At 50.7% G+C, this 57,671-nt stretch carries 46 protein-coding genes, 1 tRNA gene and 13 pseudogenes (2 of these 60 only partly in view); 47 read left to right on the top strand and 13 right to left on the bottom strand.

Annotated features, from left to right (window positions below; genetic code table 11):
* The 11 genes and pseudogenes from tssM to J4613_RS19790 form a co-directional block, all read left to right on the top strand.
* Positions 1 to 1,936: the 3' portion of a type VI secretion system membrane subunit TssM gene (gene tssM, locus J4613_RS19840; protein ID WP_111742444.1), read on the top strand. 1,934 nt of this gene lie to the left of the window's left edge; only the last 1,936 of its 3,870 coding nucleotides appear in the window; its start codon lies beyond the left edge, outside the window; the stop codon is at positions 1,934 to 1,936.
* Entirely contained in the window at positions 1,936 to 2,703 is a 768-nt protein-coding gene (locus J4613_RS19835; RefSeq protein WP_111742443.1) for a TagF domain-containing protein, read from the top strand. The genes tssM and J4613_RS19835 overlap by 1 nt, the downstream gene beginning before the upstream one ends.
* 42 nt (positions 2,704 to 2,745) lie before the next feature.
* Complete coding sequence (locus J4613_RS19830; RefSeq protein WP_000528843.1) at positions 2,746 to 3,216, top strand: glucosaminidase domain-containing protein; 471 nt, start codon at positions 2,746 to 2,748, stop codon at positions 3,214 to 3,216.
* Positions 3,201 to 3,662, top strand: coding sequence for a hypothetical protein (locus J4613_RS19825; protein WP_001684272.1), 462 nt, complete (start codon positions 3,201 to 3,203; stop codon positions 3,660 to 3,662). Before J4613_RS19830 ends, J4613_RS19825 begins: the two co-directional genes overlap by 16 nt.
* 35 nt (positions 3,663 to 3,697) lie before the next feature.
* A pseudogene (locus J4613_RS19820) lies at positions 3,698 to 3,792 on the top strand (cytoplasmic protein); the annotation flags it as partial.
* Positions 3,789 to 4,205 (top strand): DUF2195 family protein, encoded by a 417-nt coding sequence (locus J4613_RS19815; RefSeq protein WP_000759645.1) that lies wholly within the window; start codon positions 3,789 to 3,791, stop codon positions 4,203 to 4,205. The pseudogene J4613_RS19820 and the gene J4613_RS19815, both read left to right, overlap by 4 nt.
* Positions 4,206 to 4,228: 23 nt before the next feature.
* Positions 4,229 to 4,750 carry a DUF2778 domain-containing protein gene (locus J4613_RS19810; RefSeq protein ID WP_000968384.1) on the top strand — a complete coding sequence of 174 codons (522 nt, stop codon included), beginning with the start codon at positions 4,229 to 4,231 and terminating at the stop codon, positions 4,748 to 4,750.
* Positions 4,751 to 5,146: 396 nt separating this feature from the next.
* Positions 5,147 to 7,336, top strand: a complete 2,190-nt coding sequence (locus tag J4613_RS19805) for a type VI secretion system Vgr family protein (protein ID WP_111742442.1) — start codon at positions 5,147 to 5,149, stop codon at positions 7,334 to 7,336.
* Positions 7,337 to 7,359: 23 nt separating this feature from the next.
* A complete protein-coding gene (locus J4613_RS19800; protein WP_000375832.1) occupies positions 7,360 to 7,806 on the top strand; it encodes a DcrB-related protein in 447 nt (148 codons plus the stop codon).
* A gap of 18 nt (positions 7,807 to 7,824) precedes the next feature.
* The gene (locus J4613_RS19795) at positions 7,825 to 11,925 is read left to right on the top strand and encodes an RHS repeat-associated core domain-containing protein (RefSeq protein ID WP_243770947.1); all 4,101 of its coding nucleotides are present in this window, start codon (positions 7,825 to 7,827) and stop codon (positions 11,923 to 11,925) included.
* Positions 11,916 to 12,782, top strand: coding sequence for a leucine-rich repeat domain-containing protein (locus J4613_RS19790; protein WP_049868168.1), 867 nt, complete (start codon positions 11,916 to 11,918; stop codon positions 12,780 to 12,782). Before J4613_RS19795 ends, J4613_RS19790 begins: the two co-directional genes overlap by 10 nt.
* Positions 12,783 to 12,940: 158 nt before the next feature.
* Here J4613_RS19790 and J4613_RS22775 read toward each other — a convergent pair.
* Positions 12,941 to 13,219, bottom strand: a pseudogene (locus J4613_RS22775) (SymE family type I addiction module toxin); the annotation flags it as partial.
* A 2-nt stretch (positions 13,220 to 13,221) separates the two neighbouring features.
* Here J4613_RS22775 and J4613_RS19780 point away from each other — a divergent pair.
* Positions 13,222 to 16,107 (top strand): annotated as a pseudogene (locus tag J4613_RS19780) (RHS repeat-associated core domain-containing protein); the annotation flags it as partial.
* On the top strand, positions 16,104 to 16,538 hold the full coding sequence (locus J4613_RS19775) for a hypothetical protein (protein WP_000789494.1): 435 nt from the start codon (positions 16,104 to 16,106) through the stop codon (positions 16,536 to 16,538). The pseudogene J4613_RS19780 and the gene J4613_RS19775, both read left to right, overlap by 4 nt.
* Before the next feature lie 46 nt (positions 16,539 to 16,584).
* Here J4613_RS19775 and J4613_RS19770 read toward each other — a convergent pair whose 3' ends face one another.
* Positions 16,585 to 16,848: a hypothetical protein gene (locus J4613_RS19770; RefSeq protein ID WP_000994215.1), complete on the bottom strand. Its 264-nt coding sequence runs from the start codon at positions 16,846 to 16,848 to the stop codon at positions 16,585 to 16,587.
* A 184-nt stretch (positions 16,849 to 17,032) separates the two neighbouring features.
* Here J4613_RS19770 and J4613_RS22835 point away from each other — a divergent pair.
* The 3 genes and pseudogenes from J4613_RS22835 to J4613_RS19760 form a co-directional block, all read left to right on the top strand.
* Positions 17,033 to 17,146: pseudogene (locus J4613_RS22835) on the top strand (RHS repeat-associated core domain-containing protein); the annotation flags it as partial.
* A 57-nt stretch (positions 17,147 to 17,203) separates the two neighbouring features.
* On the top strand, positions 17,204 to 17,512 hold the full coding sequence (locus J4613_RS22765; protein WP_165488057.1) for a hypothetical protein: 309 nt from the start codon (positions 17,204 to 17,206) through the stop codon (positions 17,510 to 17,512).
* Positions 17,505 to 17,972, top strand: coding sequence for an immunity 42 family protein (locus tag J4613_RS19760; RefSeq protein ID WP_023240117.1), 468 nt, complete (start codon positions 17,505 to 17,507; stop codon positions 17,970 to 17,972). Before J4613_RS22765 ends, J4613_RS19760 begins: the two co-directional genes overlap by 8 nt.
* A 64-nt stretch (positions 17,973 to 18,036) precedes the next feature.
* Here the strand turns inward: J4613_RS19760 and J4613_RS19755 are convergent, their stop codons facing one another.
* Complete coding sequence (locus J4613_RS19755; RefSeq protein ID WP_001531381.1) at positions 18,037 to 18,210, bottom strand: hypothetical protein; 174 nt, start codon at positions 18,208 to 18,210, stop codon at positions 18,037 to 18,039.
* 52 nt (positions 18,211 to 18,262) lie between these two features.
* Between J4613_RS19755 and J4613_RS19750 the strand changes: the two are divergent.
* The 10 genes and pseudogenes from J4613_RS19750 to J4613_RS19705 all read left to right on the top strand — a co-directional run.
* A pseudogene (locus tag J4613_RS19750) lies at positions 18,263 to 18,967 on the top strand (integrase core domain-containing protein).
* A 760-nt stretch (positions 18,968 to 19,727) separates the two neighbouring features.
* Positions 19,728 to 20,222: a pilus assembly protein gene (locus tag J4613_RS19745; RefSeq protein ID WP_111742440.1), complete on the top strand. Its 495-nt coding sequence runs from the start codon at positions 19,728 to 19,730 to the stop codon at positions 20,220 to 20,222.
* Positions 20,223 to 20,305: 83 nt separating this feature from the next.
* Positions 20,306 to 21,043 carry a pili assembly chaperone SafB gene (safB, locus tag J4613_RS19740; protein ID WP_024135809.1) on the top strand — a complete coding sequence of 246 codons (738 nt, stop codon included), beginning with the start codon at positions 20,306 to 20,308 and terminating at the stop codon, positions 21,041 to 21,043.
* A 23-nt stretch (positions 21,044 to 21,066) separates the two neighbouring features.
* Complete coding sequence (locus J4613_RS19735) at positions 21,067 to 23,577, top strand: fimbrial biogenesis outer membrane usher protein (RefSeq protein ID WP_111742439.1); 2,511 nt, start codon at positions 21,067 to 21,069, stop codon at positions 23,575 to 23,577.
* Between the two features lie 21 nt (positions 23,578 to 23,598).
* Complete coding sequence (gene afaD, locus J4613_RS19730; protein WP_000266946.1) at positions 23,599 to 24,069, top strand: AfaD family invasin; 471 nt, start codon at positions 23,599 to 23,601, stop codon at positions 24,067 to 24,069.
* A 407-nt stretch (positions 24,070 to 24,476) separates the two neighbouring features.
* On the top strand, positions 24,477 to 25,298 hold the full coding sequence (locus tag J4613_RS19725; protein ID WP_111742438.1) for a polysaccharide deacetylase family protein: 822 nt from the start codon (positions 24,477 to 24,479) through the stop codon (positions 25,296 to 25,298).
* An 82-nt stretch (positions 25,299 to 25,380) separates the two neighbouring features.
* Positions 25,381 to 25,621, top strand: a pseudogene (locus J4613_RS19720) (PerC family transcriptional regulator).
* Between the two features lie 493 nt (positions 25,622 to 26,114).
* Positions 26,115 to 27,062 carry a LysR family transcriptional regulator gene (locus J4613_RS19715; protein ID WP_000970302.1) on the top strand — a complete coding sequence of 316 codons (948 nt, stop codon included), beginning with the start codon at positions 26,115 to 26,117 and terminating at the stop codon, positions 27,060 to 27,062.
* A 119-nt stretch (positions 27,063 to 27,181) separates the two neighbouring features.
* A pseudogene (locus J4613_RS19710) lies at positions 27,182 to 27,301 on the top strand (hypothetical protein); the annotation flags it as partial.
* A gap of 80 nt (positions 27,302 to 27,381) precedes the next feature.
* Positions 27,382 to 27,568: pseudogene (locus J4613_RS19705) on the top strand (transposase); the annotation flags it as partial.
* A gap of 39 nt (positions 27,569 to 27,607) precedes the next feature.
* Here the strand turns inward: J4613_RS19705 and J4613_RS19700 are convergent.
* Positions 27,608 to 28,165 (bottom strand): annotated as a pseudogene (locus tag J4613_RS19700) (ATP-binding protein).
* A 1,033-nt stretch (positions 28,166 to 29,198) separates the two neighbouring features.
* On the opposite strand from J4613_RS19700, the gene tcfA reads away from it, so the two are divergent.
* From tcfA to tioA, 6 genes are all read left to right on the top strand, one after another.
* Entirely contained in the window at positions 29,199 to 29,909 is a 711-nt protein-coding gene (gene tcfA, locus J4613_RS19695) for a fimbrial chaperone TcfA (protein WP_001009503.1), read from the top strand.
* Positions 29,910 to 29,959: 50 nt separating this feature from the next.
* Positions 29,960 to 30,535: a fimbrial protein TcfB gene (tcfB, locus tag J4613_RS19690; protein WP_000287810.1), complete on the top strand. Its 576-nt coding sequence runs from the start codon at positions 29,960 to 29,962 to the stop codon at positions 30,533 to 30,535.
* 108 nt (positions 30,536 to 30,643) lie between these two features.
* Positions 30,644 to 33,331: a fimbrial outer membrane usher protein TcfC gene (gene tcfC, locus J4613_RS19685; RefSeq protein WP_058115715.1), complete on the top strand. Its 2,688-nt coding sequence runs from the start codon at positions 30,644 to 30,646 to the stop codon at positions 33,329 to 33,331.
* A gap of 34 nt (positions 33,332 to 33,365) precedes the next feature.
* The gene (locus tag J4613_RS19680) at positions 33,366 to 34,412 is read left to right on the top strand and encodes a CfaE/CblD family pilus tip adhesin (protein ID WP_223228889.1); all 1,047 of its coding nucleotides are present in this window, start codon (positions 33,366 to 33,368) and stop codon (positions 34,410 to 34,412) included.
* A gap of 132 nt (positions 34,413 to 34,544) precedes the next feature.
* Positions 34,545 to 35,000 carry an Lrp/AsnC family transcriptional regulator gene (locus tag J4613_RS19675; protein ID WP_000141547.1) on the top strand — a complete coding sequence of 152 codons (456 nt, stop codon included), beginning with the start codon at positions 34,545 to 34,547 and terminating at the stop codon, positions 34,998 to 35,000.
* Between the two features lie 139 nt (positions 35,001 to 35,139).
* Positions 35,140 to 35,757: a protein TioA gene (tioA, locus tag J4613_RS19670; protein WP_023226793.1), complete on the top strand. Its 618-nt coding sequence runs from the start codon at positions 35,140 to 35,142 to the stop codon at positions 35,755 to 35,757.
* Positions 35,758 to 36,358: 601 nt separating this feature from the next.
* Here tioA and J4613_RS19665 read toward each other — a convergent pair.
* A pseudogene (locus tag J4613_RS19665) lies at positions 36,359 to 36,492 on the bottom strand (RNA-guided endonuclease TnpB family protein); the annotation flags it as partial.
* 35 nt (positions 36,493 to 36,527) lie between these two features.
* Between J4613_RS19665 and J4613_RS19660 the strand changes: the two are divergent.
* A complete protein-coding gene (locus J4613_RS19660) occupies positions 36,528 to 36,716 on the top strand; it encodes a hypothetical protein (protein WP_031603649.1) in 189 nt (62 codons plus the stop codon).
* 3 nt (positions 36,717 to 36,719) lie between these two features.
* Here J4613_RS19660 and pagN read toward each other — a convergent pair whose 3' ends face one another.
* The 4 genes from pagN to fadE form a co-directional block, all read right to left on the bottom strand.
* Entirely contained in the window at positions 36,720 to 37,439 is a 720-nt protein-coding gene (gene pagN / locus J4613_RS19655) for an adhesin/invasin protein PagN (RefSeq protein WP_000787603.1), read from the bottom strand.
* Positions 37,440 to 37,769: 330 nt separating this feature from the next.
* Positions 37,770 to 38,177, bottom strand: a complete 408-nt coding sequence (locus tag J4613_RS19650) for a Spy/CpxP family protein refolding chaperone (protein ID WP_000788200.1) — start codon at positions 38,175 to 38,177, stop codon at positions 37,770 to 37,772.
* 309 nt (positions 38,178 to 38,486) lie between these two features.
* The gene (locus tag J4613_RS19645) at positions 38,487 to 39,254 is read right to left on the bottom strand and encodes an amidohydrolase (protein WP_000015789.1); all 768 of its coding nucleotides are present in this window, start codon (positions 39,252 to 39,254) and stop codon (positions 38,487 to 38,489) included.
* Positions 39,255 to 39,362: 108 nt separating this feature from the next.
* Entirely contained in the window at positions 39,363 to 41,807 is a 2,445-nt protein-coding gene (fadE, locus tag J4613_RS19640) for an acyl-CoA dehydrogenase FadE (protein WP_000973041.1), read from the bottom strand.
* A 239-nt stretch (positions 41,808 to 42,046) separates the two neighbouring features.
* Here fadE and lpcA point away from each other — a divergent pair, with 239 nt between their 5' ends.
* Together lpcA and J4613_RS19630 are read left to right on the top strand one after the other, a co-directional pair.
* Positions 42,047 to 42,625: a D-sedoheptulose 7-phosphate isomerase gene (gene lpcA, locus J4613_RS19635; RefSeq protein ID WP_000284051.1), complete on the top strand. Its 579-nt coding sequence runs from the start codon at positions 42,047 to 42,049 to the stop codon at positions 42,623 to 42,625.
* 212 nt (positions 42,626 to 42,837) lie between these two features.
* On the top strand, positions 42,838 to 43,605 hold the full coding sequence (locus J4613_RS19630; RefSeq protein ID WP_000333387.1) for a class II glutamine amidotransferase: 768 nt from the start codon (positions 42,838 to 42,840) through the stop codon (positions 43,603 to 43,605).
* Here J4613_RS19630 and dpaA read toward each other — a convergent pair.
* Positions 43,576 to 44,316, bottom strand: a complete 741-nt coding sequence (gene dpaA, locus J4613_RS19625; RefSeq protein WP_001225658.1) for a peptidoglycan meso-diaminopimelic acid protein amidase — start codon at positions 44,314 to 44,316, stop codon at positions 43,576 to 43,578. The genes J4613_RS19630 and dpaA overlap by 30 nt on opposite strands.
* A 249-nt stretch (positions 44,317 to 44,565) precedes the next feature.
* Here dpaA and dinB point away from each other — a divergent pair, with 249 nt between their 5' ends.
* The 3 genes from dinB to prfH all read left to right on the top strand — a co-directional run bounded on the left by dinB (position 44,566) and on the right by prfH (position 47,590).
* Entirely contained in the window at positions 44,566 to 45,621 is a 1,056-nt protein-coding gene (gene dinB, locus J4613_RS19620; RefSeq protein ID WP_001226204.1) for a DNA polymerase IV, read from the top strand.
* 218 nt (positions 45,622 to 45,839) lie between these two features.
* Positions 45,840 to 46,979, top strand: coding sequence for an RNA ligase RtcB family protein (locus J4613_RS19615; protein ID WP_111742437.1), 1,140 nt, complete (start codon positions 45,840 to 45,842; stop codon positions 46,977 to 46,979).
* Positions 46,976 to 47,590 (top strand): peptide chain release factor H, encoded by a 615-nt coding sequence (gene prfH / locus J4613_RS19610; RefSeq protein ID WP_000602085.1) that lies wholly within the window; start codon positions 46,976 to 46,978, stop codon positions 47,588 to 47,590. Before J4613_RS19615 ends, prfH begins: the two co-directional genes overlap by 4 nt.
* Before the next feature lie 154 nt (positions 47,591 to 47,744).
* On the opposite strand, the gene pepD is transcribed toward prfH, so the two are convergent.
* The gene (pepD, locus tag J4613_RS19605) at positions 47,745 to 49,202 is read right to left on the bottom strand and encodes a cytosol nonspecific dipeptidase (protein WP_039591226.1); all 1,458 of its coding nucleotides are present in this window, start codon (positions 49,200 to 49,202) and stop codon (positions 47,745 to 47,747) included.
* A gap of 248 nt (positions 49,203 to 49,450) precedes the next feature.
* Here pepD and gpt point away from each other — a divergent pair, with 248 nt between their 5' ends.
* The 3 genes from gpt to crl all read left to right on the top strand — a co-directional run bounded on the left by gpt (position 49,451) and on the right by crl (position 51,701).
* Positions 49,451 to 49,909, top strand: coding sequence for a xanthine phosphoribosyltransferase (gpt, locus tag J4613_RS19600; protein ID WP_001292018.1), 459 nt, complete (start codon positions 49,451 to 49,453; stop codon positions 49,907 to 49,909).
* Between the two features lie 88 nt (positions 49,910 to 49,997).
* Positions 49,998 to 51,242, top strand: coding sequence for an esterase FrsA (gene frsA, locus J4613_RS19595; RefSeq protein WP_000189586.1), 1,245 nt, complete (start codon positions 49,998 to 50,000; stop codon positions 51,240 to 51,242).
* 57 nt (positions 51,243 to 51,299) lie between these two features.
* Entirely contained in the window at positions 51,300 to 51,701 is a 402-nt protein-coding gene (crl, locus tag J4613_RS19590) for a sigma factor-binding protein Crl (protein WP_000174693.1), read from the top strand.
* Between the two features lie 50 nt (positions 51,702 to 51,751).
* Here crl and phoE read toward each other — a convergent pair whose 3' ends face one another.
* A complete protein-coding gene (gene phoE / locus J4613_RS19585) occupies positions 51,752 to 52,804 on the bottom strand; it encodes a phosphoporin PhoE (protein ID WP_023237819.1) in 1,053 nt (350 codons plus the stop codon).
* 282 nt (positions 52,805 to 53,086) lie between these two features.
* On the opposite strand from phoE, the gene proB reads away from it, so the two are divergent.
* From proB to J4613_RS19565, 4 genes and pseudogenes are all read left to right on the top strand, one after another.
* Positions 53,087 to 54,190 (top strand): glutamate 5-kinase, encoded by a 1,104-nt coding sequence (gene proB, locus J4613_RS19580; protein WP_001285275.1) that lies wholly within the window; start codon positions 53,087 to 53,089, stop codon positions 54,188 to 54,190.
* Between the two features lie 11 nt (positions 54,191 to 54,201).
* Positions 54,202 to 55,452 carry a glutamate-5-semialdehyde dehydrogenase gene (gene proA / locus J4613_RS19575; protein WP_000893225.1) on the top strand — a complete coding sequence of 417 codons (1,251 nt, stop codon included), beginning with the start codon at positions 54,202 to 54,204 and terminating at the stop codon, positions 55,450 to 55,452.
* Positions 55,453 to 55,567: 115 nt separating this feature from the next.
* A tRNA-Thr gene (locus tag J4613_RS19570) sits at positions 55,568 to 55,643 on the top strand.
* 163 nt (positions 55,644 to 55,806) lie between these two features.
* Positions 55,807 to 56,043: pseudogene (locus tag J4613_RS19565) on the top strand (Arm DNA-binding domain-containing protein); the annotation flags it as partial.
* A gap of 35 nt (positions 56,044 to 56,078) precedes the next feature.
* Here the strand turns inward: J4613_RS19565 and J4613_RS19560 are convergent.
* Positions 56,079 to 56,750 (bottom strand): annotated as a pseudogene (locus tag J4613_RS19560) (IS3 family transposase); the annotation flags it as partial.
* A 106-nt stretch (positions 56,751 to 56,856) separates the two neighbouring features.
* Between J4613_RS19560 and J4613_RS19555 the strand changes: the two are divergent.
* Positions 56,857 to 57,201, top strand: a pseudogene (locus J4613_RS19555) (diol dehydratase reactivase ATPase-like domain-containing protein); the annotation flags it as partial.
* 206 nt (positions 57,202 to 57,407) lie between these two features.
* Positions 57,408 to 57,671 carry the 5' portion of a DUF1889 family protein gene (locus J4613_RS19545; protein ID WP_001573898.1) on the top strand. It continues 60 nt past the right edge of the window, so the window shows 264 of its 324 coding nt (coding positions 1-264); the start codon lies at positions 57,408 to 57,410; the stop codon falls past the right edge of the window.

Here is a 57,671-nt window from a genome sequence, read left to right as displayed (position 1 = left end):
GATGGAGTATGTGCTGGCGGACGCCATTGCCCGTCAGGATAGTAAAGCGGCCTACGATGCCCTGCGCATCTATCTGCTACTGAATCTGGATAAAGATCACGAAGATAAATACAACGCGGCGGAGATCCAGTCGTGGGTGATTAACGATCTGGGGAACAGCGACAGCGTGGCCGGGTTCGGCGGGCGCGCCGCCGTGCTGACGCATATCGAAGCGCTGTTTGACGGCAGCCGGGTGGTGCATTCACCGTATGAGAAAGATGAGGCGCTGATCCGCCAGGCGCGGGCATTCCTCGACGGTCACACCAGTACCGAGCGTATCTACGCGCGGGCGCTGGCGGCAATGGAGAGCGAAGCGCCGCAGGAGTTCACGCTGGTACGCGCCGTCGGCGCGGATGCGGGAACGGTGTTTGTGCGTAGCAACGGCGCGCCGCTGGATCGGGGCGTGCCGGGTATTTTTACCCGTGAAGGATACCGGGAGCTGTTCGACAAACGATTACCGGAATTTGTGGCGGCGGCGACGGCGAACGATGGCTGGGTGATGGGCCGGGAGAGTACGCCAAAAAAGCTGACTGACAGCCTGCGCAGCCAGATACCGGGGCAGGAGCAGTCTGTCGCCCGCGAAGTCCGCCGTTTGTACCTGACGGAATATGCCCGCCGCTGGCAGGATTTTCTGGACAGTATCCATAGTATCAACAGTGCCGGGGAAGAGGGCAGTTCCGGCCTGGCTTATGATTTACAGGTGCTGCGCACCCTGGCGTCGCCGGACTCACCGCTGATGCGGCTGGGAAAAGCGGTGGTGGAGCAGACCACGCTGGTGCCGCCGCCGGACCCGCAGGCCAGACAGAAACAACTGGCGCAGCGCGCATCCGGTAACGCGGGGAAAGTGGTACAGACGGCAAAACTGTTCCAGGATATTCACCCGGAAGAGCGGCTGGAAAAAACGCTGGTGGATGACCGTTTCGCCGCGCTGCGCGAGGTCATTGCCGGGCGGACGGACGGCGGACAGAGCGGCGGTGGGACGATGCAGATCGCTTCGCTGCTGACCATGCTCAACGAGTATTACACCCAACTGACCATTGCTGATAGCGCGCTGGCGGCGGGGACGTTGCCAGCGCGCATTACTGCCGCAGACAAGTTGCAACTGGAGGCGGCGAAACTGCCTGCGCCGCTGAAAAACATCCTGCTGGATCTGACGAAGCAGGGGACGCGCAAAATCAACGCCGGGACCGGCGACGTGCTGAACACCCAGATGGAGGCGATGATGGGCGACGACTGCCGTGACGCCATCGACGGGCGCTATCCGTTCGCCGACAGCCCGCAGGAGGTCAGCGCCGAGGACTTTAACCGCATCTTCGCCAGCGGCGGCGTACTGGATGCTTTCTGGAGCAAACAACTGGCTCCGCTGGCGGACACCGCCAGCGACCCGTGGCGCTACAAACCGACCGAAGGCAACATGACATTGCAGGGGCCGGATTTAACGCCGTTTCAGCAGGCGAAGCAGATCCGCAGCGTATTTTTTAACAGCGAGGGCGGGAAAAAATTTTCCTGGTCGATGCAGATTAGCGTGGTGGATATGGACCCGGCCATCACGGAACTGGTGATTGATATCGATGGTCAGGTGCTGCGCTACGCCCATGGTCCGGACCGTCCCCTGAAAGTAACGTGGCCGGGACCGCGCAACGGCTCGATGGGGGAAATCACCGCCAGCCCGCGTATTCGCCAGGACACCTCAACGCTACTGACCGGCGGGCCGTGGGCGCTGTTTCATCTGCTGGACGCCGGAATGGTACAGGAAACGGCGGTGCGGGGGCGCCAATTGGTGGAATATGATTTTGACGGTCGCCGGGTGGTGCTGGAAATCACTGCCGGGCGGGATTTTAACCCGGTCAGCCGGGAGCTGTTGCAGAACTTCAGTTGCCCGGCGAGGGCGCTGTAATGCGCCGGCCAGCGGTGGTATCAGCCCCGGCGATGTTCGGCAGGCTGCCGGACCAGCGCGACTATGTGCGCTGGCGGGTGGGCGCTGAAGAGGGACGAATATGGCAGGACTGGCTGAACCGCCAGACATGGGTGGGCAGCGGGCGGCATATCGTGTTGCCGGAAGGCCAGACGACCGATGAAGAGCGTGACGGCTGGATGCACCTGTCGCCGCGTGGCGAACATGATATGCCCGCGCCGGAACACCATCCGCTGCCGTGGAGCTTTGTGATGTCGCCGGGATTTTTGCCGATGGGTGGGACGACTGACTGGCTGACCGGAGTGCTGATGGCGTCACGGGATAGCGTGGGACGCCCGTGGCCGCTGGTGATTTACCAGCGCTGCGGTCGGGAGTGGCTGGACGAGAGTTTGCAGGAGACGCAGGGCTGGCTGTACTGGCTGGCGAGGCTGGCGGCGCAGCATATCACGCCGGACACGATGCGGCGCGGGCGGCTGACCGAGCAGGTGGACCAGCTATGGGCGATGTGGCAGCCGGGGCCGTGGTGGGCGCAGTGGCTGCGTGGGTTACGACGTACATCGCAGCGCAGCCGGGAACTGACCGGGCTGCCGGATGAAGTACCGGTAGTAGAACTGCCGGGCGTGCGTTATCTGCCGTGGCCGGGCTGGCCGGGTAAGACGTTGGGGCAGGCAACACCGGGGCAAGGCTGGTTCTGGCAGCAGAACAGTGAAGGGCGGTATGTGGATGCGCTGCGACTGGCGGAGAAATAATGAACATGGTGGTTTTAAAAACACCTGCTAAGGAATGAAGAAATGGGTAATTATGATAAAGCGTGTAATAACGTGGGTGCGGTAAGATTTGTCCAGGAGCACATGAAGGTTTGTGAGATAATTGCAAAAGAGCTTGACGTACCGGTAGAGAATATACTGGGTCTTGCTGCTGCCGAAAGTCAATATGGTACAGGTCGTATTGCCAGGGAATATAATAATTACTTTTCTCTCCAGGCTCCTGCATCATTTCAGTCAGGTCGGGTTCATCCAAAGGATAGTAACAAAACTTGGGTGGCTATTTTTTCTTCGTTTTCAGTTTGTGCGCGATCTTTTGCTGTCAAGTATGGTGACGCTGTTCGGGGGAAAAAAGATGCTCTGGCCTTCTCTGAAGCTCTGGTAGCTGCTGGGTTTAATTCAGGATCTCATATTACTGGTGGTACGGATAATTACGCCAGGATAACTGCTGGAATAATTATTATGGTGGGTCGGAGAATAGCATGCCCCGTAAAATAATGCTTGTTTTTTTTCTCTTTATATCTGAGGTCTGTTATGCCCAAGTGGTTGTATCTGAATTTAATTTGTCAGATATAAATCGCGGTGGAATGACGAAAGTACAGGCAGAAAAACTACTCATTATTGCACTTAAATATCAAAAATATGATTTATCGCTGGATGGCGTTTTTGTTGACGGTGATTTGCAGGATAAACACGGAAATCCTCCCCATCCGGGATATTATGATTTTAGCCTTGGCTATGATACACCGACTGCCGGAGCAATAGATTATTGGGGACTGTTTTCAGTAAGTTCTCAAACTGGTGATATATGGGAAATAAATAAATGTGAGAGAATTATATTTCCGCAGTTGCAAAAAATACAACAAGAAATAATGAAAAAAACTGGCGCGACATTTGCCAGTGAAGTGGTACAGCGCCGGGGGCTGGGCTGTACAGATGAATAGTGGGATAGTTGGATCTACCGGGCATACGTTACCTGCCAGGGCAAGGCTGGTTCTGGTAGCAGAACAGTGAAGGGCGGTATGTGGATGCACTGCGGCTGGTGGATGAAAAAATAGAGGTCAGATGCTGTGAAAAAGTACGCTGTAGAGGTTCTGTTTATGTCTGCCTGTGCAGGAATGTTCCTGCCCGTATTTGCCTGGGGCGGAACAGATGTAAACATTGATAACCCGCTGGCGGAGTGTGTGGATATCCATCCCGTTCATCGTCAGGAAATGGATAACCTTACCATTCTGAAAACAACGGTCACACTGAAAAAAAGTACCGGTGAATGTGGCTGTTTCTCAGCATTAATCAGCTATACCAGCTTACTGGCGCAGGATGTTGAGGGTTACGGACGCGGAAGTGCATATTCCCTTCAGGAGGGGAATATCTCACTGGCGAAGATGCAGGGACGTTATCCTTTCAGCTTTGTATTATCGGTGGATAACCAGTCTGTACGGGATCAGAAGCTGGCGCTAATGATACGTTGTACACCACCGCTGTAATACACAGAATAGTCAGGGAGAAGATGATGGCAGTAAGACTGACTTTTGACGGGCAAAAGCTGACATGGCCTGGTATCGGGATATTTAAGGCGACCACGGGGTTACCGGATTTACAGTGGCCAGATAAACAGTGTGTGCCGGATGCGGCGATACCGGAAGGGAATTATAAATTGTTTATTCAGTTTCAGGGGGAAGCACCGATAAGAAATGCTGCGGATTGTGATCTGGGACCATCATGGGGCTGGAGTACCATTCCGCGAGGCCAGGCTGCCGGAACATGTGAGATATACTGGGCGAACTGGGGATATAACCGTATCCGGCTGGAATCAGCGGATGAGAAGACCCGAAAAGCCTGTGGGGGCAAGCGGGGTGGTTTTTATATCCATGATTCCACCAAAGGTTACAGCCATGGTTGTATTGAAGTGGAACCGGTGTTTTTCCGTATTCTGAAACAGGAGACGGAAAAAGAAAATGGTGAAAAGACATTTACGGTTAATGTTAAGTATGTTTCTGGTCAGCAAACGAATGGTGGAACAAAACAATAATACCGTTAAAACCGGATCAAATTATCGTGTCTGAACGTGCTGTGGTTGACAATGATTACAATGGTGGCCAGATAAGTAACGAGCACCAATGATAAAGTATATGACTGGCGGTGTGCTGGTTATTAATCAAATTTTTATAAAATGCAATGCGAATCTGGTAAGCGTAATAAAAATAAAATCATAATATTGTTATATTCATTTCCTTATTTATGTAATTCAGTATTTATGTTATGTGCTAATTTTTGTGTTTTTATTTTCATGGCTCTTGTCAGCAATATACCCTGTTCTTCTGGTAAATATTTAAATATAACAGGCTGGTTGCATTATAAAGTGCGGGGCACTGTTTCCTGACGGTGAGTCTATTTATTTTAATCCGGTATTAAAGGAGTCACTACCATGAGTTTTGTATCCACAAATAATAAATCCGGTATGGGAGGGCTGACGACAACCACGCCGCCGATAACCGGAGAAAGTGGCGGTGTCACCGCAGATTCAGTCGCCGGAAGCGTGGCAGATGCGGCAGAAGCCGCCGTGGAACAGGCTGCGGGATCGCTGTTTGGCACATTGCCGGAGCCATCAGGACTGGTGAAAGCCGCGGTGGCAGCGGCGCAGGCTGCCGCCGCCGCAGGTATGGCGCAGGATGCGGTATCGGCCATCGTCTCTGCTGTTGCAGGCGGGCCGGGGGCGCATAATGTGACGGTCAGCGGCAGCGCCGTACCGCCGGGCGCATTACTGTTCGCCAGCCTGGACGGCGGCGAAACATTAAGTGAACTGTTCAGCTATGTGGTACAGCTAAAAACGCCCGACACCCTGAATCTGGGCTATGTCTCCCCGGCGGCCAACCTGCCGCTCAAACCGATGGTGGGCAAAGATCTGTGCGTCAACATCGAACTGGATGGTGGCGGTAAACGGCATATCAGCGGGCTGGTCACGGCGGCGCGGGTAGTCGGTCATGAAGGGCGTTCGGTTACCTATGAGCTGCGTATGGAGCCGTGGCTGAAACTGCTGACCCATACCAGCGACTACAAAGCATTCCAGAATAAAACCGTGGTGGATATTCTGGATGAGGTTCTGGCGGAATATCCCTACCCGGTGGAAAAGCGGCTGGTGGAAAGCTACCCGGTACGCACCTGGCAGGTGCAGTACGGTGAAACTGATTTTGATTTTCTTCAGCGACTGATGCAGGAGTGGGGCATCTACTGGTGGTTTGAGCACAGCGAGGACAGCCACACGCTGGTGCTGGCGGATGCCATCAGCGCCCACAAAGCATGTCCGGACTCGCCGCTGGTCGAGTGGCACCAGGAAGGGCTGAAGCTGGACAAGGAGTTTATCCACACTATCACGGCAAACGAGAGTCTGCGGACTGGACAGTGGGTGCTGGATGATTTCGATTTTACGAAGCCACGTTCATTGCTGGCAAACACCGTGGCAAACCCGCGTGAAACCGGTCATGCCACCTACGAGCATTATGAGTGGCCGGGAGACTACTTCGACAAGAGTGAAGGCGAGATGCTGACGCGCATTCGTATGGAAGCGCAGCGCAGCCCCGGCAGTCGGGTGCTGGGGGGAGGGAATATCCGCACACTCATGACCGGTTATACCTTCACGTTGGAAAACTATCCCACTGCCGAAGTCAATCAGGAATACCTGCTGATGCAGACCTTGCTGTTTGTGCAGGACAACGCGCAGCACAGCGGGCAGGACCAGCACTTTACCTTTTCCACCCGTTTTGAACTGCACCCGACCTGCGAGGTGTTCCGCCCGCAGCGGACGGTGAGCAAACCCCACACCAAAGGGCCGCAGAGCGCCATTGTCACCGGCCCGTCGGGCCAGGAAATCTGGACGGATCAGTACGGGCGGGTAAAGGTGCAGTTTGGCTGGGATCGCTACGGCAAAATGGATGAAAACAGCTCCTGCTGGATACGCGTCAGCTACCCGTGGGCGGGCAAAGGCTTCGGGATGATCCAGATCCCGCGTATCGGCCAGGAAGTGCTGGTGGATTTCAAAAACGGCGATCCGGATCTGCCGATCATCGTGGGGCGTACCTACAACCAGGACACCATGCCGCCGTGGGGACTGCCGGGAATGGCGTCGCAGAGCGGGATCTTCAGCCACTCGCTGTATGGCGGGCCAACGAATGGCAACATGCTGCGTTTTGACGACAAAACGGGCGCGGAGGAAGTGAAGTTCCACGCGGAAAAAGATCTCAACACCACGGTGAAGAATAATGAAACGCATACGGTTATGGTGGATCGCACTAAAACCATTATTAAAAATGAAACCAACAGTATTGGTGAGGACAGAAACACCACGGTAACGAAGAATGACGGCCTTTCCGTAAAACTGGCGCAGACGATCAATATCGGCACCACTTATCGTTTAGATGTTGGCGATCAATTCACGCTTCGCTGCGGCAATGCGGCGCTTGTTTTACATAAGGACGGCTCCATTGAGTTTTGTGGCAAGCAACTGATGTTACATACCAGCGATGTCATGCAACTGATTGGTAAAGGTATTGATATGAACCCGGATGGCGGCACAGCCGTAACCGCCGATGATATTGCCCCCCTTCCCACCTCTGAGTGATCTGAATTAAACCTGGAGTTCTCATGGATCGACCATACCGCATACAGGAAGGGTGTTTTGTCCTGCCTGAAACATTTACGGATCGCAGCGTCAATATTTTTATCCTGGAGGGCAATGAACGAACATCGCCCAGCCTGAATATTTCCCGCGATACGCTAAAACCTGATGAAGACCTGCCCGCCTATATTGACCGCCAGATTGCGCTGATGAAAAAAAATCTCGGTCAGCACCGGGTATTGTCGCGAGCGCCTGCACAGGCAGGAACGGGCAATGATGCCCTGATGGGGGAACAAATTGCCGCCACCCATAAATCCGGGAAAACGGAAGTGTACCAGCGTCAGGCCGGGTTTATTGCAACCCCTGGCAAGGTACTGGTCTTCACCCTGACCAGTCCCCGTCCTTTTGATGATAAAGCAGACCTACTCTGGAACACCTGGCTGGCAGGCTTTCAGCCGGATAAAAACGAATAATCACACGGAGGTGTGACCATGTATGAAGCAGCCCGTGTGGATGATCCTATCTACCACACCAGTGCGCTCGCCGGGTTTCTTATCGGCGCTATCATCGGCATCGCCATTATCGCGCTTGCCGCCTTTGCCTTCTTTAGCTGCGGTTTTCTTGCCGGGCTGATTCTGGGTTTTATGGCCGATCAAATAGCCTCCGGGGTATTGCAACTGGGCGAGGCCATCGGGCGCTCCATCCACCACACGGCAGGAAAAATCCTCACCGGTTCGGAGAATGTCAGCACCAACAGTCGCCCGGCGGCGCGCGCGGTACTGAGTACGGTGAAATGCGATAACCATATCGCAGAAAAACGCATCGCCCAGGGGTCGGAAAATATCTACATCAACAGCCAGCCCACCGCCCGTAAGGATGACCACACCGAATGCGACGCGGTGATTGAAGACGGTTCGCCGAATGTGTTTCTCGGCGGCGGCACACAGACGGTACTGGAAATCAGTTCTGAAATTCCGGACTGGCTGCGCAAGGTGGTGGATGTATTGTTTGTCGTGGCGAGTCTGCTCGGCGGGCTGGCCGGGGCGTGGCGGCAGGCGGCAAAGCTGGGGACGAAATTTGGCACTAAATGTGCCGCTAAGTTTATCGGCGGGGAGCTTGTCGGGATGGCCGTGGGTGAGGCTATCAGCGGGCTGTTCAGCAATCCGGTGGATGTGACCACCGGGCAGAAAATCCTGCTGCCGGAAACGGACTTCACCCTGCCCGGTCGCCTGCCGGTCACCTGCTCGCGTTTTTACGCCAGCCACCTGGAAACTGTGGGACTGTTGGGACGGGGCTGGCGGCTGAACTGGGAAACCAGCCTGCGCGATGACGATGAACACATCACGCTGACCGGCGTACAGGGGCGGGAACTGCGTTACCCGAAAACGATGCTGACGCCCGGCCACCAGATATTTGACCCGGAAGAACAGTTATACCTCAGCCGCCTGCATGACGGGCGTTACGTGCTGCATTACACCGATCGCAGCTATTACGTATTTGGTGATTTTGACAGTGACGGCATGGCATACCTGCTGTTTATGGAGACGCCGCACTGCCAGCGCATTGTCTTCGGGCACGAAGGAGGCAGACTGGTACGGATAGCCTCCAGCAGCGGGCATCACCTGTTACTGCACCGCACACAGACCCCGGCAGGGGAGCGGCTGTCGCGAGTTGAACTGGTGCAGGGCGGCACCCGTGGCAATCTGGTGGAGTACCGGTATGACGATAACGGTCAACTGACCGGCGTGGTGAACCGGGCGGGAACGCAGGTGCGGCAGTTTGCTTATGAAAACGGGCTGATGACGGCGCACAGCAATGCGGCGGGGTTCACCTGCCGCTACCGCTGGCAGGAACTCGACGGCGCGCCGCGCGTGACGGAGCACGACACCAGTGACGGCGAACATTACCGCTTTGACTATGATTTTGCCGCAGGCACCACCACCGTCACCGGCAGGCAGGGGGAGACATGGCAGTGGTGGTACGACAGGGAAACGTATATCACCGCGCACCGGACGCCGGGCGGTGGAATGTACCGCTTCACGTACAACGAAGACCACTTCCCTGTCAACATTGAGCTGCCCGGCGGTCGCACGGTGGCGTATGAATATGACATCCAGAACCGGGTGGTGAAGACGACAGGTCCGGAAGGCCGGGTGACGCAGACGCAGTGGAACGGCGAGTTCGACGAAATCACGCGCACGGCGCTGGACGATGACGCTGTCTGGAAAACGCAGTACAACGCCCACGGCCAGCCAGTGCAGGAGACGGACCCGGAAGGGCGGGTGACGCAATACGCTTACGATGAACAGGGGCAGATGTGCAGCCGGACGGATGCGGCGGGCGGCACGGTGGTGACGGCGTTCGACAGCCGGGGGCAGATGACGCGGTACACCGACTGTTCAGGGCGCAGCACAGGATATGACCACGATGAGGACGGCAACCTGACGCGGGTGACGGACGCGGAAGGGAAGGTGGTACGCATCAGCTACAACCGACTTGGGTTGCCGGAGACGGTGAACTCACCGGGGAAACAGCAGGACAGGTATACCTGGAATGCGCTGGGGCTGATGAGCAGCCACCGGCGCATCACGGGGAGCGTGGAGAGCTGGCGGTATACGCCGCGCGGTCTGCTGGCGGCGCACACGGATGAGGAGAAGCGCGAGACGCGCTGGCAGTACACGCCGGAAGGCCGGGTGGCAGCGCTGACCAACGGCAACGGGGCGCAGTACCGGTTCAGTCACGATGTGGACGGCAGGCTGGTGCGTGAGGTGCGCCCGGACGGACTGAGCCGTACTTTTATCCTGGACGACAGCGGTTATCTGACGGCGATACAGACCACGGGCACGCAGGGCGGCGTGCGGCGGGAGACGCAGCAGCGGGATGCGCTGGGCCGTCTGTTACGGACGGAGAATGAACACGGCCAGCGGACGTTCAGCTACAACCGGCTGGACCAGATAACGGCAGTGACGCTCACGCCCACGGAGGCGGGGCAACAGCAGCACCGGATGCAGGCCGACACGGTGCGTTTTGAGTATGACCGCAGCGGCTGGCTGACGGCGGAGCACGCGGGGAACGGCAGCATACGTTATCAGCGCGACGCGCTGGGCAACCCGACGGACATCACGCTGCCGGACGGGCAGCACCTGACGCATCTGTATTACGGGAGCGGGCATCTGTTACAGACGGCGCTGGACGGCCTGACGGTGAGCGAGTATGAGCGCGACAGCCTGCACCGTCAGATAATGCGCACGCAGGGGCAGCTTACGACGTACAGCGGCTACGACGACGACGGGCTGCTGAGCTGGCAGCGCAGCCTGGCGTCCGGCAGTGCCCCTGTTCTTCCCGGCCAGCGCCCGGCGCGGCAGGGCTGCGTGACGTCGAGGGACTATTACTGGAACAACCACGGCGAGGTGGGCACGATTGACGACAGCCTGCGTGGCAGCGTGGTGTACAGCTATGACAGAAGCGGTTACCTGACCGGGCGCTCAGGTCAGATGTATGACCATGACCGTTATTATTACGATAAGGCGGGCAACCTGCTGGATAACGAAGGGCAGGGGCCGGTGATGAGCAACCGGCTGCCGGGCTGTGGTCGTGACCGTTACGGCTATAACGAGTGGGGCGAGCTGACCACGCGGCGCGACCAGCAACTGGAGTGGAACGCGCAGGGGCAGCTGACGCGGGTCATCAGCGGCAACACGGAGACGCACTACGGCTACGATGCGCTGGGGAGGCGAATCCGCAAGGCGACGTACGGGCGGCACACGGGCCATACGGCGCGGAGCCGGACGGACTTTGTGTGGGAGGGGTTCAGGCTGTTGCAGGAGAACGTGCAGCAGCAGGGCTGGCGGACCTATCTGTACGATGCGGAACAGCCGTACACGCCGGTGGCGAGCGTGACGGGAAAAGGAGAAAGCAGGCAGGTGTGGTATTACCACACGGATGTGACGGGCACGCCGCAGGAGGTGACGGCGGCGGACGGAACGCTGGTATGGGCGGGGTATATCAGGGGGTTTGGAGAGAATGCGGCGGACATCAGCAACAGCGGGGCGTACTTTCACCAGCCGCTGCGGCTGCCGGGGCAGTATTTTGACGACGAGACGGGGTTGCATTACAATCTGTTCAGATATTATGCACCGGAGTGTGGCAGGTTCGTCAGTCAGGACCCGATCGGGCTAAGGGGCGGGATAAACCTTTATCAGTATGCGCCGAATCCGTTAAGTTGGATCGATCCATGGGGATTGACAGGGACATATATGTTTACGGATGGATCAAATTGGTACATAGGAAAAGGGCCTGAAAGTCGAATGTATGATTCGATGGGAGAAAGAGTTGGGGGGAAAATAAATGTTACTCAAGGATTACATGTTGATTATGGAAATAATACGACTGGGTTAATGGTTGAAGCCGAACTTATGCGGAGAAATTCTGCGGTAACAGATGTTAATTTCAAGAATGCCATTAATTCTCCTGGAGAAAAGCTTTTAGCTGACGCACAAGTAAATAATAAGGCATTATACAATGATATTGTAGCAAAAGCAGACTCCTTCGAAACGGAATTTAACAAAACTAAGGGGGTAAAATGCATTTAGATATGAATTTTATTGTAAGGAAAAATCTGGACGGAGAATACGTCATAATTCATGCTAATCAGCTTAAAGAGGGTGTTGAGTATGCGGTAAAAATGGGTGTGACTCAAGTTCAGATAAGAGGCGTGCTTGGGAGTGATGATATAGGTATGACAATTGATTTTAGGCAATTTGAGAAACTCTCTAAAAAATTAAAGGTCATTTCTTTTACAGATAAAATAGATAGTATTATTAATTTTGATTTTATTTATTCTTTGAGCCGACTTGAAAAGATTTTTTTTCAAAAAAAACAATCTTTCACTATGGATGTTTCATTGTTTCCTGCTCTGAAATATTTAGGCTTCGAGTATTGGAAGGGGGTGAGTAATATTAACTTATCTCGTAGCCTAGAAAGTTTAGTTGTTTATAAATTTAACGAGCCTAATCTTAAAGATTTTTTGGGCTTGAGTAAATTAAATGCACTTCATATTTATGATTCGAAAATATCAGATTTATCTGATATTGAATCCCTCTCTATTAAAGAATTATATTTGGTTAAAAATAATTGCCTGAAGGAAGTGGGGGTTATTAGTAGAATGAATTCACTGAGGAAATTATATATAGAAAAATGCAGGGGCGTTACTGATTTTTCTTTTTTAATAGGAAACAAAACTATTGAAGATTTGTTTTTATCTGATGTGGATTCTTTTTGTTTTATTCCAAGTATGAGAAACTTGAACTCTCTTAGATTTTGGAGTTTAGAGGACGGTGATTTGAGTTTTTTATTACAGTCCCCTACATTAAAGATAGTTGACTTTCATCCTCAAAGGAAAAATTACACTCATAAAAAAGAAGAAATAAATATTTTAATTAATACATAATTTTTAGAGTTGTGCCCTTGGACCGTAGATTGATGTAGAATTCTTTATTTTGAAAATAATCACTGGTGGCTACGATTTTTGTTCCTTGTTGGTTTTTCAGGAGATTAAGCTTTACTCTGAACCATTAAAGAGCCCGGCTCATCACCGGGATCGTTCAGTTATTTGCCACGTTTGATCACCGGAATATCCCCGATATCATTCAGCGCCCCCGGAAAGGTTTGTAGCCACGCCTTCACTTTCCGTTAGTTGATATACGTCACGCTCATACCTTCAATGCAGCCCCACAGTTCACGAGTATTTTGCAGCGTGATCACGATGCAGTCTTTCATCATCCGAATTTTAACGGGCATCCCGTTAATAAATCCGGCCTGCGCCATCCAGTCGCCGCATAAACGAACCGAGCGTCCTTCAACTCGTGAGTAAAACTCACAGTGGCTGAAATTCGGCACGGTATCAGCGCGAGTTTGCGTACGACGACAACGACTGCATGACGATGCACCGGGAGCCGGGCGGCGAACGGTATTACTACACCTGGGCGTGGTTTGAAGGCCCGGACGATGCGGCGTGGCGGGTGACGGGCCATCATACGGACAGCGGCGAGCAGTACCGTCTGGACTGGAATCTGGCAGAACGTTCGCTGTGCGTGACGGATAGTCTGGGGCGCATGCGCTGCCACTGGTGGGATGCGCAGGGCCTGGTGACGGCGTACCGGGACGAGGCCGGGCAGATGACCACTTTCCGCTGGAGCGATGAAGAGCGGTTACTGCTGGGGATGACGGACGCGCAGGGCGGCAAATGGCGTTATGTCTATGACCGTCTCGGCCACCTGACGGAGACGCATGACCCGCTGGGCCGGGTTGAGCAGACGCAGTGGCATCCGGTGTGGCACCAGCCGGAAACGGAGGTGGATGCCGCGGGGGCGGCGTGGCGTTATGAGTATGATGAGCGGGGCAACCTGCAGGCGGTCAGCGACCCGCTGCACCAGCGCACGGTATACGGGTACGACCGGCACGGTCAGGTGGTGCGGATAACCGACGCGCGGGGCGGAGATAAATACCTGCAGTGGAACGAAGACGGGCAGCTTATGCGCCACACGGACTGTTCTGGCTCGCAGACGGCATGGTTTTATGATGAACGCACGCGGCTGGAAAGGGTGACGGACGCGGAGAGTAACAGTACGCGTTACAGCTATGACGGCAACGGACATCTGACGGAGGTCATGTTCGCGGACGGGCGTACGGAGCGTTACCAGCCGGATGCGGCGGGACGGCTGGTGAAATACACCAGCCCGGCGGGGCAGATAACACGCTGGCAGCGGGACGGCCAGGGGCGGGTGCGCAGGCAGACGGATGCGACGGGGCGCAGGACGGCGTATGAGTACGACGCTTACGGGCGGCTGACCACGCTCACGAACGAGAACGGGGAAAGCTACCGGTTCCGGTACGATGTTCTGGACCGGGTGACGGAACAGACGGACCCCGGCGGCAGCCGCCGGGCATACGGGTATAACGCGCTGAATGCGGTGACGGCGGTGATATACGGCGGGGAGCGCGGGGGAGAAATCCGCCACGGTCTGGAGCGTGATGCGGCGGGGAGGCTGACGGCGAAAATCACGCCGGAGACGCGCACGGAATACCGGTACGACGCGGCGGACCGTCTGCTGGAAATCCGCCGCAGGCAGCATGATGCGGCGGAAGGCGGAGAGCCGGAAGTTATCCGGTTCAGCTACGACAGTGCGGGTAACCTGCTGAGCGAGGAGACGGCGCAGGGCGTGCTGCAGCACCGGTACGATGTTCAGGGCAACCGCACAGAAACGCAGATGCCGGACGGGCGGACGCTGCGGTACCTGTACTACGGGAGCGGCCATCTCCAGCAAATCAACCTGGGGCGTGATGTCATCAGCGAGTTCACGCGTGACCACCTGCACCGTGAGGTGCAGCGGAGCCAGGGGCGGCTGGACACGCGGCGGATGTACGACCGGACGGGCCGGTTAACGCGGAAACTGACCTGTAAAGGAATGCGCGGCGTAGTGCCGGAGACGTTTATTGACCGGGAATATGCGTACAGCGGCCAGGACGAGCTGCTGAAAAAGCGGCACAGTCGGCAGGGGGTGACGGATTATTTTTACGACACGACGGGGCGCATCACGGCGTGCCGGAATGAGGCATACCTGGACAGCTGGCAGTACGACGCGGCGGCGAACCTGCTGGACAGGCGGCAGGGAGAGACCGCGCAGGCGGGTGCAGGCAGCGTGGTGCCGTTCAACCGGATAACGTCATATCGCGGGCTGCATTACCGTTACGATGAATATGGCCGGGTGGTGGAAAAGCGGGGCCGCAACGGTACGCAGCACTATCGCTGGGATGCGGAGCACCGGCTGACGGAAGTGGCGGTCACCCGGGGGGACACCGTACGGCGTTACGGGTACGTGTACGACGCGCCGGGCAGGCGGGTGGAGAAGCACGAACTGGACGCGGAAGGAAAGCCGTATAACCGGACGACGTTTTTATGGGACGGAATGCGGCTGGCACAGGAGTGCAGGCTGGGAAGAAGCAGCAGCCTGTATATCTACAGCGACCAGGGGAGCCACGAGCCGCTGGCGCGGGTGGACAGGGCGGCGCCGGGCGAAGCGGATGAGGTGCTGTATTACCATACGGACGTAAACGGCGCGCCGGAGGAGATGACGGACGGCGGGGGCAATATTGTCTGGGAAGCGGGCTATCAGGTATGGGGGAACCTGACGCATGAAAAAGAAACCCGGCCCGTACAGCAGAACCTGCGTTTCCAGGGGCAATATCTGGACAGGGAAACGGGGCTGCATTACAATTTGTACAGATTTTATGATCCGGATATCGGGAAGTTTATATCGGGCGATCCAATCTCGCTGAGGGGCGGAATAAACTTATATGCGTATGCACAGAATCCGTTAAGCTGGATCGATCCGCTGGGATTGACAGGGGAGTGGGTTAATCCCAAAGATATTAATTTCTCTCAAAGAACAATATCACCTCATGATTATGCCGAAATTATGCGTAATGGTGGTTGGGATTGGGATAGGTCTCCATTAAGAGTAATTGATATTGATGGGCAATTAGTCTCTTATGATAATAGGCGATTAGACGCAGCTCTAGAGGCCGGATTAGATAAGGTTAAAGTTATTAGGATTGACCCTAATGCTCCTCATCCTGACTCATCTACTGGAAAAACATGGTTGCAAAAATTTCGAGAGAGATTTAGAGACAGAAGAAATATAAAGGCCGGTGGAATATTACCAGATAAAGGATTAAATTCTCGACCGGAAAGAACATCAAGAGGTTGCAAATGAAAAATATCATTCAGTTATGGGAAGATAACTTATTACCGATAAAAGATGCTATTTATTTTTCCAACGGCAGATCTTTTCTTTGTAAAATAATGGATTATCCTACTCTTCATATTGAGAGAAATGGTGAATTTGATTTCTCTGCCTTTTATGAAAAAAATAAAGATGAAGTTACTGACATTGATAAATTTAGAGAAATTAAATTAGCGAATAATTGCTATTGTTGCGTTGGAGAAGGTAGCTATGGTTCTGAAGGCTTTGTCGCCTATCTCGATGAAAATAAAAACTTAGTTTGGGTTCTTTATTCCGAAGAATCTAACCCGTTTATTAATGTGTCTGAATATATACCTGATATTATTATAGTAGAATCAAGTTCTAATATTAGATTAAAAATCAATATAAACAATCCCATGGATTTAGAATTAGTAGTTTAAATAAAAAGCCGGGTAAGAAATTAAATCTTCCCGGCTCTTTTGTTATTTAATTCCCGTTCACCACATTATTTACCCCCGCCTTAATATGCTTCATCGACTTTTTCACCTGATAAAGCTCCTTCCGTAGATCCCTCACTTCATCCGTTTCTGCAATCAGGATCAAACCCCGCTCGGAGATCTTCACAACAACGCTCGCCCCGGTCTCAAATCCCGCTTCTTCCTGGCAGTCGCCGCTGGGGATTTGTGAGTAACAGGTGGTCATGCAGGTTTCGCTGTTGATGTGGCGGACGCTGGCGCCGGAGGCATTCATATTTGCTGACTAAATAAATTCTTAATTCTCCGCCGGATGCTGGCTGATTGTGGAGCTCAGGGTGAGCGAGTATGGGCGCGACATCCTGGCACTGAGCCCCCCTCTCCCCGGCCAGCTCCGGGCGGTGATGAGCAACCGGCTGCCGGGGCCGTATTTTGACGATGAAACGGGCCTGCATTAAAATCTGTTCAGATATTATGCACCGGAGTGTGGCAGGTTCGTCAGTCAGGACCCGATTGGGCTGGCGGGGGGCATTAACTTATATCAGTATGCGCCAAACCCTCTATCTTGGATCGACCCATTAGGGTTAACTACTGAATATAAATCAGAATCCCCCTATCATGGACGCAAACCAATGTATGTAAACCCAGGGCATCATGATCCTTCCTCACCTGATTTTAGAGGCGGTGGAAGTAAAACAACGCATTTGCCTCCTGATGCAGAAGAAGTTTATCGAAGAGCTGTACCTTCTGATTCTTCTGGTAATTCGTGGTTTGGCCGAAATAGTGAGGGGGAATTTTATCGTTACCAAGGGAGTAACGGCGAGGTTCACTGGAATGGTAGAGAAAAATCTGATAGAGGGTTGAAAGTTCCAAAATGGATTCGCGATAGATTTAACCAAATGGTTGCTAGGGTTAAAGGATCAGGAGGTAAATGTGGCTAATCTAATTTTTGGAGAACCAAGCCTTTTTTCTATAAATATATCTACTGATGATCGTTTTGCCAGCGTATCTATTTTTTGTGCATCAGAGGAAATTGGTGATAGCAGTGAATATGTATTGCTGAGTACCTTTATTTCACTTATCAAAAACAAGATTGATAATTATGGCTATTCTTTATCTAACGAATTGTTTAATCTAGAGAAAAATGATGTTTTTTCATATGTTGTTGATGGGTTTGAAAAAGCAGAAAGTTGGAGGGAATCTCAACGATTAGAATCCATCTTGATTACATTGAATCTAGCTCCTTGTTTTGATGGTGAAACTTTCATTTTATTATCCACTGATGAATATGATAGAATTATATGGAAAACATTCAATTCGGAAATTATCAGTGAAGCATTCCTTCCTGCTGGATATGTATTAAAACAGTTTGATTTATTGTTTAATAATTTCTCCAATTAATTCAAAAGCCGGGAAGATATTAATATCTTCCCGGCTTTTTATTATTTAACTTTAGTTCAATGCACTAAACAAGCACATCCTTAATCCCCTGTTTAGCCTGATAAAGCTGCTCGCGCAGCTCCTGCACCTCGTTACAGTCCGCCATCAGCACAATACACCCCTGTGAAATCTTCACGGTCACGCCGCGCCCGGTCTTAAATCCCGCTTCCGCTGTAAGTATCCCGCATAATCGAGCCATTCACATTTAGAGATCATCCGACATAATCAATCTGCCAACGCAGGAGATCGCTGTGCGTAAAGCCCGTATTACTGCGCACCAGATCATCGCTGTGATTAGATCAGTCGAATCCGGACGGACTGTTAAAGATGTCTACCGGGAGGCCGGTATTTCTGAAGCCACCAGGGACAACTGGAGGTCTGGATACGGCGGCAGGGATACGCGTGGAATCACAAAAGGCTCCACCGTATTTACTGTCTGCTCAAGCTGAATTTTCGCCGTAAGGGTAAACAACGGCTGCCGGTACGCAATCCCTCGCCACTGGTCACGCCGGAAGCGCTGAACCAGAGCTGGTCTGTGGGCGTCGTTTTCGCACGTTCAATGTTGTTGATGACTGTAATCGTGAAGCGTTGTCGATTGAAATCGATCTGAATCTGCCAGCTCTGCGAGTGGTCCGTGTACTCGACAGGATTACAGCAACCGCGGTTATCCGGCCATGCTGCGTATGGATAAGGGACCGGAATTTATCTCGCTGGCACTGGCTGAATGAGCAAAGAAACATGCAGTAAAGCTGGCGTTTATCCAGCCGGGTAAGCCGAAGAAAAACGTTTTCATCGAGCGTTTTAACCGGACATACCGTACAGAAATACTCAATTCTTATCTGTTCAGAACGCTGAATGAGGTGCGGGAAATTACGGATAAAGGGTTATCAGAATATAACTGCGAACGTCCACATGAATCGCGGAACAATATGATACCGGAGGAATACCGCCAATAACGTTATCTGGCCGGAATCTTAAAAATGCATGGAACTAAAACGGGTCTATTTACGGGGGCACCTGCGATGAATTTCGCTGCACTGAAAAGCGATACCGGATGAGAGCTGCTTCAAATTAATGTGCCATGTTCACGGGGAGGTGGTGCGACGTTTGCATAATCCAGCAAGAACTGAAAGGAAGGGGAGAGCTTTTTCATGCCTGTATAATCAGTCTGGCCTGTGTCAGTCAGCTCTTAGTGTTGAGACTCTCATTGGAGCGCTATAATTGCTTTTCCGTTTCGGAAAACAAGATTTTCCATTAAAGATCTTCCCTGCGAGGAAAAGTTAACTAATAATCTTACCGTCGAGTTAGGAGACGTATGTTTAAATATAAACAATGTTGCAACGATGCCTGATAATTATCCTCTCTTCGAAGATAAGTTTCCCACACCCAGTGTGGTGGGTGTCATTGTAATGTTATCACTTGAATGTAAATGGAAGGTATAATTGCTTTTTGACTAGTATTCTATTCCACCCTGACAACACGATGTTAACATCAACACTGTTTATATTGGCAATAACGCAATTTTTTTCAGATTAAGAGGTGCTCTGATATATAGATTTTTATAACATTACTTATTTGAATTGGTAACAAATACCAATAAGTACAAGCTGTTATTACCAGCCACGGATTTTTCCATACGGTAAGATTTGGTATGGCGTTATGTATTCTGGATGTGCTGGATTATTTTAATTTGGTTTAAAAAAGGTGGTTATTCAAATGAAAAGCATGAAAAAATTGATTATCGCAAGTGCGTTGAGCATGATGGCTGCTAGTTGTTATGCTTCAGTTGTGCCGAACACAGAGCAACAGAAATCAGTGAATGTTAGCTTTGCCGCTCCCGAACATTTAACCATATCGCTTGACCAGATGCCAGGCTTAATGGCTGGGAAGAATGATAATGATATGGATATTGCGAAGCTTACAGTTGATTCTACTTCTATTAAAGAATTCGGGGTCAGGGGGATTTCTGGCTCGATAATGAACAATGCTGGCAGTGCATGGAAAATAACTGGTAAAAATGGTGGCAACCCAATCGTTGTGGGCTTTTCAAGTAATGATGTAGCCAAATCTCATGTCCCGCTAATGTGGAATGGGAGAGAATGGACCACCTTTGATACCAATGTCCCAGTTGATATTGTTGTAATAGCGGGTCAGGATATCTCACCTGATACGTACCCACTGACTGTAGACGTAGTGGGATATCAGCCTTAATAGTAAATAACTATTAGTGTATTGCGCCTTGTTTAAGGCGTAATACACATCAAATTTTTCATTTTTCTTTTACAATTTTTGATATGAAAACAATTAATTTTGTTTTAATGGCGGTAGCTTTGTTCGCCTCTAATTCTATGGTTTCAGTATATGCCGCCAGGCAGCAATTAAATTCAGCCACTAAATCATTCAGCGTGAAGCTGGGAGCTACACGTGTGATTTATCACGCTGGTACACCCGGCGCGACGCTCTCGGTGAGCAACCCGCAGGATTACCCTATTTTGGTTCAGTCTTCAGTCAAAGCAGAAGACAAAAATTCGCCAGCCCCCTTTATGGTGATGCCGCCTCTATTTCGTTTAGAAGCGAACCAGCAGAGTCAACTGCGTATTATCCGTACTGGTGGTGACATGCCAACGGATCGTGAGACTTTACAGTGGGTCTGTATAAAGGCGGTACCACCAGAAAATGAACCGTCGGATACACAGGCTAAGGGCGCGACCCTTGACCTCAATTTGTCCATCAGCACCTGTGACAAGCTGATTTTCCGCCCGGATGCCGTGAAGGGGACGCCGGAAGATGTTGCAGGAAATTTAAGATGGGTGGAGACGGGCAACAAACTTAAGGTAGAGAACCCCACCCCGTTTTACATGAATTTAGCCTCTGTCACAGTAGGGGGAAAGCCCATTACAGGGCTTGAGTATGTCCCCCCCTTTGCTGACAAAACACTAAATATGCCAGGGGGCACTCGTGGTGATGTCGAGTGGAAAATTATTACAGACTTAGGTGGTGAAAGTCATCCGTTCCACTATGTTTTTAAATAAATTCAAGGATTTAGCGGCAGAAAATGAAGTTCAAACAACCTGCCTTGCTACTGTTTATCGCGGGAGTGGTTCACTGCGCAAATGCGCACGCTTACACATTCGATGCATCAATGTTGGGCGATGCAGCGAAAGGGGTTGATATGTCGCTCTTTAACCAGGGGGTACAACAGCCTGGGACTTATCGAGTGGACGTGATGGTGAATGGTAAACGTGTCGACACCCGTGATGTGGTGTTCAAATTGGAAAAGGATGGGCAAGGAACGCCTGTTCTGGCTCCTTGTTTGACGGTCAGTCAGCTTTCACGCTACGGCGTAAAAACGGAAGATTACCCTCAGTTGTGGAAAGCAGCAAAGACCCCAGATGAGTGTGCGGATCTGACCGCCATTCCACAGGCTAAAGCGGTACTGGATATCAATAATCAGCAACTGCAACTGAGTATTCCGCAGTTGGCGTTGCGTACGAAATTTAAGGGGATCGCTCCTGAAGATCTCTGGGATGATGGTATTCCGGCGTTTCTGATGAACTACAGTGCGAGGACAACGCAGACGGATTACAAAATGGATATGGAGAGGCGTGACAACTCTTCCTGGGTACAACTGCAACCGGGAATCAATATAGGTGCGTGGCGTGTCCGCAATGCGACCAGCTGGCAGCGGAGTAGTCAACTGTCGGGGAAGTGGCAGGCAGCATATACCTATGCTGAGCGTGGACTGTACCCACTAAAAAGTCGTCTGACTCTGGGGCAAAAGACTTCGCAGGGGGAGATATTTGATAGTGTGCCATTTACCGGTGTGATGTTGGCATCGGATGACAACATGGTGCCCTACAGTGAGCGGCAGTTTGCTCCGGTAGTGCGTGGGATTGCCCGCACGCAGGCTCGGGTGGAGGTCAAACAGAATGGTTACACCATTTACAACACCACCGTGGCGCCCGGACCGTTTGCACTGCGGGATCTGTCGGTAACAGACAGTAGTGGTGATCTGCATGTCACCGTGTGGGAGGCCGATGGCAGTACACAAATGTTTGTGGTGCCGTATCAGACCCCGGCGATAGCACTGCACCAGGGATATTTGAAGTACAGCCTGTTGGCGGGCCGATACCGATCGTCAGACTCTGCAACGGATAAGGCGCAGATCGCGCAGGCTACGTTGATGTATGGTCTGCCGTGGAATCTCACTGCATACGGCGGTATACAGAGTGCAACGCACTATCAAGCTGCATTGCTTGGTTTGGGGGGATCTCTCGGGCGGTGGGGGAGTTTATCTGTCGATGGAAGCGACACACACAGTCAGCGTCAGGGGGAGGCGGTACAGCAAGGAGCCTCCTGGCGACTGCGTTACAGCAACCAGCTGACTGCGACGGGGACAAATTTTTTTCTGACGAGATGGCAGTATGCCTCGCAGGGCTATAACACCCTATCCGATGTGCTCGACAGTTATCGACATGATGGCAACCGTCTATGGTCGTGGCGGGAAAATTTGCAGCCGAGCTCGCGTACTACCCTGATGTTGAGTCAGTCATGGGGGAGGCATTTGGGCAATCTGAGTTTAACCGGTTCCCGTACCGACTGGCGTAATCGCCCCGGTCATGATGACAGCTACGGACTGAGTTGGGGAACCTCTATCGGAGGGGGCTCGCTGTCATTGAACTGGAATCAAAACAGAACGCTGTGGCGCAATGGCGCGCACCGTAAAGAGAACATAACCAGCCTGTGGTTCAGTATGCCATTAAGCCGCTGGACGGGGAATAATGTAAGTGCTAGTTGGCAGATGACTTCACCATCACACGGTGGTCAGACGCAACAAGTGGGGGTCAACGGAGAGGCATTCAGTCAGCAACTGGATTGGGAGGTGCGTCAGAGTTACCGTGCCGATGCCCCGCCAGGCGGTGGTAATAACAGCGCATTGCACTTGGCATGGAATGGGGATTACGGCCTGTTAGGTGGTGACTATAGCTACAGCCGGGCGATGCGCCAGATGGGAGTCAATATCGCGGGAGGTATAGTTATCCACCATCATGGTGTGACGCTGGGGCAACCTTTGCAAGGCTCAGTGGCGCTGGTTGAAGCGCCAGGGGCCTCGGGGGTGCCAGTTGGCGGCTGGCCTGGCGTTAAGACGGATTTTCGTGGCGACACCACAGTGGGCAACCTGAACGTCTATCAGGAGAATACAGTCAGCCTCGATCCGTCGCGACTACCGGATGACGCAGAGGTCACACAAACCGATGTGCGCGTGGTGCCAACCGAAGGGGCGGTGGTGGAAGCGAAGTTTCACACTCGCATCGGGGCCAGGGCACTGATGACGCTGAAACGGGAAGATGGTAGCGCCATTCCTTTCGGGGCGCAGGTTACAGTCAATGGGCAGGATGGCAGTGCTGCTCTGGTGGATACTGATAGCCAGGTTTATCTCACTGGTTTGGCGGATAAGGGCGAACTGACGGTGAAATGGGGAGCACAGCAATGTCGGGTTAACTACCACCTACCTGCCCACAAGGGAATCGCGGGCTTGTATCAAATGAGCGGTCTCTGCAGATAACCGATTCTGAAGGAGAGAACAATGTGGATGAAAATACAGCGAGTGAAAACGGTTATCTATAGCGTAACCTTACTGGTTGCTGCCAGTAGCTTGATGCCGATAGCGAACGCCGCAGAAAAACTTCAGACAACGCTACGTGTAGGGGCTTACTTTCGGGCCGGGCATGTGCCAGATGGGATGGTGCTTGCGCAAGGCTGGGTGACTTATCACGGCAGCCACAGCGGGTTTCGGGTATGGAGCGATGAGCAAAAGGCGGGTAACACGCCTACCGTATTGCTGCTGAGCGGGCAACAGGATCCTCGCCATCACATTCAGGTTCGCCTGGAGGGCGAGGGATGGCAACCAGATACGGTGAGTGGTCGTGGCGCCATTTTAAGAACCGCTGCAGATAACGCCAGTTTCAGTGTGGTCGTTGATGGCAATCAGGAAGTGCCTGCGGATACCTGGACGCTGGATTTTAAGGCCTGTGCATTGACACACGAGGAGGCGTAGACATCCGTTCCACTCATACTTCCTGTATCAGTGAATAAGGCGAATACTGTATATCAGGCTCGAGGATGTATTGAAAATTTACTCAAGGCAAATATGGTTAGCAATCTTCATTGCAGAAAAATCAATTGCTGATTTATTTTAAAATCTGAAATTCATCTTTTTTTGTAGGGAGAGGAATATTATGTTTCGTAAAATAATTTAACGGACACTGATGCCTTTATTATTTTCTGTTTTGTGGATTTGTTTGATTCACTCTTTTGTGAGCGGGGCTTTATAAGCCCCTGGTATAAGGTTTGTTTATCTGTCAGGTATTCATATGTGATATTTAAGATTTTATGTTTAGAGGGCTTTTTCTTGTCCCCTCAGGCGTAAAAATAATTTATTTTTTATATAAAGGAATAAAGCATATGTCTTATGCACGACATTTACCGGTATTAATGTATCACCATGTCAGTGATAAACCCGGACAGATAACCTTATCTCCCCGTACGTTCCGGGCGCAGATGAAATGGCTGGCTGAATCTGGCTGGAAAACCGTTACCGCTGCAGAGGTGGAAGCTTTTTATCATGGTGCAAGATTGCCTCGTAAAAGCGTCATGCTGACCTTTGATGGCGGCTGGCTGGATAACTGGTTGCAGGTTTTTCCGGTGCTGCAGGAGTTTAATCTGCATGCGCATCTCTTTCTTGTGACCAGTTTGATCAGTGACGGACCGGTCCGTATTCCTGCAGGCGAACCGGTGTACTCTCATGATGAGTGTCAGATGCTGGTTAAACAAGGCCGGGCTGATGAGGTCATGCTGCGCTGGTCAGAGGTCCGGGAGATGCACCTCAGTGGCCTTGTTGAGTTTCACTCGCACACGCACACCCACCGACGCTGGGACCAGAAACCTGTGTCCCGTAATCCGTCGGATTTGCTTCGTGTCGATATTATTCTTAGTCGTAAGCGGATGAGGGAGATGCTGGGTTACTGCAGTCAGCATCTGTGCTGGCCTGAGGGCTGGTATTGTTCTGACTATATTCATGTGGCTGAAGAGCTGGGGTTCACATACCTGTATACCACAGAAAGGCGTATGAACAATCCAGTCATTGGTTCACAGCGTATTGGTCGTATCAACACAAAAGAGCGAAAGAATGTGGGCTGGCTGAAACGTCGTCTGTTTTATCACACCACGCCCGGATTTTCTTCGCTGCTGGCCCGGCATAAGGGGGCACGTCGGATAGCTGACTGAGCCGGAGACCAGGATGAAAGTGCTGCATACCGAATCCTCCCCCATCATCGGCGGGCAGGGGTTGTAGGCTATATCCCAAATGATGGTGCTGATTTTGAGCAGAAATAAGATAACACCGGAGGCCGTGATAGACCCGGTTGCGCAGAATCTGGAGGCAGCAGGTCACTGGCGCAGGGCTTCTACCCGCTGGCTTTTGGTCATGGGAGATTTTGAATGTACAGAGGCCCAGCGGGAGTGGTTGTTGTTGCGCCGGAATTATTGCCTTGCGCAGATATCTTCCCCTGGCGCCAGTAAAGCTGGATATCAGCGACGTGACGAAATGAGAGGAGCCTGCACATAGGTTTATGTTTTGAGTAAGCGTCTTATTTAAACCGTCTGTTCTGTTTCCTCCACTTTCACAAATAATGTCGAACCGGGTGGGGGGGACTTAAGTAAGAATAATCTGGCGATGTTTTGCTTGTTTCCACGGGATACTTTGTTAGGTGAACGATGCAATTAATGCGCTCCAGACTGCGTCACAGAAAAGGAGAATGCCTTTGCAGAACGGGCGCATGACAATGAACCACTTTATTATTGGTATCTGGTTCGGCGACAACCTTGACGATCACTTCTGAGATAGGGTATTTACACTGAGTGGTAAACAGGTTCAATTAGTAACCGGAGATGGATGCAAAATCATGATCGATTCAGATGCTATTTTGCAGCCAATAGATTTTTTATTAAGATGATATCAAGGACATTGAGGCACACAATGACGCATCAGTAAGTCGTTGATAGCTCATTTGATATAAGAATTTCTTTTATCAACGGAAGATAATGATGGAACTGATCAATAATCGTGGTATGCGAGACTGGATGATATTTATTAAAGTGGCGGAAGTAGGAAATCTTTCCCGGGCTGCGCGGGAATTAGATATTAGCATTTCTGCTGTCAGTAAATCGCTTAGCCGCCTTGAGAATTCTATTGAGGTTACTTTACTTCGGCGCGATTCACATCACTTAGAACTGACTGGAGCTGGTCAGACAGCCTATGCAAGCATGAAAAGGATAACATCTTCCTTTCAGTCCTTGCTGGATGAATTGCGAAATCCGGATAAAATTATCAGAGGGAGTATAAAATTTTCGGCTCCGGCTATTGTCTGTGAGTTTCTTGCCAATAAGTGGATATGGGAATTTACAGCTAGCTATCCGGATACAAAAATCTACCTGGATTCACGAGAGCGTAGCGATTTTTTTAGTAAATCCCTGGAGTTTGATGAGCTGGTTTTTAAAAGTGGCATAATCGAAAGTGAGGATCTCGTGTATCGAAAGATAAGCCCTTTAAAGTTGGTTCTTTGTGCGAGTCCGAAATATATCAGAAAATATGGCAGGATCTCACATCCTGGCGATTTGGAAAATCACATTATTGTGGGTCTTCACAACCATGGTCTTTCCGGACCTCTTACTCTTTTCCGTCAAGATGAATCATACACTATTAGTGGCGCTGTTAATGTTCATTTATCTTCCAATAATCTTTTGAGTGTTCTTAATTTGGTTTTAGAAGGAAAGGGTATCAACCTCATGACTCCGGCCTGGCTTGCCACCAAATACTTAAAAAATAATGAACTTGAAATTATACTTCCTGAATGGAGGGTTCCAGATCTCCCCATTTATCTTGTATGGCGTCATCGTCAGTATTATTCTCCTTTATTTCAACGCTTTCTGTCTTTTATTGAAGATAAATGGAATAATCGCCCACAAATTGATTTTCTGAATGATGATTAACCCGTTTGGAATGGTTTTGACACGTTCCTGACTTAAACCCACATGATGATGACTGAATTGAGGCATCGAGATATGCGACTGGTCAGCCAGTCGTCTTTTGACGATGCCCAATACAAAACATGATGCCGACTGACGGAAATGATAATACCCGGAAACAGGACGGGACTGTTTTTGGGCAGCCGGAAGTTAAGCCCATACCAGAAACGTTGCAGTGTACTGAAAAATGGCGCCAGGTTGCACTGTAAGTATCCTGCATAATCGAGCCATTCACATTTAGAGATCATCCGACATAATCAATCTGCCAACGCAGGAGATCGCTGTGCGTAAAGCCCGTATTACTGCGCACCAGATCATCGCTGTGATTAGATCAGTCGAATCCGGACGGACTGTTAAAGATGTCTACCGGGAGGCCGGTATTTCTGAAGCCACCAGGGACAACTGGAAGTCTGGATACGGCGGCATGGAAGCTTCTGATATTAAATCTTGAGGATGTCAACGCCAGGATTTATGGTCGTTTTTCGCTATTTTTAATATCCGCTGTTTGATCACTTCTGCTGTCCGCTTTCCGCCATTTCATCTTCACTGATTGGCGTTGCGCTTTTGGTCAGCGCCCCGACTTTGCGTTTTTCCTTCAGTTGGTAACTTTCTCCTTTGATATTCAGTGTGGTTGAGTGATGCAGTAGCCGATCCAGGATCGCTGTTGCCAGCACGTTATCACCGAACATCTCTCCCCAGTCTGCGAAGCCTTTGTTTGACGTCAGGATAATGCTCGCTTTTTCATACCGTCGGTTCAGCAGTCGGAAGAACAGACTGGCTTCCTCACTGGTCATTGGCAGGTAACCTATTTCGTCCAGGATCAGCCCCCGCGCATAGCTCAGTTGTTGTAGCTGGCGCTCCAGGCGGTTTTCCAGCTTCGCTTTCATCAGCGTCTACCAACCTGTCCTGCGGCATGAACAACACCCGATGGCCCACATCTGCCGCTTTCACACCGGGGGCAGCGGCCAGGTGGGTTTTCTCCACTCCGGGGGCCCCAGCAGGATCACATTCTCGCAGCGCTCCACGAACGCCAGACCGGCCAACTCCCGGACGACCTTACGATCGATGCCTGGCTGGAAGCTGAAGTCGAACTGCTCCAGCGTTTTGACTCATGGCAGACGAGCCTGTTTCAGCCGGGATTCCATTCCGCGCTGATGTCTGCCGTTCTATTCCTGCTGCAGCGCCATGCACAGGAATGTCGACTTATTTTGGGCTGACAGAGGCATTGGTCGTTAAGACTTGTATATTCATGTTGCTTACTCGCACAAAAGGGGGAAAGGAACCGTAAACAACATTGACAGGTAAAGGACTGGCATCAATTTGAATGGTGTTTTTTTATAACATTATGTTTTAAAAGGTGAATTGTATTTTCATGGTGAATTGTTCTGTTTTATATTGTTGTTTATGGAATATTTAACCAATATTTCATCTAAAAATAGTGTATTATATTGATTACACTTTGCTGGAGAGGTGTAAACATCAAGCGTAACCATATGATGTATATAAGTTTTTGTTTGCTGATATCATATTTTTAACAGATATTGAGCAAGTAAATCTGATCTAACTGTAACTTTAGTTTTCTAAATTAATTACTTTGCTTACTTTTTTTTACCTGGTTTTGTAAAACCTCATGATAATCAGTCTATTTGTGGCTTTGTTTAAGGTTTATTTGGTTTTGTAGTCTGAATTGTATCTCCCTCCTGGAGGGCTTTCTTTAGATTCTCTGTCTCCTACGTTGTTATGTTACGTATTTGTTGCTTTGAAGGGGGGGGGTACAGTTCCATTTATCTGAGTAAGTCAGGTACACAGTAACAACTTTCTTATGAAGAATTTCCAAAATTTTTACTGCTGCGTTATTAATTGTTCAGCGATTCTTACAGATCTGTCGTTCGCTTTTGGTGAATGAAATCCGTGGACTTTTATTTACTAATTTTTTCTTTCCTGAAAAAAACAGAGGTATTGAGCGAAAAATTTTATTCCGTATGATGCCCTCCACACAAAATGTATTAACACTGAATCGTAATTTGCTTCTTTATGCTGATAACTTTCTGTCTATGCTAATACTAAAATTTAGATGACTTTTATACGGTAAAATCTGGTATGAATTTTAAAGATACTCTTCCCGGGGTGTTTCTCTGTGTCGCTATGTTTGCATGTGGTCATGCCAGGGCGAATATGCTCGTTTATCCCATGGCGGCAGAAATTAATAGTAGCCGCGAAGAGGCCACCTCGCTGTTCGTCTATTCTAAATCAGATCATGTGCAATATATTCGAACAAGAATCATGCGTATTGAACACCCCGGTATGCCACAGGAGAAGGAGGTACCAGCAGGGAATGATATAGAGACAGGACTTGTTGTCTCCCCGGAGAAATTTGCTCTTTCCCCGGGAACAAAAAAAACAATACGTGTTATCAGTACTCAGGCACCGGAAAGAGAGGAAGCCTGGCGGGTATATTTCGAGGCTGTTCCTGAACTGGAAGATGATCCACAGGCAGGCGGAAAGCAAAATTCATCCGTAAGTGTGAATCTTGTCTGGGGGGTGTTGCTGCGTGTTTCTCCGTCAGACCCCAGGCCTGCGCTGGTAACGGACGGTCACCACCTGCTGAATACGGGAAACACACGGCTTTCTCTTATTCGGGCTGGCAACTGCGACACCACATGCCATTGGCAGAATATAGGCAAAAGTATTTATCCCGGCGGGAGTGCTGATATTCCGGCCGGAATAAAAAGTAATGCATTTCGTGTGGAATATCGTACGGGTGCAAATTCACCGGTAATCTCTGCTGATTTAACAGCAGCCGGAAAGTAAAAACACACGGAGCGTACGCTATACCCTACATTTATTCTCAGGGGGAGCGGATGTATACCGAGTGTACATATATCACTGTAATAAACAACAAAGCAAGGTTATTTTTTATGAACATGAAAACATCTTTTATTGCCGCAGCTGTGGCATTGGCCACCGTTTATTCTTTTTCTGTTTCTGCGGTTCAGAAGGATATTACCGTCACTGCCAATATTGACAGTACACTTGAACTGCTGCAGGCCGATGGTTCATCCCTCCCGTCGACTATGAAGCTGGATTTCATGCCGGGTAAGGGCCTGGTCCATAAATCACTCCAGACCCGCCTTTACAGCAACGATCAGACCAAGTCGGTTAATGTAAAACTGTTGAATGCTCCACAACTTATCAACGTCCTGGATCCCACCAAAACCATTGATATGGAAGTGACTCTGGGAGGACGGTCACTGACCACCACCAATTCTGTACTGGAAGCTAAAACCCTGTTCCCGGACGGAAAAACTGGCGATGCTTCAGCTCTGCTGAACCTGGATATTGGTCAGAAGGCTGGAGCAGCCTTACAAAACCTGCCTGCCGGTGAATACAGCGGATTGGTCAGTCTGGTGATTTCACAGGCTGTCACTGCCGGCTAATAACCGGTTATTAGCTCTTCATCTGATCCGGTTTTGGGGTGTCACCGTTCGTACCTGAACCGGATCCGGTATTGATCTTATTATTCATTGCAATTCAGGTCTCTTTACGTGAGTCGTTATTTCTGGATGTATTATTTACTGGGATTGTGCAGTTTTACCAGCCAGGCAACTCTTATTCCCCCTCCTGGATTTGAATCTCTGCTGGAAGGACAGACTGAGCAAATTGAAGTGTTGCTACCAGGGCATTCACTGGGATTATTTCCGGTGGTGGTTAAACCGGACACCGTGCAGTTCATGTCCCCATTGATGGTACTTGAAAGCAGTGGGCTTGCCGCGTTGCCGGCCGCAGAACGGCAAAAAGCGCTGGCTGCACTCAGCCGTCCGTTGCTACGTAACAGCAATCTGGTCTGTGGTGTCTCAGAAGCAAAAGACAGCAGCGAGTGTGGTTACGTGGCAACAGATAAAGAGGATGTTGCGGTTATTTTTGATGAGAACAACGCTCAGTTATCTTTGTTTCTTAACCGGGACTGGTTGCCGGATGAAGAACGACGTGATAAACGCTGGCTGACTCCGACCCTGGAGGGTGTCAGCGCATTTATTCACCGCCAGACGCTGTATCTGAGTGATGATCTCCACAGTCGTAATATGACACTGAATGGTAGCGGTGCCCTGGGGCTTGGTGACGGTCGTTATCTGGGAGGCAACTGGGCGGCTATCTGGAATCAGTCAGAACATTACAATAACAGTCAGGCCTGGTTTGACAATCTGTTTGTCCGTCAGGATCTCGGCAATCAGTATTATCTCCAGGCTGGTCGGATGGATCAGCGGAATCTGTCCAGCGCCACGGGGGGGGATTTTGGGTTCAGTCTGCTTCCCCTGAGCCGGTTTGATGGATTACGAACCGGGACCACCCAAGCTTATGTTAACCATGAGGTGGACCAGAATGCCACTCCGGTTATGGTTCAGGTTACCCGAAATGCCCGTATTGATATTTATCGTGGCAGCGAGTTGCTGGGGAGTCAGCTCCTGACCCCGGGAATGCATACCCTGGATACTCATTCTCTTCCACCGGGAAGCTATCCTCTGGCGTTGAGGGTGTATGAGGATGGGATTCTGCGGCGAACGGAGACCCAGCCCTTCAGTAAGGGGGGCAATAGCTTCAGTGCACAGACCCAGTGGTTTATTCAGGGCGGGCTGGAAGATACCGGGGATAAAGCCAGCCATTATGACGGTGAGACTGTCATGGCTGCCGGATTCCGAACTGGGCTGCGGAAAAATATCAGTCTGACCGAAGGTATCTCTCTGGCACATGAGGCCTGGTACAGTGAAACCCGACTGAATTCACAGCATGCAGTGCTGGATGGCACGCTGGACCTTTCTGCCGGGATACTGCATGGGACAGACAGCACGAGCGGTAACACTGAGCAGGTGACATACAACGACGGATTTTCCGCGAGTCTGTGGCGTAACCATACGGAAAGTGATGCCTGTAGTGGTCGTCATCCACAGTCAGTGCATGCCAGTATGACCTGCCAGACTTCGATGAACGCCTCCCTGTCGGTTCCGGTGGGGAACTGGTATGCCCTACTGGGATACAGTACCAGCAGGACAGAAGGTCGGCCGGTTTACCGGGGATATGATGATAACAGTGACAAAGAAAATGTGTTCTGGCGACAGGCATACATCCCTGCCTCTCACCGCGAATCTGCTCAGGCTAGTGCAACGTACAGCCTTAATATGGCTGGCATGAATATTAATACCCATGGGGGAGTATGGCGAACCCGAAATGACGGAGTGAATGATGATGGCTTGTTTATGAGTGTCAGTGTGTCATATGCCTCTCAACCACCGACAATGACTGGCAGTAATGGGTATACCTCAGCCGGGACCGATATTCACAGTAGCCGGAATCAAAAAACACAGACGTCCTGGAATGTGAACCATGTGAGATCCTGGCAGCAGGATCTGTATCGTGAACTGTCGGTGGGTTTCTCCGGTTATAACGACGACAGCTGGAGCGGGAGTCTCGGCGGACGCATGAGCGGCCGTATGGGTGAACTGAGCGCCACTATCAGTAACTCCCATCAACGTAATGCGGGCAGCGCCAGTTCACTCACCGCTGGCTACAGCTCGTCTCTGGCGTTATCCCGTAATGGACTGTTCTGGGGAGGTGGTCAGGACGGTGAACCGGCCTCTGGCATGGCGGTGAACGTGGAGTCAGAGGGGGACGAGGGCAGTAGCGGGAAAGTAGTCAGCGTTCGTGGCAGCAGCCAGCCGTTCAGTCTCGGTTTTGGTCAGCAGTCGCTGTTGCTGATGGAAGGCTATAACGCCACGGAGGTGACCATTGAGGATGCAGGGGTTAGTTCACAGGGGATGGCAGGCGTAAAAGCGGGAGGGGGAAGCAGGCGTTACTTCCTGACACCCGGGCATCTGCTGGTTCACAACATCAGCGCCAGTATGAGCCGACTGTACGTTGGCCGCGTACTGGACAAGGATGGCAGACCGCTGCTGGACGCACAGCCACTGAACCATCCATTTTCGTCGCTGGGACCTTCCGGGCGATTTAGCCTGCAGAGCGAGCATAAAGAATCCAGCCTGTGGCTGCTGTCAAAAAACAGGATCCTGCGTTGTCCGCTGTCAGTACGTAAACGGCGGGATGTTATGCTGGTAGTGGGTGATGTGCGATGTGAATTAAGTGGCGTGGATGCCCTGCCACAGGCGTTGCAAATATCGCCGCGGGTCATCCGTTTGCTGAACGTGGCAGGTTTGCTGCGCCATTCCGTTCAGGACGCCTGACGTAGAGATAAAGGCGATTACTATGAAGAATAAAATGAAGTGGACAAAGATAAACCATTATTTACATCCGAAAATTTGTTCGGCCTGCGCAATCTTGCTGATGGCTGGCGCTACACTGCCACAAGTCGCCGATGCGGAGACTACCTACGACCGGACCAGCACCGTCGACCTGAATTACGACAGGAGTAATGTACTAGGCTTTGAACGCATGTTTGAGCAGCATATAAATACGAATTATCTAGGATGGGTATGTAGATCCAATAGTAATGAAAACGAGGGGGCGTGTGACGATACAAATCTGATATGGGATAAACGGGGGGTAACAAAGATTCGTCTGCGTTTCAGAGAACAAATCAGTCATGCTGAAACTACGCTCATACTGGACGCTCGTGCTGGAGGAGCATGTGGATATTTTACTATTAATGGAGCCTGTACTTGTGTATATCCATATAACTACGTAACGGCCGGTATTTCCGCCGAAGAGCTAGCGAAAATACCGAAAGCCGGTATATGGAAAGCAACGTTGGTCTTGGATGTACATAGATGGCTAGACGGAAAAGTTGGTGTCGGGACTGTAGATATCACGCTGAATGTAACAGACCACTTTGCTGAAAATGCGGCTATTTACTTTCCGCAGTTTGGTACAGCAACGCCTCGTGTTGACCTGAATCTTCACCGGCTGAATGCCTCACAAATGTCGGGCAGGGCTAACCTGGATATGTGTCTGTATGACGGAGGTATGAAAGCCCGTTCATTACAGATGAAGATAGAAGGAAGCAATAAGTCAGGTACGGGATTTCAGGTTATAAAGAGCGATTCTGCTGATACGATTGATTATGCGGTCAGTATGAATTATGGGGGACGAAATATTCCTGTCACCCGTGGCGTGGAGTTCAGTCTGGATAACGTGGATAAAGCAGCAACGCGTCCGGTGGTACTTCCCGGGCAACGGCAGGCGGTACGTTGTGTGCCAGTGCCCCTTACCCTGACAACACAACCCTTTAACATCAGAGAGAAGCGTTCTGGTGAGTATCAGGGAACGCTGACAGTGACAATGCTGATGGGAACACAAACCCCCTGACAGTAATTATTTATTTTATTGATATCTTTCTTATATGGTTTTTTAAATCAGAGTTCTCTTTATATACTTGTTTTATTTAATAAAGAGAATCTATTCACTTATGAAAATCAATGCGTGAGGTTCTGCTTTCCTATGACTGAGTATTTAGATGATAAAGATAAAGAATTATTGAAAGAAATCCAAAAAGATTGTGCACAAACTTTATGGCAACTTGCATATAAAGTGGGACTTACGCCCACACCATGTTTCAAACGTTTAAAAAAACTTAAAGACAGGGGGGTTATCATTGGTCAGTTCGCTTTATTGGATAAAGAAAAACTAGGTCTTTCACTTAATGTCTTTATTATGATTAACATATCTGAGGAGCAATACGCTAGTATTTCTGAGAAAATAAAGTCAATGCCTGAGGTTATTGCCTTTTATCGAATTTCTGGATCATTTAATTATTTAATGCATACAGTATTTACAGATATGAACGATTACTATAGTTTTTATGAGAAAATAATATTAACTAATTCTTCAATTAGTGGATCTGCATCGAGCTTTGTTCTTGAGCAAATAAAGGAAACAAACGAACTGCCAGTGTGAAAGTGTGATGTGTACTTACTGATTTAATACATTATTATCCTTCTTACGGAACAACAACGGCAGATTGCGGCTGTTGAACAAGGATTTTAATCAGCAGTGGTGAAATTAAGCGGCACAGAATAACACAGCGGAATATCACATGGTTAAATATCACCCCGTGCATGTAACAAAAAACCGCATTAAAACAGATGATGTTACTGATATTTATTTCGTTGAACCCTTCTGGAAAGAAGGCGAAAACCACATAATTGAGTCATTGATGTTTTTTGAAGAGTTACAAAAGTCATTTAATTTATTCAACCATAAATATGGGTTAAATAAATATATACTCAGGATCCCCTGGGAATTTGTGCTCATACATATGGAAAGGATCAGTAAATTAAATAGCGTCGGGTTATTTGCTGTTTCTGTTGACTTTAATAACAACCACAAATTTCTGAGCGAGTACATCAGGAGTCGCAGAGATTATGGTATGGAAGTTTGGTTTGATTTTTGTGGTAAACATTCTTATTCCAGTGAAATTAAAAACCTTGGGTTCTTTTTTCAGGCTTGCGTAGTGCCTCGTGATCCTAATTTTATTAGTAGTGTTTATCATTATCATAAGTTCCAAAAGATTCTTGTCGGGGATATAAATGATGTAGAACAGAGGGCCGTGTACCAGAACGAAGTTGATTACATGTATGGAATGCAATGGCCATCGTCATATGACGGTTTTTTCTTTCGGGATCCTAAAAAAAATGAAACTTGGTGTATATAACAGAAGGAGTGAAAATTTGAATCAAAAATATCTTATTTATTTTTTGTTTAATTATTGTTTTGTTTTTTATTACGATTAAATATAAAGAACATCATTGTTCGTGCGGTGGGGAGGCTGGAAGTTTAGGGTATGACCGTTTATCAACAATTTTATTACAGCCACCATACGAATGGTTTATATATGCACTAGATGTATTATTTTAGTTTAATATATCGATGGTTGCTATTTGCATTGATGATGTTCCGTTACATTAAGGAATATGCATCTGTATCTCGTTATACGCACACTCACATTACTAATCATTATTAATATGAGTGTGGTTCTTGTTTTACGCATGCATGGTTGCATGTGACGTTAAATTTAAATGAGCTGACTGTATGAATTCTAAATACTTTAGAGAGGTGTTTTTTGTCTCGGTAGTTGTTATATTATTATTTTATTTGGTGTTATTTGCAGCCAGTGCTCATGCTGAAGGCGGTTTCAGCTCTGGAGGCATTGGGTTATTTATGACGGGAACAAGAGAGATGCTACTGTAGAGATAATAAATTCTGCTAAAGATTCCCCAATTCTTGTGCATTGACATCCTCCACGTCCTGAAGGGCGTGGGTTCCTGCTCCAACGGGCTGCCTGACTGCACGCTCCTTCCACAGGCAAGCACGGCGTGTCCCGCTCTAAAATGTTACGCGCGCCGTTTACATCGGCGTTCGCAGTATATCTTCATACCAGACACTTGTAAGTATCTCGCATAATCGTGCCATTCACATTTAGAGATCATACAACAGGACGGGGCTGTTTTTGGGCAGCCGGAAGTTAAGCCCATACCAGAAACGTTGCAGTGTACTGAAAAATGGCGCCAGGTTGCCCCTGTTCAACGATTTTCTGAAGGCGCAGGAGTATTCATTACTGATATCCTCCATTGCGCCTTCGGGAACCCACAGGACCAGCTATTTTACCGATAGTGTTTAAAAGGCGTAAGTAATGCCGAGCATGAAGTCATTGGAGGCAGCCTTTGTGTCTGCATCATAAGCGGTATGTTCATCACCAGCATAGTGATTTTTTGAAATGCTCACTTTGCCTGCATTAATGTATTTATAACTGGCGTCAATCATAATATTATCTGTTACAGCATATTTTGCACCGATACCTGCGCCCCAGGCAAAGTTATTTTTTGAAGCAGACAGAGTTTCATTAATACCAAAACCAACAGGAATGGTGTTATTACTTAGCTTCACATGAGCGAGGCCAACGCCTGCGCTGATATAGGGAGTAAATGCCGTACTATTGTGAAAATCATAATAGCCATTAACCATGTAAGTGGTCATTCGGACCTGATTTTTTACATTTATGTGTACTGGATCACCAAATGCAATAATATCCTGCCCGCCTTTAGCATCCGTCTCACCTCTGAAAGTGGTATCCAGTTCTAAACGTACTGGAAGCTGGAATGGATCATAAAAGTCATAACCGATAGCAACCCCGCCGCCAAAAACGCCTTTGGTACGGTCAGGTAACGTTGCATGACCATTAACTATCTCATCCTGGCTGAAGGTTGAGTTGATTCCATAGACATTGACTACGGATGTCCCCGCTTTCCCGGTGATATAGATCCCTTCTTTTGCTGATGCAGTAGCGGACCAGGCTACCACAAGGGGAATGATGCAGACTGCGAAAAAGTTTTTCATTTCAGAACCTGCCTTAATATTGGGCTAAAAGACAAGTTTCACGGTATAGGGTGTGATATAACGATTACATAAACGAAGCCCAAAAAACGGTCTATTGTAACGCTGGGTTTTCTGTAAGCGGGTAAAAAATGAGATGAAAATTTTAAATAACAATACGATAATCGTCGGTATGGAAATCCATCTCCTCGCCAAATTGCCCCACGTACGGTTTCACTTCTACGTTATGTAACGGGTAGTGTTAGATAGAGCGATGCTGTAACAAAAAGATGAAGATGAATTTGTACCCGACCTGGATAAAGCCCGTTATCCAGGAATAACGGGCAAAAATATTTACTCAAGTGCCTGGGCGAGATCTTGTTGTACCTGTTGACGCTGTTCTGGTGTTAAGACTTTGCTTAAATCAAAATAATATTTAACCCGATAATAGCGAGCCTGTTGTTCTATGTTACTGAAGGCTGCAAGCTGCTGTTTTACGGCGGCGTCATCCCATTTACCGGATTTAATCACCTCTATCAGCGCACCGTCTTTAATTCCCTTCATAGAAATCTGACTGACGTCGGTTTCCAGTTGTTGGTGAAGTTTTTTGATCCGGGTAATCTGATCGTTTGTCAGCTTCAGATGCTGGACAATAGGATCCTGGGCGGGCAGGGGAGGATTGGGGACAGCTGTGGCGAAAGCGCCAAAAGAAACGCCCGCCAGAGTCGCTGCCAGTAAAGTTGTGCGTACAAAGTTTTTCATGAAGATATCCTGATAAGGGAGTGATTAACCGTTTTTATTACCCACGAATGGCGAGCAATTATCTTAGAGCCTATCCCAGTAGGGCTATTTTACTTGCCATTTTGGACCTGGGCAGTGCTCAAAATCCTCACGTACTACGTGTACGCTCCGGTTTTTGCGCGCTGTCCGTGTCCAAACTGGCTGCGCCAATAACGCCTGGTGGGATAGGCTCTTAGTCAGAATACGTTGCCTGCCACATTACGCCACGCGAATTTGTTTTACGGAGAGTTACGGAGTGAAACAATCCCGCCGCGGTGAGCGGCAGGTTGCTTACAAGGTGAATGGATCGGCATCGCGCCAGGCTGGAAATTTTTCGCGATAGTCCTGCAAGGCGACGAGAGAAAGATCGGCATCAATACGTGTCGCCTGGTGTGGTTCGGCGGTGGCGATAATATCACCCTGGGGATTAATGATCCGGCTATCGCCGCGATAATGTAACCCGTTGCCATCGGTGCCAACCCGGTTGCAGCCTGCGACATAAGCCTGATTTTCAATAGCGCGCGCCGTCAGTAATGTTTGCCAGTGTAGCGAGCGCGGCGCGGGCCAGTTCGCTACATACAGCGCCAGATCGTAATCATTGCGGTTGCGCGACCATATCGGAAAGCGCAGATCGTAACAGATCAGCGGCAGAATGCGCCAACCGCGCCACTGCACGATGATGCGTTTATCGCCTGCGGCATAATGTTGATGTTCATCCGCCATACGAAACAGATGGCGCTTATCATAGAGATGAACCTTGCCTTCCGGTTCAACCAGTAAGAAGCGATTTACGGCGCCGCGCTCAGTTTGTAGCGCCGCGCTGCCGGCAATCAGAGCGTCAGTTTGTCGGGCTTTGGCCTGCATCCACGTAATCACGCTATCTTGCGAAAGTGAGTTATTAGCGGCCTCCATCGCGAAGCCGGTGGTAAACATTTCAGGCAGAACAATCACATCCCGGCCAGATACGAGCTCTAGCTGTCTGTCAAAATGACGCAGGTTTGCCGGGCCGTCCATCCAGACTAAAGGTTGTTGCAACAGAGTAATTTTCAAACCAGACACGATCGGAGCTCCTCATTGAACAGCGTCTTTACACTGTAGCATGAGCAATAATAAAAAAGCGGCAAGAAAAAGCCCCGCGAAAGCGGGGCAGGAAAGACACGAGACTGATTATGCGGCTTCGACTTTACGCACTTTCTCCGGCAGCTTTACCGGTTTGGTCGCCAGCGCTTCAGGTTCAAAATCATCAACGTTGATACTGCGCAGGCGGCTCTCTTCCGCTTTCGCCAGGATGGCGGCTTCATCTTTATCTATAAGCCCTTTCGCCAGCGCATTGCGCGCCAGTTCATCCAGACGAGTAAACGGCAGATTTTTACCCAGTTCTTTGCAGATGCGCTGGTGGATAGGGTCGGCAGCGATGACATCACGCAGCGCTTCTTCCAGTAAACCGACCGGATTATGTTCGGCGGGCGTCAGATACTGACCGCGCCCAATGCGTGAACGTGTGGCGTTCGGCACCTGTAGGATCTTCGCCACGGCGTGATCCAGCTTATCAGACGGCGCCAGATAATGACGGCCAGTCGGGAAGATCATCGCGGTGAGCAATCCGGCCACGACGCGGTTCGGGAAGTTCTGCAGCAGATCGTCCATCGCTTGTTCAGCACGATACAGCGCATCCTGTACGCCCCAGTGCACCAGCGGCAGGTCGGCTTCGTGGCGACCTTCGTCGTCGTAACGCTTCAGTACGGCTGAGGCCAGATAAAGCTGACTCAATACATCGCCCAGACGCGCGGAGATACGCTCGCGGCGTTTCAGGCTGCCGCCCAGTACCGCCATTGACACGTCAGACAGCAGCGCCAGGTTTGCGCTCAGTCGGTTCAGATGCTGGTAATAACGCTTCGTGGCGTCGCCGGTTGGCGTATGGCTCGTTAATCCGCGGGTCAGGCCAAGCCAGAAACTGCGGACGGTATTGCTGCCGACATGGCCGATATGTTTAAACAACAGCTTATCAAAGGCATTCACATCATTATTCTGCGCTGCGGCCATCTCTTCCAGTACATAAGGATGGCAGCGAATGGCGCCCTGACCAAAGATCATCATGCTACGGGTCAGGATATTCGCGCCTTCCACGGTGATCGCGATAGGCGCGCCCTGGTAAGCACGCGCCAGGAAGTTGCTCTCGCCCAGCATAATGCCTTTACCCCCAGTGATATCCATCGCGTCGATAATGGACTGCTGGCCGCGGTGGGTGCAGTGGTACTTCACGATAGCCGACAGTACCGCCGGTTTTTCACCCAGCATAATGCCATAGGTGATTAACGATGCGGCGGCATCCATCACATAAGCGTTACCTGCAATACGCGCCAGCGGTTCCTCAATACCTTCCATCTTGCCGATAGATATTTTGAACTGACGACGAATGTGAGCATAGGCGCCGGTTGCCAGCGCGACGGATTTCACCCCGCCAGTGGAGTTGGACGGCAGGGTAATACCGCGTCCTACCGACAAACATTCCACCAGCATACGCCAGCCTTGTCCGGCCATTTTGGGGCCGCCGATAATATAATCAATAGGCACGAAAATATCGTTACCGCGGGTTGGACCATTCTGGAACGGAACGTTAAGCGGGAAGTGACGACGACCAATTTCCACACCCGGCGTTGAGGTGGGGATCAGGGCACAGGTAATACCCAGCTCTTCTTCTCCGCCTAACAATCTATCCGGATCGGAAAGCTTAAACGCCAGGCCCAACACGGTAGCTATCGGCGCCAGCGTAATGTAACGCTTGTTCCAGGTCAGGCGCATACCCAGCACCTGCTGGCCCTGCCATTCGCCCATGCAAACCACGCCGGTATCCGGAATGGCGCCTGCATCAGAACCTGCTTCCGGGCTGGTCAGCGCAAAGCAGGGGATCTCCTGGCCGCGCGCCAGTCGCGGCAGATAGTGATTCTTCTGCTCTTCCGTACCATAGTGCTGCAACAACTCGCCAGGGCCGAGTGAGTTTGGAACGCCGACGGTGATAGCCAGAATTCCGGAGACGCCGGACAGTTTTTGCAGTACACGGGACTGCGCATAAGCGGAGAACTCCAGCCCGCCGTACTCTTTTTTAATGATCATCGCAAAAAAACGATGCTCTTTCAGATAAGCCCACAGTTCCGGCGGCAGATCCGCCAGTTCATGGGTAATCTGGAAATCGTTCGCCATCCGGCACGCTTCTTCTACCGGACCGTCGAGAAACGCTTGCTCTTCGGCAGTGAGTTGCGGTTGCGGATAGTTGTGCAGTTTTTTCCAGTCTGGCTTGCCCTGGAACAGATCGCCTTCCCACCAGGTTGTACCGGCATCAATCGCTTCTTTCTCAGTGCGCGACATCGGCGGCATGACCTTACGGAAGCCGCGGAACACCGGTGCGGAAATCATTGATTTTCGCATCGGTGTGAGGTTAAACGGCACGAGGATAATGGCCAGAGGAACCAACAGCCAGATGGACCACAGGCCAGCGACGCCAAGTGCGGCGGTCCAGGCGAGCAGAATCAGGCTGCTGAGAAATAAACTCACGCGGTGATAGAACAATGCGCCGAGCAGAACAACCGTAGCGATAATACTCAAAATCATCATAACGAAAAGCTCCCTTGCTTGTAGGAGGTCTGACCACTTGTGATGATTAGGTTGTAGTGGATGTAAAATCTTTTAGCAATGTGTTTACAAAATAATTACAACAAAGCTCACATTGTTGCCGTTTTTGGGGGCACGAAAAATCAAAAGCGTGAGGCGTTAATTCGGCTTATGCTTCTCGCCTGTACTGCTATCCGGTACACTGCATACTGTCATTTACATTCATGCTGAAGGATATCCTCATGTACCAGGATCTTATTCGTAACGAACTGAACGAAGCGGCGGAAACGCTGGCTAATTTTTTAAAAGATGACGCCAATATTCACGCCATTCAGCGCGCGGCGGTCCTGTTGGCTGACAGTTTTAAAGCGGGTGGTAAGGTACTTTCCTGCGGTAACGGCGGCTCCCATTGCGATGCGATGCACTTTGCTGAAGAGCTGACAGGTCGTTATCGTGAAAATCGTCCGGGCTACCCGGCAATTGCGATTTCTGATGTTAGCCATATATCCTGCGTCAGTAATGATTTTGGCTATGACTATATTTTCTCTCGTTACGTTGAGGCGGTAGGGCGCGAAGGCGATGTCCTGTTAGGGATCTCGACGTCGGGTAACTCTGGTAACGTGATTAAAGCGATTGCCGCGGCCCGTGAAAAAGGCATGAAAGTGATTACGTTGACCGGCAAAGACGGCGGCAAAATGGCGGGAACGGCGGATATTGAAATTCGCGTACCGCACTTCGGTTATGCCGATCGTATTCAGGAAATTCATATCAAAGTAATTCATATCCTGATTCAACTGATCGAAAAAGAGATGGTTAAATAACTATACCCGTCATACTTCAAGCTGCAGGTGCGTTGGTTGCGCTCAGAAACCCCAGTCACATAGTTATCTATGTTCCTGGGGATTTCCTCCCTTACCGCCTTCCTGCAACTCGAATTATTTAGGGTATAGCATATTGTTTTCTTTGATATTTTGAGATTTGATTGGCTGTAAAAATTACGCCTTCCCGCTTAAGGCGTTTGTGGAGGTGATGTATGTGCGAACTGCTTGGGATGAGCGCCAATGTGCCGACGGATATCTGCTTTAGCTTCACCGGACTGGTGCAGCGTGGCGGCGGAACCGGGCCGCATAAAGACGGCTGGGGAATTACCTTTTACGAAGGAAAGGGCTGTCGCACGTTTAAAGATCCGCAACCGAGCTACCATTCGCCGATTGCGAAACTGGTACAGAATTACCCGATCAAGTCCTGCTCGGTTATCGCCCATATCCGTCAGGCTAATCGCGGTGAAGTGGCGCTGGAAAATACACACCCTTTTACCCGGGAATTATGGGGACGCAACTGGACTTATGCTCATAACGGTCAGCTCAACGGTTATAAGTCGCTGGAAACCGGTAATTTTCGTCCGGTGGGGGAAACCGACAGCGAAAAAGCGTTTTGCTGGCTATTGCATAAATTAACGCAGCGTTATCCCCGCACGCCGGGCAACATGACAGCGGTATTTAAATATATTGCGACACTGGCGACGGTATTACGTGAAAAAGGCGTTTTTAACATGCTGCTGTCAGATGGGCGATATGTGATGGCGTTTTGCTCAACCCATTTGCACTGGATCACTCGCCGGGCGCCGTTTGGCGTAGCCACGCTGGTGGATCAGGATATGGAAATTGATTTCAGCTCACAGACCACGCCAAATGACGTGGTTACCGTGATTGCTACCCAGCCGCTAACGGGGAATGAAACCTGGCAAAAGATTATGCCAGGCGAATGGGCGTTATTTTGCCTCGGAGAGCGTATAATTTGAGGCCAGCTGTGGCTGAACGACTTCGTGACTCAACGGTTTGCTCACGACGTAACGTCCATCAACGATAGAAACAGTTGGCGGCTTATGCGTCTGTTCAAAATAATCGTAGCCGGGTTTTAGCTGCGCCCAGAAATCTTTGTAATAAGAATATTTATGACGCTGCATATTGGCGTCGGTCATCCGGAACGGATAAATACTCACCTGTACGCTCGGCTGACCAAAGACCAGCGCGGCGGTGACAAACTGGAAAATCTCATCAATGCCGCTGTCGGTCATGGCATAGCAGCCGACGGAAACACAGGCGCCGTGAATCATCAGATATTTACCATCATAGCCATGCGCGCGATCGTAGGCATTGGGAAAACCAATGTTGATGGCCTTATAAAAACGGCTGTCTGGCTTGAGTTGATTGCGCTGAACGCTGTAAAACCCTTCCGGACTTTTAAAATCGCCCTGACGGCGTTTCGGGCCTAACCCACCGGAATAGTTGCAAATTTTGTAGCTATCAAGCAACTGGTATTGCTCACCCATTTTGACGTAGAGATCAAGAGTGCGCTCTTCTTTAAAAATCTGAATATAGACCGGTGAGCCCATTAACTGCTGCTTATACTCTTTACTGACCGGCGTGACGGGGCTGCTGCTGCTCAGCAAACCGGCAAATGAGACGCACGGCATCAGAAGCATCGCAAGAAAAAATGCGATTTTACGCATACTGCTTGTTCCTTGATAAAACGGTTACACACGCCAGAACGGCAAAAGAGTCCCCAAATCGGAGTAATCTGGATTTGGAGCGCTCACATTAGCACCACGGCAGTTTTTCGCAAGTCCCCGTGTGTACGTTTACAATTTTCCCGCCGCTTTCGTCGTCATACCTTCGAATATGTCGCATTTTTAACGCGAATGTCTCTTTGCGCGCAATAAAACATACTGTACACTTAAACAGTATTGTGGGGGCGAGCGATGCGCAAAATCATACATGTTGATATGGACTGTTTTTTTGCCGCGGTAGAGATGCGTGATAATCCGGCGTTACGCGATATCCCCATTGCCATTGGCGGGAGTCGTGAGCGAAGAGGCGTTATCAGTACCGCCAACTATCCTGCGCGCCAGTTTGGCGTACGCAGCGCGATGCCGACCGCCATGGCGCTAAAGCTGTGCCCCCATCTCACCTTATTGCCTGGCCGCTTTGACGCCTATAAAGAGGCTTCGCGGCATGTACGTGACATCTTTTCCCGCTACACTTCACTGATTGAACCGCTCTCGCTGGATGAAGCCTGGCTGGATGTGACTGACAGCCCGCACTGTTATGGATCGGCAACTCTGATCGCCAGGGAGATTCGTCAGACTATTTTCAATGAACTGCAACTCACCGCCTCCGCCGGCGTTGCGCCAGTGAAATTTCTGGCGAAGATCGCCTCCGATCTCAATAAACCGAACGGACAATATGTTATTACGCCAGCCGATGTACCCGGCTTTCTTAAAACGTTGCCGTTAGCCAAAATTCCAGGCGTGGGGAAAGTTTCCGCCGCCAAACTGGAAAATATGGGGTTAAGAACCTGCGGGGATATTCAACAGTGCGATCTGGCGATGCTTCTCAAACGCTTTGGTAAATTTGGCCGGGTATTATGGGAGCGTAGTCAGGGTATTGACGAGCGTGATGTTAACAGCGAAAGGCTGCGTAAATCGGTAGGTGTTGAGCGTACTCTGGCGGAGGATATTCATGAATGGTCGGACTGCGAGGCCATTATTGAACATTTATATCCGGAACTGGAGCGTCGTCTGGCTATAGTAAAGCCCGATTTACTGATTGCCCGACAGGGCGTTAAATTAAAATTTAATGATTTTCAGCAAACCACTCAGGAACATGTCTGGCCGCAATTAAATAAAGAAGACTTAATTACCACCGCCCGTAAAACCTGGGACGAGCGTCGCGGCGAGCGCGGCGTACGGCTGGTGGGGCTACACGTAACGCTGCTCGACCCTCAGTTGGAACGACAGTTGGTGTTAGGGTTATAAGTCAGGCTATTAAGATTTTATCACTATTACGATTGCGCCATCTAAATTTCAGTATTACTATACCCGCGTTTTCTCATTCTCAATAACTGCAAAGGAGGTTCATCATGACACTTTATTCTCTGAACGCACTTTGCAGACCTTTCCAGGATTAATTTTCTTTTATTGCCCTGGATTAGTCTGCCATTTCCTGATTTTTTAATTCATATATGGAATGGTATATGGGCAATTATATTCGTCCTTTATCAGATGTGGTATTTTCTATCGCATCGGATAACCTGTGGATCGAAGATTCCGCGATCCAACAATTATATACGACGGCTAAGTTAACCGGTATGAAACGCGTTATCGGGATGCCAGATCTGCATCCGGGGCGCGGCTATCCTATTGGCGCAGCCTTTTTCTCGCGTGGACGCTTTTATCCGGCGCTGGTCGGCAACGATATCGGCTGCGGCATGGCGTTATGGCAAACGGATATTTTAGGGCGTAAATATAACGCCGATAAACTGGAGAAGCGGCTGGCGTCGCTGCCTGACGTGGCGGACGCGCAGTGGCTGGAGGAGAATGTCCCCGCCGCAATGCAGCATCATTCGTGGCGCTCTGCGCTGGGTTCCATTGGCGGCGGCAATCATTTTGCCGAGCTGCAGCAGGTCGATCGCATCGTCGATGCTGATTCGTTCGCTTTGTCGGGGTTGCAAAAAGCGCAGTTATTACTGCTGGTACACAGTGGTTCACGCGGTCTGGGGCAAGCTATCCTGCGTCGTCATGTGGAGGCGTTTTCGCATAACGGTTTGCCGGAAGATAGCGACGATGCGCGCCACTACCTTGCAGAACATGACGATGCGCTGGCATTTGCCCGCAGTAATCGCGCGCTGATTGCCCGCCGGATACTGCAACAGCTCAGGGCTGAGGGCGAACCGCGGCTGGATGTGGCGCATAACTTCGTTGAACCCTGTACTGTCGCGGGTGAGGCGGGGTGGCTGCACCGTAAAGGCGCTACGCCAGATGGGCAGGGACTGGTGATTATCCCCGGCTCGCGCGGCGATTATAGCTGGCTGGTGAAACCCGTCGTCAGCGAGGATAGCCTCTTCTCCCTGGCGCACGGCGCGGGGCGCAAATGGATGCGTACCGAGTGTAAAGACCGGTTATCGGCAAAATTTACCCCGCGACAGCTCTGCCGTACCGGGATGGGTAGCCGGGTGATTTGCCGCGATCGCCAGCTCATTTATGAAGAAGCGCCGCAGGCGTATAAATCCATCGATAGCGTTGTGGATTGTCTGGCAGACGCCGGACTGATTACGCCAGTTGCCTGTCTGCGTCCGGTGCTGACGCTGAAAACCTCAGGGGAGAAAAGCGCATGATCTTACTGCAACTTTCTTCCGCACAGGGACCGGACGAGTGTTGTCTGGCGGTAAAAAAAGCGCTGGATTGTCTGACGAAAGAAGCTGCCAGAGAAAAGGTATCGTTGACGCGACTTGAAACAGAGCCGGGACGATTACCAGACACGCTGCGTTCTGCGCTGGTCTCGCTGGACGGCGAAAAAGCCATGGCTTTCAGTGAACGTTGGTGCGGCACTTTACTGTGGATTTGTACCAGCCCGTATCGCCCGCACCATGGGCGAAAAAACTGGTACGTCGGCATTGGGCGCTTTTCCGCCGACGAGCACATACAGTCTGATGAGATTCGTTTCGAGACTCTGCGCTCTTCCGGCCCGGGTGGGCAGCACGTTAATAAAACCGACTCGGCAGTGCGGGCCACGCACCTGGCGAGCGGGATTAGCGTGAAGGTTCAGTCGGAGCGCAGTCAACATGCGAATAAGCGTCTGGCCCGGCTGCTGATTGCCTGGCGGCTGGAACAGCAACGGCAAAATGAGTGTGCGGCGTTGAAGTCTGAAAGGCGTCTGTTCCATCATCAGATTGAGCGCGGCAATCCGCTGCGGATATTTAAAGGAATGGCGTTTATGCCACAATAATTCGGTGTTACCGGCGCTGTTATAGGGCTGTCCGGCTATTCGCGTGTAGCCGCAGCGCTATTCAGCGCATCCAGGAGAGTTTATCTGGCAATAGATACCCGATATTCCATATTGCTAGCCCGTCCAGAAATGGGACGGGCATTTTAGCGCTTTCTTACTTCGCAGGAATCGCTTTCAGCAATTCGGTCAGCAGAGTCCAGTAGTGGCCGACGCTTTCGATATGTACCTGCTCATCCGGAGAGTGAGGTCCGGTAATGGTCGGCCCAATAGAAACCATGTCCATATCCGGATAGGGTTTCTTAAACAGACCGCATTCCAGGCCGGCGTGGATAATCTGGATGTTCGGTGTCTTGTTGAACAGACGCTGATAGGTTTCCCGCACCAGGTGCATGACCGGCGAGTTCGCATCGGGCTGCCAGCCAGGATAGCTGCCTTTTGCTTCGGTTTTAGCGCCAGCCAGCTTGCCCAGCGAATCCAGCATACTCACCACATAATCTTTACCGCTGTCGATAAGAGAGCGAATCAGGCAGTGAATTTCGACATTCGCATCGGACATTGTGACCACGCCAACGTTCAGCGATGTTTCCACTACGCCTTTCGCCACGTCTGAATTGCGGATCACGCCGTTCGGCGTTGCGTTCAGCAGGCGCACAAAGGTATCGCGTGACGGCGCGGTCAATGCGGCTTTATCATTCGCAACCTCATTGAGTTGCAGCGTCAGGTTTTTCTCTTTTTCCGCCAGTTCGTTTTTCAGAATATCCTGGTAAGCGTTCACTAATGTTTTCAGCGCGCCTACGTTGTCTGCGGCAACGGCGAGGGTAGCGAACGCTTCGCGCGGAATCGCGTTACGCAGCGTGCCGCCGTTGAAATCGATCAGACGCAGATCCAGTTCTTCTGCGTGCCCGGCCAGAAAACGCGCCAGCAATTTGTTGGCATTGCCAAGACCGAGGTGAATTTCACCACCGGAGTGGCCGCCTTTCAGACCTTTCAGGGTTAGCTTAAAGCACGCAAATCCTGCGGGTACAGCTTCACGGGTCAACGGCAGATTAGAGGTAAAATCGATGCCGCCTGCGCAGCCCATATAGATCTCACCTTCTTCTTCAGAGTCGGTGTTGATCAGGATGTCGGCCTGCAACCAGCCGGACTGGAGGCCGAACGCGCCATCCATGCCGGCTTCTTCAGTCATGGTCAGCAGCACTTCCAGCGGGCCGTGGACGACATTATCATCAGCCAGTACCGCTAACGCAGAAGCCATTCCAATACCATTGTCGGCGCCGAGCGTAGTACCGCGCGCTTTAACCCATTCGCCATCAATATAAGGCTGGATAGGATCTGTAGTGAAGTCGTGAACGGTGTCGCTATTTTTTTGCGGCACCATATCCAGATGCGCCTGTAAAACGACCGGCTTGCGATTTTCCATACCTGCAGTGGCGGGCTTACGGATCAGAATATTACCGACCTGGTCGCGATCCACGTAAAGGCCTTTCTCCTTGGCCCAACTCACAATATGTTCCGCGAGTTGCTCTTCGTGATAGGACGGGTGAGGAATAGAACAGATTTTGGCAAAAATATCCCACAAAGGTTGTGGTGATAACTGAGACAGTTCAGACACGATAAGTCTCCTTGGCGGTGGTCTGAAAAACGTTCTTACAGGCCACAGGGTTAGCGGAATTGATAACTCTTACGAGATGCGACTGAGAATACCACTTTCTCCGCCTGCGGGTAGTATAAAGCATACAAAAAGAGGCGTGGATTCCGCTAAACACTGGTTTTTAGCGCGTCAGGTCTCTATAATCTCGCGCAACTATTTCCCCCTCGAACACTTTTTAAGCCGTAGATAAACAGGCTGGGACACTTCACATGAGCGAAAAATACGTCGTCACCTGGGACATGTTGCAGATTCACGCACGCAAACTGGCGAGCCGCCTCATGCCTTCAGAACAATGGAAAGGCATTATTGCCGTAAGTCGTGGCGGCCTTGTACCGGGCGCACTACTGGCGCGTGAATTGGGCATTCGTCATGTCGATACCGTATGCATCTCCAGCTACGATCACGATAACCAGCGCGAACTGAAAGTGCTGAAACGTGCAGAAGGCGACGGCGAAGGCTTTATCGTCATCGACGATCTGGTCGATACCGGCGGCACCGCCGTCGCGATTCGCGAAATGTACCCTAAAGCGCATTTCGTCACGATTTTCGCTAAACCGGCGGGCCGTCCGCTGGTTGATGATTATGTTATTGATATTCCTCAGAACACCTGGATTGAGCAGCCCTGGGATATGGGTGTGGTATTTGTACCGCCGATTTCAGGTCGTTAATCAGCAGCTTTTCAGAGCGCCCGGCAATGCCGGGCGCTGTTTTATTGGTTACAATAAGCCTCTATGAGTATCCAAGGAGGCTGCACGAATGACACAGGCTAACCTCAGCGAAACCCTGTTCAAACCCCGCTTTAAACATACTGAAACGTCTACCCTTGTCCGTCGGTTCAATCGTGGGTCGCAGCCGCCCATGCAATCCGCGCTGGACGGTAAGAACGTCCCGCACTGGTATCGCATGATAAACCGCCTGATGTGGATTTGGCGCGGCGTTGATCCACGAGAAATCCTTGATGTGCAGGCGCGTATTGTGATGAGCGACGCAGAGCGAACGGATGATGATTTATACGATACGGTCATCGGTTACCGCGGCGGCAACTGGATTTATGAGTGGGCAAAGCAGGCGATGGACTGGCAGCAGAAAGCCTGTCAGGAACAGGACGCCATGCGCAGCGGACGCTACTGGCTTCATGCTTCAACGCTCTATAACATTGCCGCCTACCCGCATTTGAAGGGCGATGAGCTGGCGGAGCAGGCGCAGGCGCTGGCGAATCGCGCCTATGAAGAGGCCGCGCAGCGGTTGCCAGGCTCGTTACGTGAAATGGAATTTGCCGTTCCTGGCGGTTCGCCTGTCACCGCGTTTTTACATATGCCGAAAGGGGATGGCCCGTTTCCGACGGTGCTCATGTGCGGCGGCCTGGACGCCATGCAAACCGACTATTACACCCTGTATGAACGCTATTTCGCGCCGCGCGGTATCGCGATGTTAACGCTTGATATGCCTTCGGTTGGATTTTCATCAAAGTGGAAATTAACCCAGGATTCCAGCTTGCTCCACCAGCATGTGTTAAAAGCGCTTCCTAATGTCCCTTGGGTGGATCATACCCGTGTTGCGGCGTTTGGTTTCCGTTTTGGCGCCAACGTTGCGGTGCGTCTGGCCTATCTGGAAGCGCCGCGTTTGAAAGCGGTGGCTTGCCTGGGGCCGGTGGTCCATGCGCTACTTAGCGATCCGCAACGACAGAGCACGGTGCCGGAGATGTATCTGGATGTGCTGGCCAGCCGTCTGGGTATGCATGATGCTTCGGATGAGGCGCTGCGTGTGGAGCTCAATCGCTATTCGTTGAAAGTACAGGGGCTACTGGGCAGACGTTGTCCTACGCCAATGCTTTCCGGCTTCTGGAAAAACGATCCTTTCAGCCCGGAAGAAGAGTCTCGCTTAATTACAACATCATCTTCAGACGGTAAGCTGATAGAGATCCCTTTTAACCCGGTGTACCGCAATTTTGACCACGCGCTGCAAGAAATTACCGACTGGATTAATCATAGATTGTGTTAATAGATTGATAAATTCTATTGATTTGGTAAAACAGTTGCTTCATTAAAGGAGATCGCAATGACGTTACCGAGTGGACACCCGAAAAGTAGATTGATCAAGAAATTTACCGCGCTTGGCCCCTATATCCGGGAAGGGCAGTGCGAAGACAATCGTTTTTTTTTCGATTGCCTGGCAGTTTGCGTCAACGTGAAGCCCGCGCCAGAGAAGCGTGAATTTTGGGGCTGGTGGATGGAGCTGGAAGCACAAGAGAAACGCTTCACTTATCGTTATCAGTTTGGTTTGTTTGATAAAGAGGGCAACTGGACCGCAGTGCCGATTAACGAAACCGAAGTGGTGGAGCGACTGGAATACACGCTACGCGAGTTTCATGAAAAGCTACGCGACCTGCTGATTTCTATGGAGCTGGCGCTGGAGCCGTCTGACGATTTCAACGACGAGCCGGTAAAACTGTCGGCATAACCCTGCTGTCATGCCTGATGGCGTAGCGCCATCAGGCACAATGCGACTTATCAGAACTGGTAGGTCAACCCTATTGCCACAATATCATCGTCATTAATGCCTAACGTGTTATCGCTATCAAGCTGATTGATTTTGTAATCTACAAACGCGGACATATTTTTGTTGAAGTAATAGGTTGCGCCCACGTCAATGTAATTCACCAAATCCTCACTGCCGACGCCCTCAATATCTTTGCCTTTTGACAGCACATAGCCTAATGACGGACGCAGACCAAAATCAAACTGATACTGGATAACCGCTTCGAAATTTTGGGTTTTATTGGCAAATCCGCCGGAAACTGGCGTCATGTTGCGGGTTTCTGAATAGAAAGTCGCCATATAAATATCATTCGCGTCATACTTTACACCCGTAGCCCAGGCTTCGGCTTTATCGCCCGTACCGCGGCGCTGCAGATTTTGCTCCCTGGTGCGATCGGAGAGAGTATAAGCGCCGCTGACGGCAAAATCACTGCCGCCGAAATCATAGCTCACGGAAGTGCCGAAGCCGTCGCCGTTTTGCTTTTTCACATCGCGATCTTCGTTTTTCCCCTGATACTGTAAGGTAAGATCCAGTCCATCAACGATGCCGAAGAAATCGGTATTGCGGTAAGTCGCCAGCCCGCTGGCGCGTTTAGTCATAAAATTATCGGTCTGGGCGGAAGAGTCGCCGCCGAATTCGGGAAACATATCCGTCCAGGCCTCAACATCGTACAGCGCGCCCAGGTTACGTCCATAGTCAAAAGAACCGATATCTTTTAATTTCAGGCCAGCAAAGGCCAGGCGGGTTTTTTGCTGGGACGAATCACTTTCGGCTTTATTACCAGCAAACTCAGCTTCCCAGCGCCCGTAGCCGGTCAATTGATCGTTAATTTGCGTTTCGCCTTTAAAACCAAAACGAACGTAGCTTTGATCGCCATCTTTGCTGTCATAATCGCTCATATAGTGCATGGCTTTAACTTTTCCATACACATCAAGCTTATTACCGTTTTTATTGTAAACCTCGGCGGCGTGAACAGATGCTGATGCGATGATACTCACCACTATTGCCAGAGTGCTCTTATTCATTTCCATTCCTGTTTTAATTACGCGCTATGATTTGTCGGGAGACCCGGTAAAAAACAGGAAGGTTTTTAACGTTCGGTAATGAAAGATTTATGACAAAGTGAGAATTTTTTTAAAAAAATATGTTTAATTGTTGCGGTAATAAAATGGTCAAATTCCGCCGCTACGCTTGCTGATCCTGCGCAACAAAATTTCACGCTACGCGTACAGGTTGTTGGCAACCGGAGCCAGTCCTGCTAAAACGTTCATTTGGTCTTTATTTCTTATTTTGAACGGCAGAGAATCATGAGTGACAGCCAGACGCTGGTCGTAAAACTCGGCACCAGCGTGCTAACAGGCGGATCGCGCCGCCTGAACCGTGCCCATATCGTAGAACTTGTCCGCCAGTGCGCGCAGCTACACGCCGCGGGACATCGTATTGTTATTGTTACCTCTGGCGCGATTGCCGCCGGACGTGAACATCTCGGCTACCCGGAACTGCCGGCAACAATTGCCTCTAAACAGCTTCTGGCGGCGGTAGGGCAAAGCCGTCTGATTCAACTGTGGGAGCAGTTGTTTTCAATTTACGGTATCCATATCGGGCAGATGCTGTTGACGCGTGCGGATATGGAAGACAGAGAGCGCTTTCTGAACGCCCGCGATACGCTGCGTGCATTACTGGATAACCATATTGTGCCGGTTATCAATGAAAATGATGCCGTTGCGACAGCGGAAATTAAAGTGGGCGATAACGATAACCTCTCCGCGCTGGCGGCGATCCTGGCAGGCGCGGATAAACTGCTGCTGCTGACCGATCAGCAAGGATTATTTACCGCCGATCCGCGTAGCAATCCGCAGGCGGAGCTTATCAAAGATGTGTATGGCGTTGACGATGCGCTGCGCTCTATCGCGGGAGACAGCGTTTCCGGGCTGGGAACCGGTGGTATGAGCACTAAGCTTCAGGCGGCAGACGTAGCCTGTCGCGCGGGTATTGATACGATTATTGCCTCAGGCAGTAAACCGGGCGTGATCGGCGATGTGATGGAGGGGATTTCCGTCGGTACCCGTTTTCATGCGCAAGCCTCGCCGCTGGAGAACCGCAAACGTTGGATCTTCGGCGCGCCGCCGGCAGGTGAAATTACGGTTGATGAAGGCGCGACCGCGGCAATGCTGGAACGTGGCAGTTCACTTCTGCCAAAAGGCATCAAAAGCGTGACGGGCAATTTCTCGCGGGGGGAGGTCATCAGAATTTGTAACCTGCAAGGGCGTGATATCGCTCATGGCGTCAGCCGTTATAACAGTGATGCTCTGCGGCGGATAGCCGGTCACCACTCTCAACAAATCGATGCGATTCTGGGCTATGAATATGGCCCGGTCGCTGTTCATCGTGATGACATGATTACTCGATAAGGAACAGGCATATGCTGGAACAAATGGGCATTGCTGCTAAAGCGGCGTCGTATAAGCTGGCGCTGCTCTCCAGCGGCGAAAAAAATCGCGTGCTGGAAAAAATAGCCGATGAACTGGAAGCGCAAATGGAAAGTATCCTCAGCGCGAACGTACAAGATGTTGAGCAGGCGCGAGCCAACGGCCTGAGCGAAGCGATGCTGGACCGCCTGGCGCTGACCCCTGCGCGTCTGAAAGCGATTGCTGACGATGTGCGCCAGGTCTGTAATCTCGCCGACCCGGTCGGGCAGGTGATCGACGGCGGTCTGCTGGACAGCGGGCTACGTCTGGAACGCCGCCGCGTGCCGTTGGGCGTGGTTGGCGTTATCTATGAGGCGCGTCCGAATGTTACCGTTGATGTGGCTTCTTTGTGTCTGAAAACCGGTAATGCGGTGATTCTACGCGGTGGGAAAGAGACGCATCGCACGAATGCCGCAACCGTTCGTGTCATTCAGAAGGCGCTGAAAGCTTGCGGTTTACCGGAGGCGGCGGTTCAGGCGATTGATAATCCGGATCGTTCGCTGGTCAATGAAATGCTGCGTATGGATAAGTACATCGATATGCTGATCCCGCGCGGCGGCGCAGGCTTGCATAAACTGTGCCGCGAGCAATCCACCATTCCGGTGATTACCGGCGGGATTGGCGTGTGCCATATTTTTGTTGATAGCAGCGCAGACATCGCCCCGGCGCTGAAGATTATTGTCAACGCTAAAACCCAGCGCCCGAGCACCTGTAACACGGTGGAAACCTTGCTGGTGCATCAGGACATCGCAGAACGCTTTTTGCCTGCGCTGAGCAAGCAGATGGCGGAGAGCGGCGTGACGTTGCATGGGGATGAAACCGTCATGCAGGTACTGCATGGCCCTGCCAAACTGGTGCCGCTGAAACCGGAAGAGCTGGATAACGAGTTTCTGTCTCTGGATCTGAACGTTGTGGTGGTCGAAAATATGGATGGCGCTATCGCCCACATTCGCGAACATGGTACTCAGCACTCCGATGCGATTTTGACGTGTGATATGCATAATGCTGCGCGTTTTGTGAACGAAGTGGATTCCGCTGCGGTTTATGTCAACGCCTCTACCCGTTTTACCGACGGCGGGCAGTTTGGGCTTGGCGCAGAAGTGGCGGTCAGCACGCAGAAATTACATGCCCGCGGTCCGATGGGGCTTGAAGCGCTTACCACCTATAAGTGGATCGGCTTTGGCGATGGTACGATTCGTGCGTAATTAATGACGAGCGGTGCAAAAATAGCCGGTTGAGTAGCAAGGCTATTGACGCACCGCCCGGTTAGTTTTAACCTTCTACCCCGTGATTCACCCGCGTGAACACACCCTTCTCAGGGCCGATATAGCTCAGTTGGTAGAGCAGCGCATTCGTAATGCGAAGGTCGTAGGTTCGACTCCTATTATCGGCACCATCTCAAGTTCCTCAAACGTCCGTATTCATCCATAAATACACTGATTTATAACGACTTTATTGCTTTTTTGTCCATCACCGTCCGTAACCATCCAGTAGAATCCGACACTGAATGTGTATAGGATTGTGTATATGTTCCTGTTCGGTCTTGGATTCCTATCCACATGCCTTTAAACGATATGCAGATTCGCCGCGCTAAGCCTGAAACTAAAGCCTATACACTCGGAGATGGGCAAGGGTTGTCATTGCTAATTGAACCTAATGGAAGCAAGAGCTGGCGGTTCCGTTATCGTTTTGCCGGTAAGCCAAAAATGATCTCGCCGGGTGTGTATCCGACGATCACACTTGCAGATGTCAGTTCTCGTCGTGATGATGCCCGAAAACTTGTGGCAGAAGGAAAGAGCTGTGATCCTACCCGCGTAATATGGGCACAACCCTAAGCGAGGTTCTGGTTTTCAAATTGTTCCGGACTGAGACCGCCACAGGCACTGTGACGACGCCACCGATTGTAATCACACTCACTATAATTAAACACTGCTGTCCGCATTATTTCCCGGCTGACAAAGTCCTCTCCGTGGATACATTCCACCCTCAGCGTATGGAAGAAGCTTTCCGCACAGGCATTGTCGTAACAACAACCTCTGGCGCTCATACTTCCCCGCAGATTATGGCGTTTCAGTAAGCTCTGGTAATCCGTTGAACAGTACTGACCGCCTCTGTCTGTATGCACGATGACATTTTCCGGACATTTACGCCGCCACAGCGCCATCTGTAACGCATCGCAGGCAAGCTGTGCTGTCATCCGCGAGGACATCGACCAGCCAATGACTGACCGCGACCACAGATCGATAACCACGGCCAGATAAAGCCAGCCTTCACCAGTGCGAAGATACGTGATTTCACCCACCCACTTCTGATTCGGGCCGCTGGCGTAAAAGTCCTGCTTCAGCAGATTCTCTGAGACTGGCAGATCATGTTTGCGGTAACTGACCGGACGGAACCGGCGCGAGGCTTTCGCCCGCAGCCCCTGCCGACGCAGGCTGGCCGCCACGGTTTTCACGTTGAACTGGTAACCCTGAGCACGAAGCTCATCCGTCAGGCGTGTGCTGCTTGCGTGGCTTTTTGGTGGTTGATGCTGGTTTTGTCATGTGAGTCACCTCTTACTTGTGAGTTTACTCACTTAGTCGCGTGTCCACTATTGCTGGGTAAGATCAATGGCCTCGCTGACCGGTCATGACATGAACGCCGTGCATATCCAGGATCTTCTTGCGGTGGATACGTTTATTCCCCGCGCGGTACAGGGTGGCATTGCCGGGGAATGTTCAATGGAAAACGCCGTTGGCATTGCGGCGATGGTGAAATCCGATCGCTTACAGATGCAGGCTATCGCCAGCGAGCTAAGCGCCCGGTTAAATACCCCAGTTGAAGTCGGTGGTGTGGAAGCCAACATGGCTGTGGCTGGCGCGTTAACGACGCATGGATGCGCCGTGCCGCTGGCGATCCTCGATTTAGGCGCAGGATCCACCGATGCCGCCATTATCAATAACGATGGCGCAGTACGGCGTTGTCGCCGGGCAGGGTAATATCCGTGGTACTGAAGGCCCGCGCAATGCGGTGGCGACCGGGCTGGTTTTAGCCGGAGAAGCCAAAAAATAGTGCAGAAAACAGCCGCGCAAGCGTTTAGCTGCGGGGTAAGTCAAAGAAAGGCGATGTTCTCTTTGATATCCCGGCGGAGTTGGGTACATAGTATCAAGGTGTCTCTCACGTGGTTAATTTTAAGGATAAGAGCATGCCAACAGCAATTGAAAAAGCCTTGGATTTTATTGGTGGTATGAACACTTCGGCGTCAGTACCCCATTCAATGGATGAAAGTACCGCTAAGGGAATTCTAAAGTATTTGCATGACTTAGGTGTGCCAGCGAGTCCGGAAGTTGTGATGGCAAGGGGTGAGCAGGAGGGATGGAATCCTGAGTTCACGAAAAAAGTGGCCGGATGGGCAGAAAAAGTCGCCTCCGGTAACCGCATCCTT

This window comes from Salmonella sp. 32020114201800008SM, assembly GCF_017572025.1.
GTDB lineage: Bacteria > Pseudomonadota > Gammaproteobacteria > Enterobacterales > Enterobacteriaceae > Salmonella > Salmonella enterica.
This window is presented reverse-complemented; position numbering and strand designations above follow the sequence as displayed.

Bases quoted from the DNA above. Each gene is read 5' to 3' on its own strand.
- J4613_RS19835 (WP_111742443.1), top strand. From the start codon at position 1,936: ATGCGCCGGCCAGCGGTGGTATCAGCCCCGGCGATGTTCGGCAGGCTG.
- J4613_RS19830 (WP_000528843.1), top strand. From the start codon at position 2,746: ATGGGTAATTATGATAAAGCGTGTAATAACGTGGGTGCGGTAAGATTT.
- J4613_RS19825 (WP_001684272.1), top strand. From the start codon at position 3,201: ATGCCCCGTAAAATAATGCTTGTTTTTTTTCTCTTTATATCTGAGGTC.
- J4613_RS19810 (WP_000968384.1), top strand. From the start codon at position 4,229: ATGATGGCAGTAAGACTGACTTTTGACGGGCAAAAGCTGACATGGCCT.
- J4613_RS19805 (WP_111742442.1), top strand. From the start codon at position 5,147: ATGAGTTTTGTATCCACAAATAATAAATCCGGTATGGGAGGGCTGACG.
- J4613_RS19800 (WP_000375832.1), top strand. From the start codon at position 7,360: ATGGATCGACCATACCGCATACAGGAAGGGTGTTTTGTCCTGCCTGAA.
- J4613_RS19795 (WP_243770947.1), top strand. From the start codon at position 7,825: ATGTATGAAGCAGCCCGTGTGGATGATCCTATCTACCACACCAGTGCG.
- J4613_RS19790 (WP_049868168.1), top strand. From the start codon at position 11,916: ATGCATTTAGATATGAATTTTATTGTAAGGAAAAATCTGGACGGAGAA.
- J4613_RS19775 (WP_000789494.1), top strand. From the start codon at position 16,104: ATGAAAAATATCATTCAGTTATGGGAAGATAACTTATTACCGATAAAA.
- J4613_RS19770 (WP_000994215.1), bottom strand. From the start codon at position 16,848: ATGAATGCCTCCGGCGCCAGCGTCCGCCACATCAACAGCGAAACCTGC.
- J4613_RS22765 (WP_165488057.1), top strand. From the start codon at position 17,204: ATGTATGTAAACCCAGGGCATCATGATCCTTCCTCACCTGATTTTAGA.
- J4613_RS19755 (WP_001531381.1), bottom strand. From the start codon at position 18,210: ATGGCTCGATTATGCGGGATACTTACAGCGGAAGCGGGATTTAAGACC.
- J4613_RS19745 (WP_111742440.1), top strand. From the start codon at position 19,728: ATGAAAAGCATGAAAAAATTGATTATCGCAAGTGCGTTGAGCATGATG.
- safB (WP_024135809.1), top strand. From the start codon at position 20,306: ATGAAAACAATTAATTTTGTTTTAATGGCGGTAGCTTTGTTCGCCTCT.
- J4613_RS19735 (WP_111742439.1), top strand. From the start codon at position 21,067: ATGAAGTTCAAACAACCTGCCTTGCTACTGTTTATCGCGGGAGTGGTT.
- afaD (WP_000266946.1), top strand. From the start codon at position 23,599: ATGTGGATGAAAATACAGCGAGTGAAAACGGTTATCTATAGCGTAACC.
- J4613_RS19725 (WP_111742438.1), top strand. From the start codon at position 24,477: ATGTCTTATGCACGACATTTACCGGTATTAATGTATCACCATGTCAGT.
- J4613_RS19715 (WP_000970302.1), top strand. From the start codon at position 26,115: ATGATGGAACTGATCAATAATCGTGGTATGCGAGACTGGATGATATTT.
- tcfA (WP_001009503.1), top strand. From the start codon at position 29,199: ATGAATTTTAAAGATACTCTTCCCGGGGTGTTTCTCTGTGTCGCTATG.
- tcfB (WP_000287810.1), top strand. From the start codon at position 29,960: ATGTATACCGAGTGTACATATATCACTGTAATAAACAACAAAGCAAGG.
- J4613_RS19680 (WP_223228889.1), top strand. From the start codon at position 33,366: ATGAAGTGGACAAAGATAAACCATTATTTACATCCGAAAATTTGTTCG.
- J4613_RS19675 (WP_000141547.1), top strand. From the start codon at position 34,545: ATGACTGAGTATTTAGATGATAAAGATAAAGAATTATTGAAAGAAATC.
- tioA (WP_023226793.1), top strand. From the start codon at position 35,140: ATGGTTAAATATCACCCCGTGCATGTAACAAAAAACCGCATTAAAACA.
- pagN (WP_000787603.1), bottom strand. From the start codon at position 37,439: ATGAAAAACTTTTTCGCAGTCTGCATCATTCCCCTTGTGGTAGCCTGG.
- J4613_RS19650 (WP_000788200.1), bottom strand. From the start codon at position 38,177: ATGAAAAACTTTGTACGCACAACTTTACTGGCAGCGACTCTGGCGGGC.
- fadE (WP_000973041.1), bottom strand. From the start codon at position 41,807: ATGATGATTTTGAGTATTATCGCTACGGTTGTTCTGCTCGGCGCATTG.
- lpcA (WP_000284051.1), top strand. From the start codon at position 42,047: ATGTACCAGGATCTTATTCGTAACGAACTGAACGAAGCGGCGGAAACG.
- J4613_RS19630 (WP_000333387.1), top strand. From the start codon at position 42,838: ATGTGCGAACTGCTTGGGATGAGCGCCAATGTGCCGACGGATATCTGC.
- dpaA (WP_001225658.1), bottom strand. From the start codon at position 44,316: ATGCGTAAAATCGCATTTTTTCTTGCGATGCTTCTGATGCCGTGCGTC.
- dinB (WP_001226204.1), top strand. From the start codon at position 44,566: ATGCGCAAAATCATACATGTTGATATGGACTGTTTTTTTGCCGCGGTA.
- J4613_RS19615 (WP_111742437.1), top strand. From the start codon at position 45,840: ATGGGCAATTATATTCGTCCTTTATCAGATGTGGTATTTTCTATCGCA.
- prfH (WP_000602085.1), top strand. From the start codon at position 46,976: ATGATCTTACTGCAACTTTCTTCCGCACAGGGACCGGACGAGTGTTGT.
- gpt (WP_001292018.1), top strand. From the start codon at position 49,451: ATGAGCGAAAAATACGTCGTCACCTGGGACATGTTGCAGATTCACGCA.
- frsA (WP_000189586.1), top strand. From the start codon at position 49,998: ATGACACAGGCTAACCTCAGCGAAACCCTGTTCAAACCCCGCTTTAAA.
- crl (WP_000174693.1), top strand. From the start codon at position 51,300: ATGACGTTACCGAGTGGACACCCGAAAAGTAGATTGATCAAGAAATTT.
- phoE (WP_023237819.1), bottom strand. From the start codon at position 52,804: ATGAATAAGAGCACTCTGGCAATAGTGGTGAGTATCATCGCATCAGCA.
- proB (WP_001285275.1), top strand. From the start codon at position 53,087: ATGAGTGACAGCCAGACGCTGGTCGTAAAACTCGGCACCAGCGTGCTA.
- proA (WP_000893225.1), top strand. From the start codon at position 54,202: ATGCTGGAACAAATGGGCATTGCTGCTAAAGCGGCGTCGTATAAGCTG.